Source organism: Pseudarthrobacter defluvii, assembly GCF_030816725.1.
Classification (GTDB): domain Bacteria; phylum Actinomycetota; class Actinomycetes; order Actinomycetales; family Micrococcaceae; genus Arthrobacter; species Arthrobacter defluvii_A.
This window is the reverse complement of the sequence record NZ_JAUSYG010000001.1, coordinates 2,741,254-2,798,194: the sequence shown is the minus strand read 5'-3', so window position 1 is coordinate 2,798,194 and position 56,941 is coordinate 2,741,254. Positions and strand designations below refer to the sequence as shown.

At 67.0% G+C, this 56,941-nt stretch carries 55 protein-coding genes (2 of these 55 running past the window's edge); 41 read left to right on the top strand and 14 right to left on the bottom strand.

Annotation, left to right across the window (positions count from 1 at the left end; translation table 11 throughout):
- Together QF031_RS13160 and QF031_RS13155 are read left to right on the top strand one after the other, a co-directional pair.
- Positions 1 to 873, top strand: the 3' portion of a protein-coding gene (locus QF031_RS13160) for a phosphatidate cytidylyltransferase (protein WP_307428777.1). 42 nt of this gene lie to the left of the window's left edge; the window shows 873 of its 915 coding nt (coding positions 43-915); its start codon lies off the left edge, out of view; the stop codon is at positions 871 to 873.
- A 126-nt stretch (positions 874 to 999) separates the two neighbouring features.
- Positions 1,000 to 1,584, top strand: a complete 585-nt coding sequence (locus QF031_RS13155) for a DivIVA domain-containing protein (protein WP_307428774.1) — start codon at positions 1,000 to 1,002, stop codon at positions 1,582 to 1,584.
- A 21-nt stretch (positions 1,585 to 1,605) separates the two neighbouring features.
- On the opposite strand, the gene QF031_RS13150 is transcribed toward QF031_RS13155, so the two are convergent.
- The 5 genes from QF031_RS13150 to QF031_RS13130 are packed head-to-tail and all read right to left on the bottom strand — an operon-like array spanning position 1,606 to position 6,100.
- Positions 1,606 to 2,295 carry a hypothetical protein gene (locus QF031_RS13150; RefSeq protein WP_307428772.1) on the bottom strand — a complete coding sequence of 230 codons (690 nt, stop codon included), beginning with the start codon at positions 2,293 to 2,295 and terminating at the stop codon, positions 1,606 to 1,608.
- A 19-nt stretch (positions 2,296 to 2,314) separates the two neighbouring features.
- Positions 2,315 to 3,781 carry a sodium/solute symporter gene (locus tag QF031_RS13145; RefSeq protein WP_307428769.1) on the bottom strand — a complete coding sequence of 489 codons (1,467 nt, stop codon included), beginning with the start codon at positions 3,779 to 3,781 and terminating at the stop codon, positions 2,315 to 2,317.
- 7 nt (positions 3,782 to 3,788) lie between these two features.
- Positions 3,789 to 4,172 (bottom strand): hypothetical protein, encoded by a 384-nt coding sequence (locus QF031_RS13140; protein ID WP_307428766.1) that lies wholly within the window; start codon positions 4,170 to 4,172, stop codon positions 3,789 to 3,791.
- Entirely contained in the window at positions 4,169 to 4,885 is a 717-nt protein-coding gene (locus QF031_RS13135; protein ID WP_307428762.1) for a LytR/AlgR family response regulator transcription factor, read from the bottom strand. Before QF031_RS13135 ends, QF031_RS13140 begins: the two co-directional genes overlap by 4 nt.
- 33 nt (positions 4,886 to 4,918) lie before the next feature.
- A complete protein-coding gene (locus QF031_RS13130; RefSeq protein ID WP_307428759.1) occupies positions 4,919 to 6,100 on the bottom strand; it encodes a sensor histidine kinase in 1,182 nt (393 codons plus the stop codon).
- A gap of 185 nt (positions 6,101 to 6,285) precedes the next feature.
- On the opposite strand from QF031_RS13130, the gene QF031_RS13125 reads away from it, so the two are divergent.
- Both QF031_RS13125 and QF031_RS13120 read left to right on the top strand, forming a co-directional pair.
- Positions 6,286 to 6,666 (top strand): DUF485 domain-containing protein, encoded by a 381-nt coding sequence (locus QF031_RS13125; RefSeq protein WP_307428755.1) that lies wholly within the window; start codon positions 6,286 to 6,288, stop codon positions 6,664 to 6,666.
- Positions 6,663 to 8,279, top strand: a complete 1,617-nt coding sequence (locus QF031_RS13120) for a solute symporter family protein (RefSeq protein WP_307428750.1) — start codon at positions 6,663 to 6,665, stop codon at positions 8,277 to 8,279. Before QF031_RS13125 ends, QF031_RS13120 begins: the two co-directional genes overlap by 4 nt.
- Positions 8,280 to 8,372: 93 nt before the next feature.
- On the opposite strand, the gene QF031_RS13115 is transcribed toward QF031_RS13120, so the two are convergent.
- Positions 8,373 to 8,969, bottom strand: a complete 597-nt coding sequence (locus QF031_RS13115) for a hypothetical protein (protein WP_307428747.1) — start codon at positions 8,967 to 8,969, stop codon at positions 8,373 to 8,375.
- Positions 8,970 to 9,110: 141 nt separating this feature from the next.
- On the bottom strand, positions 9,111 to 9,584 hold the full coding sequence (locus QF031_RS13110; RefSeq protein ID WP_307428744.1) for an Lrp/AsnC family transcriptional regulator: 474 nt from the start codon (positions 9,582 to 9,584) through the stop codon (positions 9,111 to 9,113).
- A gap of 194 nt (positions 9,585 to 9,778) precedes the next feature.
- Between QF031_RS13110 and pdhA the strand changes: the two genes are divergently transcribed.
- Genes pdhA through QF031_RS13095 form a run of 3 tightly spaced genes read left to right on the top strand, consistent with a single transcriptional unit; the run spans position 9,779 to position 13,358 of the window.
- A complete protein-coding gene (gene pdhA, locus QF031_RS13105; protein WP_307428740.1) occupies positions 9,779 to 10,948 on the top strand; it encodes a pyruvate dehydrogenase (acetyl-transferring) E1 component subunit alpha in 1,170 nt (389 codons plus the stop codon).
- Positions 10,948 to 11,958, top strand: coding sequence for an alpha-ketoacid dehydrogenase subunit beta (locus QF031_RS13100; RefSeq protein ID WP_307428737.1), 1,011 nt, complete (start codon positions 10,948 to 10,950; stop codon positions 11,956 to 11,958). The genes pdhA and QF031_RS13100 overlap by 1 nt, the downstream gene beginning before the upstream one ends.
- Positions 11,955 to 13,358, top strand: coding sequence for a dihydrolipoamide acetyltransferase family protein (locus QF031_RS13095; protein ID WP_307428734.1), 1,404 nt, complete (start codon positions 11,955 to 11,957; stop codon positions 13,356 to 13,358). The genes QF031_RS13100 and QF031_RS13095 overlap by 4 nt, the downstream gene beginning before the upstream one ends.
- 105 nt (positions 13,359 to 13,463) lie before the next feature.
- Here the strand turns inward: QF031_RS13095 and QF031_RS13090 are convergent, their stop codons facing one another.
- Positions 13,464 to 14,147: an SACE_7040 family transcriptional regulator gene (locus QF031_RS13090; RefSeq protein WP_370874510.1), complete on the bottom strand. Its 684-nt coding sequence runs from the start codon at positions 14,145 to 14,147 to the stop codon at positions 13,464 to 13,466.
- Between the two features lie 146 nt (positions 14,148 to 14,293).
- Between QF031_RS13090 and QF031_RS13085 the strand changes: the two genes are divergently transcribed.
- From QF031_RS13085 to QF031_RS13055, 7 genes are read left to right on the top strand one after another with little or no spacing between them, the layout of a single operon-like run.
- Entirely contained in the window at positions 14,294 to 15,901 is a 1,608-nt protein-coding gene (locus QF031_RS13085; RefSeq protein WP_307428731.1) for a carboxyl transferase domain-containing protein, read from the top strand.
- A 7-nt stretch (positions 15,902 to 15,908) separates the two neighbouring features.
- Positions 15,909 to 18,140, top strand: coding sequence for an acetyl/propionyl/methylcrotonyl-CoA carboxylase subunit alpha (locus QF031_RS13080; RefSeq protein WP_307428728.1), 2,232 nt, complete (start codon positions 15,909 to 15,911; stop codon positions 18,138 to 18,140).
- Between the two features lie 2 nt (positions 18,141 to 18,142).
- Complete coding sequence (locus tag QF031_RS13075; protein ID WP_307428724.1) at positions 18,143 to 19,306, top strand: acyl-CoA dehydrogenase family protein; 1,164 nt, start codon at positions 18,143 to 18,145, stop codon at positions 19,304 to 19,306.
- A 46-nt stretch (positions 19,307 to 19,352) separates the two neighbouring features.
- The gene (locus tag QF031_RS13070; protein WP_307433345.1) at positions 19,353 to 20,117 is read left to right on the top strand and encodes a CoA transferase subunit A; all 765 of its coding nucleotides are present in this window, start codon (positions 19,353 to 19,355) and stop codon (positions 20,115 to 20,117) included.
- Positions 20,114 to 20,896, top strand: a complete 783-nt coding sequence (locus QF031_RS13065; protein ID WP_370874509.1) for a CoA transferase subunit B — start codon at positions 20,114 to 20,116, stop codon at positions 20,894 to 20,896. Before QF031_RS13070 ends, QF031_RS13065 begins: the two co-directional genes overlap by 4 nt.
- On the top strand, positions 20,893 to 21,480 hold the full coding sequence (locus tag QF031_RS13060; RefSeq protein ID WP_307428715.1) for a MaoC family dehydratase: 588 nt from the start codon (positions 20,893 to 20,895) through the stop codon (positions 21,478 to 21,480). The genes QF031_RS13065 and QF031_RS13060 overlap by 4 nt, the downstream gene beginning before the upstream one ends.
- A complete protein-coding gene (locus QF031_RS13055) occupies positions 21,477 to 22,316 on the top strand; it encodes an HpcH/HpaI aldolase/citrate lyase family protein (protein ID WP_307428712.1) in 840 nt (279 codons plus the stop codon). Before QF031_RS13060 ends, QF031_RS13055 begins: the two co-directional genes overlap by 4 nt.
- Here QF031_RS13055 and QF031_RS13050 read toward each other — a convergent pair whose 3' ends face one another.
- Positions 22,317 to 23,786, bottom strand: a complete 1,470-nt coding sequence (locus QF031_RS13050; RefSeq protein WP_307433342.1) for a lipase maturation factor family protein — start codon at positions 23,784 to 23,786, stop codon at positions 22,317 to 22,319.
- Between the two features lie 101 nt (positions 23,787 to 23,887).
- Here QF031_RS13050 and dxr point away from each other — a divergent pair, with 101 nt between their 5' ends.
- From dxr to QF031_RS12995, 11 genes are all read left to right on the top strand, one after another.
- Entirely contained in the window at positions 23,888 to 25,072 is a 1,185-nt protein-coding gene (dxr, locus tag QF031_RS13045; RefSeq protein ID WP_307428710.1) for a 1-deoxy-D-xylulose-5-phosphate reductoisomerase, read from the top strand.
- A 17-nt stretch (positions 25,073 to 25,089) separates the two neighbouring features.
- Positions 25,090 to 26,421, top strand: a complete 1,332-nt coding sequence (locus QF031_RS13040; protein WP_307428708.1) for a M50 family metallopeptidase — start codon at positions 25,090 to 25,092, stop codon at positions 26,419 to 26,421.
- A gap of 88 nt (positions 26,422 to 26,509) precedes the next feature.
- A complete protein-coding gene (locus QF031_RS13035) occupies positions 26,510 to 27,325 on the top strand; it encodes a MarR family transcriptional regulator (protein WP_307428705.1) in 816 nt (271 codons plus the stop codon).
- Positions 27,322 to 27,873, top strand: a complete 552-nt coding sequence (locus QF031_RS13030; protein WP_307428702.1) for a hypothetical protein — start codon at positions 27,322 to 27,324, stop codon at positions 27,871 to 27,873. The genes QF031_RS13035 and QF031_RS13030 overlap by 4 nt, the downstream gene beginning before the upstream one ends.
- Positions 27,874 to 27,968: 95 nt before the next feature.
- On the top strand, positions 27,969 to 28,262 hold the full coding sequence (locus tag QF031_RS13025; protein ID WP_307428699.1) for a YciI family protein: 294 nt from the start codon (positions 27,969 to 27,971) through the stop codon (positions 28,260 to 28,262).
- Positions 28,263 to 28,296: 34 nt separating this feature from the next.
- Positions 28,297 to 29,463, top strand: coding sequence for a flavodoxin-dependent (E)-4-hydroxy-3-methylbut-2-enyl-diphosphate synthase (ispG, locus tag QF031_RS13020; RefSeq protein WP_142134593.1), 1,167 nt, complete (start codon positions 28,297 to 28,299; stop codon positions 29,461 to 29,463).
- Positions 29,426 to 30,316, top strand: coding sequence for a GNAT family N-acetyltransferase (locus QF031_RS13015; RefSeq protein WP_307433339.1), 891 nt, complete (start codon positions 29,426 to 29,428; stop codon positions 30,314 to 30,316). Before ispG ends, QF031_RS13015 begins: the two co-directional genes overlap by 38 nt.
- A 40-nt stretch (positions 30,317 to 30,356) precedes the next feature.
- On the top strand, positions 30,357 to 31,118 hold the full coding sequence (locus QF031_RS13010; RefSeq protein WP_307428695.1) for a hypothetical protein: 762 nt from the start codon (positions 30,357 to 30,359) through the stop codon (positions 31,116 to 31,118).
- Positions 31,119 to 31,499: 381 nt separating this feature from the next.
- On the top strand, positions 31,500 to 33,311 hold the full coding sequence (locus QF031_RS13005) for a proline--tRNA ligase (protein ID WP_307428693.1): 1,812 nt from the start codon (positions 31,500 to 31,502) through the stop codon (positions 33,309 to 33,311).
- Positions 33,308 to 34,102, top strand: a complete 795-nt coding sequence (locus QF031_RS13000; protein ID WP_307428691.1) for a sulfite exporter TauE/SafE family protein — start codon at positions 33,308 to 33,310, stop codon at positions 34,100 to 34,102. The genes QF031_RS13005 and QF031_RS13000 overlap by 4 nt, the downstream gene beginning before the upstream one ends.
- 55 nt (positions 34,103 to 34,157) lie before the next feature.
- Positions 34,158 to 35,549, top strand: a complete 1,392-nt coding sequence (locus QF031_RS12995) for a pyridoxal phosphate-dependent decarboxylase family protein (protein ID WP_307428688.1) — start codon at positions 34,158 to 34,160, stop codon at positions 35,547 to 35,549.
- 43 nt (positions 35,550 to 35,592) lie between these two features.
- Here QF031_RS12995 and QF031_RS12990 read toward each other — a convergent pair whose 3' ends face one another.
- The 3 genes from QF031_RS12990 to QF031_RS12980 form a co-directional block, all read right to left on the bottom strand.
- Positions 35,593 to 36,642, bottom strand: a complete 1,050-nt coding sequence (locus QF031_RS12990) for an aminoglycoside phosphotransferase family protein (protein ID WP_307428685.1) — start codon at positions 36,640 to 36,642, stop codon at positions 35,593 to 35,595.
- Positions 36,632 to 37,399 carry a VIT1/CCC1 transporter family protein gene (locus tag QF031_RS12985; protein ID WP_307428682.1) on the bottom strand — a complete coding sequence of 256 codons (768 nt, stop codon included), beginning with the start codon at positions 37,397 to 37,399 and terminating at the stop codon, positions 36,632 to 36,634. Before QF031_RS12985 ends, QF031_RS12990 begins: the two co-directional genes overlap by 11 nt.
- A 100-nt stretch (positions 37,400 to 37,499) precedes the next feature.
- On the bottom strand, positions 37,500 to 38,627 hold the full coding sequence (locus QF031_RS12980; protein ID WP_307428678.1) for a DUF4439 domain-containing protein: 1,128 nt from the start codon (positions 38,625 to 38,627) through the stop codon (positions 37,500 to 37,502).
- Positions 38,628 to 38,732: 105 nt separating this feature from the next.
- On the opposite strand from QF031_RS12980, the gene rimP reads away from it, so the two are divergent.
- From rimP to rbfA, 5 genes are all read left to right on the top strand, one after another.
- Positions 38,733 to 39,344, top strand: coding sequence for a ribosome maturation factor RimP (gene rimP, locus QF031_RS12975; protein WP_307428674.1), 612 nt, complete (start codon positions 38,733 to 38,735; stop codon positions 39,342 to 39,344).
- Positions 39,344 to 40,324 (top strand): transcription termination factor NusA, encoded by a 981-nt coding sequence (gene nusA, locus QF031_RS12970; RefSeq protein WP_307428671.1) that lies wholly within the window; start codon positions 39,344 to 39,346, stop codon positions 40,322 to 40,324. The genes rimP and nusA overlap by 1 nt, the downstream gene beginning before the upstream one ends.
- Positions 40,325 to 40,436: 112 nt before the next feature.
- On the top strand, positions 40,437 to 40,847 hold the full coding sequence (locus QF031_RS12965) for a YlxR family protein (protein WP_307433336.1): 411 nt from the start codon (positions 40,437 to 40,439) through the stop codon (positions 40,845 to 40,847).
- 152 nt (positions 40,848 to 40,999) lie between these two features.
- On the top strand, positions 41,000 to 43,927 hold the full coding sequence (gene infB, locus QF031_RS12960; protein WP_307428667.1) for a translation initiation factor IF-2: 2,928 nt from the start codon (positions 41,000 to 41,002) through the stop codon (positions 43,925 to 43,927).
- A 287-nt stretch (positions 43,928 to 44,214) separates the two neighbouring features.
- Positions 44,215 to 44,724 (top strand): 30S ribosome-binding factor RbfA, encoded by a 510-nt coding sequence (rbfA, locus tag QF031_RS12955; protein WP_307428664.1) that lies wholly within the window; start codon positions 44,215 to 44,217, stop codon positions 44,722 to 44,724.
- An 87-nt stretch (positions 44,725 to 44,811) separates the two neighbouring features.
- On the opposite strand, the gene QF031_RS12950 is transcribed toward rbfA, so the two are convergent.
- Entirely contained in the window at positions 44,812 to 45,939 is a 1,128-nt protein-coding gene (locus QF031_RS12950) for a ScyD/ScyE family protein (RefSeq protein ID WP_307428661.1), read from the bottom strand.
- Between the two features lie 175 nt (positions 45,940 to 46,114).
- Here QF031_RS12950 and QF031_RS12945 point away from each other — a divergent pair, with 175 nt between their 5' ends.
- On the top strand, positions 46,115 to 46,648 hold the full coding sequence (locus QF031_RS12945; RefSeq protein WP_307428654.1) for a nucleoside deaminase: 534 nt from the start codon (positions 46,115 to 46,117) through the stop codon (positions 46,646 to 46,648).
- Between the two features lie 2 nt (positions 46,649 to 46,650).
- Positions 46,651 to 47,088 (top strand): thioredoxin, encoded by a 438-nt coding sequence (gene trxA / locus QF031_RS12940; protein WP_307428651.1) that lies wholly within the window; start codon positions 46,651 to 46,653, stop codon positions 47,086 to 47,088.
- A 15-nt stretch (positions 47,089 to 47,103) separates the two neighbouring features.
- On the opposite strand, the gene QF031_RS12935 is transcribed toward trxA, so the two are convergent.
- Complete coding sequence (locus tag QF031_RS12935) at positions 47,104 to 48,261, bottom strand: pyridoxal phosphate-dependent aminotransferase (protein ID WP_307428648.1); 1,158 nt, start codon at positions 48,259 to 48,261, stop codon at positions 47,104 to 47,106.
- A 129-nt stretch (positions 48,262 to 48,390) separates the two neighbouring features.
- Here QF031_RS12935 and truB point away from each other — a divergent pair, with 129 nt between their 5' ends.
- The 9 genes from truB to QF031_RS12890 all read left to right on the top strand — a co-directional run.
- Positions 48,391 to 49,326 carry a tRNA pseudouridine(55) synthase TruB gene (gene truB, locus QF031_RS12930; RefSeq protein WP_307428646.1) on the top strand — a complete coding sequence of 312 codons (936 nt, stop codon included), beginning with the start codon at positions 48,391 to 48,393 and terminating at the stop codon, positions 49,324 to 49,326.
- Positions 49,327 to 49,328: 2 nt separating this feature from the next.
- Positions 49,329 to 49,682: a hypothetical protein gene (locus QF031_RS12925; protein ID WP_307428644.1), complete on the top strand. Its 354-nt coding sequence runs from the start codon at positions 49,329 to 49,331 to the stop codon at positions 49,680 to 49,682.
- 19 nt (positions 49,683 to 49,701) lie between these two features.
- The gene (locus tag QF031_RS12920) at positions 49,702 to 50,169 is read left to right on the top strand and encodes a hypothetical protein (RefSeq protein WP_307428641.1); all 468 of its coding nucleotides are present in this window, start codon (positions 49,702 to 49,704) and stop codon (positions 50,167 to 50,169) included.
- Between the two features lie 100 nt (positions 50,170 to 50,269).
- Entirely contained in the window at positions 50,270 to 51,253 is a 984-nt protein-coding gene (locus QF031_RS12915) for a bifunctional riboflavin kinase/FAD synthetase (protein WP_307428638.1), read from the top strand.
- A gap of 44 nt (positions 51,254 to 51,297) precedes the next feature.
- Positions 51,298 to 52,152: a tryptophan 2,3-dioxygenase gene (kynA, locus tag QF031_RS12910; protein ID WP_307428636.1), complete on the top strand. Its 855-nt coding sequence runs from the start codon at positions 51,298 to 51,300 to the stop codon at positions 52,150 to 52,152.
- Positions 52,149 to 53,408 (top strand): kynureninase, encoded by a 1,260-nt coding sequence (locus QF031_RS12905; protein ID WP_307428634.1) that lies wholly within the window; start codon positions 52,149 to 52,151, stop codon positions 53,406 to 53,408. Before kynA ends, QF031_RS12905 begins: the two co-directional genes overlap by 4 nt.
- A 201-nt stretch (positions 53,409 to 53,609) precedes the next feature.
- On the top strand, positions 53,610 to 53,879 hold the full coding sequence (rpsO, locus tag QF031_RS12900; RefSeq protein WP_214941143.1) for a 30S ribosomal protein S15: 270 nt from the start codon (positions 53,610 to 53,612) through the stop codon (positions 53,877 to 53,879).
- 246 nt (positions 53,880 to 54,125) lie between these two features.
- Positions 54,126 to 56,396: a polyribonucleotide nucleotidyltransferase gene (locus QF031_RS12895; RefSeq protein ID WP_307428630.1), complete on the top strand. Its 2,271-nt coding sequence runs from the start codon at positions 54,126 to 54,128 to the stop codon at positions 56,394 to 56,396.
- A 112-nt stretch (positions 56,397 to 56,508) separates the two neighbouring features.
- Positions 56,509 to 56,941, top strand: partial view of a M16 family metallopeptidase gene (locus tag QF031_RS12890; RefSeq protein WP_307428627.1) — the 5' end (the start) only. Its footprint extends 911 nt past the window's final position; only the first 433 of its 1,344 coding nucleotides appear in the window; it begins with the start codon at positions 56,509 to 56,511; the stop codon falls past the right edge of the window.

The window sequence follows — 56,941 nt, the reverse complement described above, 5'->3', positions numbered from 1 at the left end:
CGGGGGAAGCAGCCCAGGAGCAACCCGACGCCAAAGGCGGGGCGCAACCTGCCTGCCGCCGTCGTGGTGGGCCTGGCCATGCTCATCGCCGTCCTGGGCGGGCTGTTGTTCCTCCCGCTGGCCTTCGTAGCCATCGTCACGGCCTTCGCGGTCTTTGGCGTCTGGGAAATCTACCGGGCGCTGGAGGCCAACGGCACCAGGATGCCAATCGTGCCGGTCATGACAGGTACCCTGGCCCTGCCGTTCGCGGCGTACTTTGGCGGCATCGAGACCCAGTTGTTCGCCCTCCTGCTCAGCGCCGTGGCGGTCCTGCTCTGGCGGTCCATCGAAAGTGCCGCAGGCTCGGCCAACAGCATCTTCGCGGGCGTCTTTACCCTGGGCTGGGTGCCGTTCTTCATCAGTTTCGCTGCCCTTCCCCTCCATGCCGCCGGCACAACGCCGCTGGGCCTGTGGCCGGACGGGCTGGCGCCCATCGGAGCGTGGGAGATCGCCGTCATGCTGCTGCTGGTGGTCTCCAACGACACCTTCGGCTACCTGGTGGGCGCATCCATCGGAAAACACCCCATGGCGCCGAAGATCAGCCCAAAGAAATCATGGGAGGGCTTCGCGGGATCGGTAGCCGGAGCCATGCTGATCGGCATCCTCGCCGCCCTCTACGTGCTGGACAAGCCATGGTGGGTAGGAGCGGTGCTGGCCGTGGGAACGGTGGCTGCGTCCACCGCCGGCGACCTCGCCGAATCCATGGTCAAGCGTGAACTGGGCGTCAAGGACATGAGCAGCATCCTGCCCGGGCACGGAGGCGTAATGGACCGGCTGGACTCCATCGTGTTCGCCGCGCCCGTGGCGTTCATCCTGTACGGACTCGTAGCCTGAACGTAGGCCCCTCCAGCCCGGCGCGGCCGGGCATCTGAAACAAGCAGGCGCCGGGCGGCCGCACCAGGCCCGGCACCTTAAACTGGTGCGGAAGCACAACGGCTGAAGAGCATTGAAGGAATCGAAGTGGCATTGGACATTCATCGGCAGATCCCTGCGTCCTTTGAGCGCGTGCAGCGCAGTGAGTACGGCTACAACGCCAGGCAGGTGGACCAGTTCCTGCAGCGGGCGCGGGTTTCCCTGGAAACGCCCGAAACTGCCGCCGACCCCGTCAACAGCTCCGACGTAAGGGCTGTGTCCTTCGATCCCGTCAAGGGCGGCTACTCTGCTGCCGTTGTGGATGCCGCACTGGACCGGCTCGAGGATGCCTTCGCGCGCCGGGAGCGGGACGAGCTGATCGCGGCGCGCGGCGAGGAAGCCTGGCTGCGCGAAATCGGAAACCTGTCCGGCATCCTCCGGGGCCGGCTGCACCGGCCGGACGGGGACCGCTTCCGCCGGCCCAGCAAAAAGAATGCACGCAGCTACGACACGCACGACGTCGACCGGCTGTGCCACGAACTCGTCGCCTACCTTGAGCAGGACAAGCCCCTGAGTGTTGACAGTGTGCGGCGCGCAGTCTTCCGTCCTGCCGTGGGCCAGGAGGGTTACGAGGAGTCGCAGGTGGACGCCTTCCTGGACCGCGTCGTCGAACTGATGGCCGCCATCGACTGACGGGGCCACTGCTGCGGGGGCTCAGTCCCCGGACGGCGGGGTGGGGGACAGCGGCGTAAAGCGGCGCCACACCTCGCGGTAGCGTCGGCCCCCGCGCAGGACGGACACAGCGAGGAACCCGGTTCCGCACACGGCGCCCGTCACTGTGGCCCCTGCCGTGCCGGCTCCTGCCAGGGTCACCAGCAGGCCTGCCAGGATGGCTATCAAGGCGGCGTTCGCCATGGTTATGAAGATCATGCTGCTGCCGGCCACTTGGCTGAAGCTGCCACGATTGGCGAAGAAATAGTAGGTCTGCCGGGAACCTGCTTCGTCGTCATGATGGGCCGCCATCAGGTACGGTGCCACGCCCGGGTCAAGGTCCACGTAGGCGGCCCGCAGCCTGTTCATGGCGGTGACGTACATGAGGTCCTCGTAGGCCACGTTCATTACGCGGAGCTGGGTCAGGAGCCCAATCGCCGCGTCGATGAACAGGACAATCACGGCCAGCAGGACGAAGGCATCGGAAAACCCCGTGGCCTGGCCCACCAGTGCCACGCTGACCAGGCTTGCCGACGTGAAGGTGAGGAACATGCTGATCCGGGTCAAGACCTCGCCCTGGGCAGTACTGCGTGATGCCAGCAGGCCCCAGTGCTCCGTGGCGAGCAGCTGCGCCCGCACGGATGCCGGGACCGCACCTTGCTGGTGGAACGTACCGCCGTCCTCGATGGACATGGCGCTATTGTCCTCCCGATCACCGTTCGGTTGCCAGCGGCCGTTCCGGGGTGTGCAGGCGGGTCATGATCCGCGGCATGGTGCGCGGGATCCGGTGGGAAGTGGCCCGGGACACGATGACCATCACGGCGAACGCGGCAGGCACGCTCCAGGCCGCCGGCTGCGCGAGCCAGGGCGGCGTCAGGCCCGAACCCGATACTGCGCCCGCAATCATCGCCCCACCGCACAGCACCCCGCCGGTCACCATGCCGGCGATGGCCCCGGCGTCCGTCAGCCCGCGCCACCAGATGCCCAGCAGCAGGACGGGGCAGACTGTGGAGGCGGTGAAGGCGAACACCAGTCCCACGCTGCCGGCCAGTGCCAGGGAACCGGTCATGAAGGCAAAGCCAAGGGGGACGACGGCGGACACGACGGCCGCGAGCCGGAACCCCCGGACGCTGCCGCCCAGGACGTCCTGGCTGATGACACCCGCCAGGGACACCACCAGGCCCGAGGTGGTGGACAGGAACGCGGCGAATGCCCCGGCCACCACCAGGGCGGAGAGCAGGTCACCCGCCATCCCGCCGACCAGTTCGCCCGGCAGCCGCAGGACCATGGCGTCCGGCTGCCCCGACCGGGCAAGGTCGGGCGCGAACATGCGTGCCACCAGGCCGTAGGCGGTGGGGAAGAGGTAAAACACGGAGAGCAGGCCCAGGACGATCAGTGTGGTGCGCCGCGCCGAGTGCCCGTCCGGGTTGGTGTAGAAACGCACCAGCACGTGCGGCAGCCCCAGGGTGCCGAACAACAGCGCCACCAGCAGGGAGACATTCTGGTACGGTCCCGCCGGCGGCGCGCCCGTGGGATTGACGGCCGGCGGGGACTGCGGCTCGGCCCCATGGCCTGCCAGCATGAAGATGATGAACAGGATGGGGACGGCCAGGGCCGTCAGCTTGAGCCAGTACTGGAACGCCTGGACGAAGGTGATGGACCGCATCCCGCCGGCCACCACCGTCAGGCACACCACCACCACGACCGCCACGGAGCCCACCCACGGCGGCAGGCCCGTGGCAATCCGGATGGTCAGCGCGGCGCCATGGAGTTGCGGCACGATGTACAGCCAGCCCACCATCACCACCACCAGACTGGTGACCCGCCGGACCGTCCGGGAAGCGAGCCGGGACTCGGTGAAGTCCGGAATGGTGTAGGCCCCGGACCGGCGCAGCGGGGCGGCGACGAAGAGCAACAGCATCAGGTAGCCGGCGGTGTAGCCGACCGGAAACCAGAGCGCGTCGGTCCCGGACAGCAGGATGAGTCCGGCCACGCCCAGGAAGCTGGCGGCGGACAGGTATTCACCCCCGATCGCCGATGCGTTCCACCAGGGCCGCACGGTCCGCGAGGCAACGTAGAAGTCACCGGTGGTGCGCGAGATCCGCAGCCCGTAGAACCCGATGATGGCGGTGGCGAGGGACACCACCGTGACGGCGGTGATGGCAACGCCCGCATTCACCCGTGCATCACTGTTCCCCCGCCAGGTCCCGGTACCGTGCCTCATTGCGCGCCGCCGTCCTGACGTAAAGCCACGCGCTTAGCCCGATCACAGGGTAGATGCCGGCGCCCAGCAGCAGCCAGCCAAAGGGAATGCCGGCGATCCGCGCGTCTGCGAGGCCGGGCACCGCCACCAGGATCAACGGGAACGCGGCAAGGATCAGCAGGAAACCGCCCGCCACCACCAGGGCCAGGCGCAGCTGCGACCGGATGAGCGAGCGGACGAACACCTGTCCCACGTCTGAATCCTGCGCCGCTTCGCGCGACTCCAGCGGGCGCTGCCCGTTGCGGGCAGGAGTGCGGGCAGGAGTGCGGACGGACGCATGCGGGGCCGTCACCCGGACCCGCGTCATGCGTGCGGCCTGATCCTCGTGGCCTCAAGCTTCTCCCGCACGATCGGCAGGTGCCGCCGGCTGATGGGAAGACCGGCGCCCGCCACCGTGACGCGCGGCCCGTCGGCCGCCAGCTTCATCGAGGACACATGCTTCAGGGCCACCAGGTAGGAGCGGTGGGTGCGGATGAACCCCGCATCAGCCCACTGCTGCTCCAGGTCGGCCAGCGGCACCCGGATGAGGTAGCTCGCATCGGCGGTATGCAGCCGTGCGTAGTCGCCCTGGGCCTGGACGTACGTGACGTCGTCGCGGCGGATCATCCTGGTGGTCCCGCCCTGGTCAACGGTAATCATCTCAGGTGCCGCGCCGCCGTCGCGCAGTTCACTGATCCGCGCAACGGATCGGGCCAGGCGCTCCGTACGGACCGGCTTGAGCAGGTAATCCACGGCGGCGAGTTCGAACGCCGCCAGGGCGTGGTCCTCGTCCGCCGTGACAAAAACGACGGCCGGCGGGTTGCTGCTCCGGGCGATGGCGGCTGCAATATCCAGGCCGGACACGGCAGGCATGTGGATGTCCAGGAAGACCGCGCCGATGCTGCCGGCAGCCAATGCCGTGAGTGCTTCGGCGCCGGAGGTGGCCCGCAGCACCTTTCCGATGCGTTCGTCCCTGCCCAGCAGGAAGGCCAGCTCCTCAACGGCGGGCAGCTCATCATCAACGACGAGGACGTTAATCATCCTCCTAGGGTACTTCCAGCGGCAGGACGCACCTCACGCATCGTGCCCGGGCTGGGACTTGGGCACCCGCATGGTGATCAGCGTTCCCTCGCCCGGCGCCGTTTCCACCACCAGCCCGTGGTCGTTGCCGTACACCTGGCGCAGGCGGGCGTCCACGTTCCGCAGGCCCACATGGTCTCCATCGGTGTGGCCCGCAAGGACGGACCGGAGCTGCTCCGGATCCATCCCCACCCCGTCGTCCTCAATGGTGACCTCAGCGAAGGCACCCGCGTCCTCAGCGGTGATGCTGATATGCCCCGGCCCGGCCTTTGCCTCAAGCCCGTGCCGGACCGCATTTTCCACCAACGGCTGGAGGCTGAGGAAGGGGATGACGGTGCTGAGGACTTCGGGGGCAATGCGCAGGCTGACCTGGACCCTGTCGCCGAACCGGGCGCGCTCCAGGAGCAGGTAGCGGTCGATGCAGCGCAGCTCTTCTGCGAGCGTGGTGAAGTCGCCGTGCCGCCGGAAGGAGTAGCGGGTGAAGTCGGCAAACTCCACCACCAGCTCCCTGGCCCGCTCCGGGTCCGTGTTGATGAAGGACGCGATGGCGTTGAGGGAGTTGTAGATGAAGTGCGGGCTGATCTGGGCTCGCAGCGCCCGCACTTCCGCTTCCATCAGCAGCGTCCGGGAGGCGTCCAGTTCTGCAAGTTCCACCTGGACGGCCACCCAGTCCGCCACTTCGCCCGTTGCCCGGACCAGGCCCGCCCCTGCCGAAGGAGCGAAGGCGGCCACGGCACCCACCACGCGTGTGCCCGCCCGCACCGGCGCGATGACACCGGCAAGGCGGCCGCCCGTCCCTTCTTCTCCGGGGGAGAGCACGGCGGTCCGGCCCGAGGCCAGGACGTCGGCGGCGAGTTCCATCAAACCCGGCCTGACGTCCTCGGCGCCGCCGTCCCAGGCCAGCACGCCTGAAGTGTCCGTGATGGCCAAAGCGTCGCAGGCGAGCAGGCCGCGCAGCTGGCGGCTGGCCTTGGCGGCACCGGCGGGGTTCAGGCCGCGCCGCAGGTGCTGCCCGGCCTGGGAGGCGGCGTGGAGCGTGTGGTACGTGGCGCGCTCGGCATCAGTGCCCAGATCACGGAAGGAGCGGAGCACCTTCAGGCCCACGCCGACGACGACGGCAATGGCCATGGCGATTACCGCCACGGCCGCGGCGGTAAGGAGGGGGGAGTCCGGCATGGTGCCCAGCGTAGCTGCGGGTGCCGTTTGCCGCAGCATCGCAACCGTTGAGCGACGACGGGCGGGAATGTGCTGGAACACGGCCGCTTCCGGGCGGCAGAGTGATTGCTGTCACATCTGCGGTGCCCCTGTGTGGATCAGGGCCTGCCGCCCGGTGTGTTCCGGCAACTCAATGAGGAGGAACGATGGGTAACGATGCCCATACTCCGGACGCAGCGGCGTCCGTGGACTTCGAACAAGTCCAGTCGACCGGGCCGTTCCTGGAACTGCGCAAGCGTCACCGCAGCTTTGTCTTCCCCATGGCAGTGGCCTTCCTGCTGTGGTACTTCGCCTATGTCCTGCTTGCCGACTACGCGGTGGGCTTCATGTCCACCAAGGTCTGGGGCAACATCAACATCGGCCTGATCCTTGGCCTGCTCCAGTTCGTCTCCACCTTCGCCATCACCGGCTGGTACGTGCACTACTCCAACAAGCGGCTGGACCCCATCGCCTCGGAGATCAGGCACGAGATCGAGGGGCACGAATTCGATAAGAACGGAAACCGAGTGGGCGGAGCCAACAAATGATCGCAATTCCCGCAACGGTGGACGTCGCCGCCCTCAAGGACACCACCCTGCTGAACATGGGCATCTTCGGCCTGTTCGTCGCCGTGACCATGGTGATCGTGTTCCGGGCCAGCCGCAACAACAAGACTGCCGCCGACTACTACGCCGCCGGACGCTCGTTCACCGGCTCCCAGAACGGCACCGCCATCGCCGGCGATTACCTGTCGGCGGCATCCTTCCTGGGCATTACCGGTGCCATCGCCATCAACGGCTATGACGGGTTCATGTACTCCATCGGCTTCCTGGTGGCCTGGCTGGTGGCGCTGCTGCTGGTGGCTGAACTGCTGCGCAACACCGGCAAGTTCACCATGGCGGACGTGCTGTCCTTCCGACTGAAGCAGCGGCCGGTCCGGATCGCCGCCGCCATCTCTACCCTTGCCGTCTGCTTCTTTTACCTGCTGGCCCAGATGGCCGGCGCGGGCAGCCTGATTTCCCTTCTGCTGGGCATCAGCGACTGGGGCGGGCAAGCGCTGGTGATTGTCGTCGTCGGCGCCCTCATGATCATGTACGTCCTGATCGGCGGCATGAAGGGCACCACCTGGGTCCAGATCATCAAAGCCATGCTGCTGATCGCCGGTGCCGCCGTCATGACCCTGTGGGTCCTTGCGATCTACGGCTTCAACCTCTCCGCCCTGCTGGGCGGCGCCGTGGAGACCGCCAACAACCCCGCGGTCCTCAACCCGGGCCTGCAGTACGGCAAGACCGACACCTCCAAGCTGGACTTCATGTCCCTGGGCCTGGCCCTGGTGCTCGGCACGGCAGCGCTCCCGCACGTCCTGATGCGCTTCTACACCGTGCCCACGGCCAAGGAAGCCCGCAAGTCCGTGGTGTGGTCCATCTGGCTGATCGGCCTGTTCTACCTGTTCACCCTGGTGCTGGGCTACGGCGCAGCTGCCCTGGTGGGAGCGGACACCATCAAGTCCGCCCCGGGCGGCGTCAACGCCGCCGCCCCGCTGCTGGCCTTCTACCTGGGCGGGCCACTGCTGCTCGGTTTCATCTCCGCGGTGGCGTTCGCCACCATCCTGGCGGTGGTGGCTGGCCTGACCATTACGGCCGCAGCGTCCTTTGCCCATGACATCTACGCCAACGTCATTGCCAAGGGCAAGGCCGACGCCGCCACGGAAGTCCGGGTGGCACGGCGCACCGTGGTGGTGATCGGCATCCTCGCCATCCTGGGTGGCATCTTCGCCAACGGCCAGAACGTCGCCTTCCTGGTGGCGCTCGCCTTCGCCGTCGCAGCCTCGGCCAACCTGCCCACCATCATCTACTCGCTGTTCTGGCGGAAGTTCACCACCCAGGGCGCCGTGTGGAGCATGTACGGCGGCCTGGCCTCGGCGATCCTGCTCATCGTCTTCTCCCCGGTGGTATCGGGACTGAAGACCTCCATGATCCCCGGGGCAAACTTCGCCCTCTTCCCGCTCAGCAACCCGGGCATCGTGTCCATCCCGCTGGCCTTCTTCCTGGGCTGGCTTGGCACCACCCTGGACAAGAGGCAGGAGGATGTGGCCAAGCAGGCGGAGATGGAAGTCCGCTCGCTCACGGGCATCGGAGCCGAAAAGGCCGTGGACCACTAGGACCGACGCCGGCCTGTTCCTCAAAATGGAAGGAGCCCCCGTCCCGCGAGCTGTTCAAGCTGCGGGACGGGGGCTCTTTTCGTGGCCAGAGAGTCAGGCCGCGGGGCGCAGCCTGATGGTGGTCATGCGAAGCTGGTTAGTTCCCTCGAACCGGTAGGCGAGGTCAACCTTCTTGCCGGTGCAGCTGATCTGGCCCACCACCTCGGCCGACTTCACGCCGTTATCGGTGGCCACCTTGAGGTCGTTGTAGGCGGGCCGGCAGGAGCTGTCCATCTCCAGGCTCTGCACGCCGGAGATGAACGCCTCCTTGGAAAGCTGCTCCTGTAGGGCAGGGTCAAGGTATTCGTCGTACGCGCCGGAGGGGTCACCCGCGATCACCTTCCTGGTGAAATCGTCCGCCAAGCCCCTGGCCTGGTTGGTGGCGCTGCCAACGATGTTCACCAGGATGACGACGCCGATTACCACCAGCAGCAGCACCCCGCCGATGCTGCCAAGGATGATCCACAGCTTCCGCCGGCTCCGCTGCCGGGGTGGTTCGCCGGGCAGGCCGAACGGTGCCGGCTGCGCCGGCATCGGCGGAAGCTGCTGTGGCGCGTAGGCCGCCCGGCCCTGCTGGTACGGATCCTGCTGGTACGGGCCCCGGGGACTGCCCGGGTCCTGGGGGCTGCTCAGATCCTCGGAACTGCTCAAGGGGGAGCCTTTCATCGAACGGGCGCGCCGGCGCCGCGGGCGGGACGGGCCTTTCGACGGCCCGCGCATGACTAAAACCAGCCTATAGCCCTGCCCGCCGCCGTCGTGCTTTCCGCAGCGCCCCGGGACCGGCCACTGCCGCTAGGCGCCCTCGGAGCCCCGCTCCAGCAAGGGCTGCACGCGGAAGGGAATCAGTTCGCCCATTGCCAGGGCGGTGTCCGCCCGCTCCACGCCGTCGCAGGCCAGGATCTTTCCGTTGATGCGGAACAGGTCCTCGGCGTCCCGGGCCACCACGCGCAGCAACAGGTCTGCCGAGCCCGTCAGCCCGTACCCCTCCAGGACTTCGGGGACGGCCGCGATCTCCTCCGCCAGGCGGCCCAGCTTCTGCTGCTGGACGTGCACGGAGATGAAGGCCATGAGCGGGTATCCCAGCGCTGCCGTGTTGATGCGCCGTTCAAAGGACAGGAAAGCGTGCTTCTTTTCCAGCTGGGCCATCCGGGCCTGGACGGTGTTGCGGGACAGCCCCAGCTTCTGGGCGAGCGCCACAACGGTCCGGCGCGGATCCTCGGCCAATGCCGACAACAGGCGGGTGTCAGTGCCATCCAAAGCTCGCATAATGCGCAACGCTAGCACGGTGGGCCGGTGCCGAACGGGGCATATTGCTCAGAAAATACCCAAGTGGTTGTACCCCCTAGGTGTTGTGAGTAGGGTCACAGTATCTGGGGCAATGACGCCCGGAAGGCCGGTGGCGGCGAGGGGCCAAAAGCCCGGGAAGCTACGGTCACCAACGTACGAAGGTTGCGGCAATCGTGTCTACAGACGAAACGGGCCATGGCGGCGCACAAACCCCCGGAAGCGCAGGAAATCCTGGCGGACCGGGGCAGGAATTTCTCCAACTGATCACCCCGGCAGGCGAGCGCATCAGCCACCCGGAATTCGACTTCTGGGTCAGGGACATTACCGACGAGCAGTTATGCTCCCTGTTCGAGGACATGACCGTTATCCGCCGCATCGATGTGGAGGCCACCGCGCTGCAGCGGCAGGGTGAGCTGGCACTCTGGCCCCCGCTCCTGGGCCAGGAGGCGGCCCAGGTCGGGTCCGGAAGGTCACTGCGGGCAGACGACTTCGTGTTCTCCAGCTACCGCGAGAACGGCGTGGCTTACTGCCGTGGCGTGGACCTGACCGACCTCCTGAGGGTATGGCGCGGAAACGCCTCCGGCGGCTGGGACCCGTACAGCATCAACATGGCAACGCCGCAGATCATCATCGGCGCCCAGACCCTGCACGCCACTGGCTACGCCATGGGGATCCAGAATGACGGTGCCGACGCGGTGGCAGTCACCTACTTTGGCGACGGGGCCACCAGCGAGGGCGACGTCAACGAGGCCATGGTGTTCGCCGCCAGCTTCCAGGCCCCGGTGGTTTTTTTCTGCACCAACAACCACTGGGCCATCTCCGAGCCCGTACGGCTCCAATCCCACATCCAGCTCGCGGACCGGGCCACCGGATTCGGGATCCCCAGCCTCCGGGTGGACGGCAACGACGTCCTGGCAGTCATGGCTGCCACGCGGCTGGCGCTGGACCGGGCACGGCGCGGGGGCGGGCCCACGTTCATCGAGGCTGTCACCTACCGCATGGGGCCGCACACCACCGCCGATGACCCGACCCGCTACCGGGACGCCAATGAGCTGGAGGACTGGGCTGCCAAGGACCCCATCTCCCGGTTGGCCGGCCTCCTGGACCGGAAAGGCCTCCTCACCCCGGAGCTGCAGCAGCAGGTCAAGGACAAGGCCGACTCCGTTGCCTCGGAGATGCGCCGCGGCTGCACCACCATGCCGGAGCCCCAGCCCTTGGACGTCTTCAAGCACGTGTACAGCACACCCAACTCGTGGCTGGAACGCCAGCAGGACCATTACGCCCGGTATTTGGCGTCCTTCGGCGATCCCGCAGGAGCCGTCTCAGAGGAAGGTGCACGCTGATGACCCAGTTGACCTTTGCCCGTGCCATCAACGCCGGGCTGCGGAAGTCGCTTGAAAACGACTCAAAGGTGGTCCTCCTCGGTGAGGACATCGGCACCCTGGGCGGGGTGTTCCGCGTAACGGACGGTCTGCAGAAAGACTTCGGGACGCACCGGGTGGTGGACACCCCGCTGGCGGAATCGGCCATTGTGGGCACCGCGGTGGGGCTGGCCTACCGCGGGTACCGGCCCGTGGTGGAGATCCAGTTCGATGGATTCATCTACCCCGCGTTCGACCAGATCGTCAGCCAGGTGGCCAAGCTCCACTACCGCACCCGGGGCGCCGTCAAGATGCCCATCACCATCAGGGTCCCCTTCGGCGGCGGCATCGGATCACCGGAGCACCATTCCGAATCCCCGGAAGCCTACTTCACCCACACCTCCGGGCTGCGGGTAGTGACGGTAGCCAACCCCCAGGACGCCTACACGGTCATCCAGCAGGCCATCGCCTGCGACGATCCGGTCCTGTACTTCGAGCCCAAGCGCCGCTACCACGACAAAGGCGAGGTGGATGAGTCCGTGGACCCTGCCTCCGCCCTGCCGATGGACAAGGCGCGGGTACTGACCGACGGCAGTGACGTCACCCTGGTGGCCTACGGGCCCCTGGTCAAGACTGCTGTGGACGCCGCTTCCGCCGCGGCGGACGAGGGCATCTCCATCGAAGTCATCGACCTGCGCTCGCTGGCGCCTGTGGACTATGACGCGGTGGTGGCCTCCGTGCGGAAGACCGGACGCCTGGTGGTCACACACGAGGCCGGACAATCGGGCGGGCTCGGGGCGGAAGTGGCAGCCAGCATCACGGAGCGGTGCTTCTACCACCTTGAAGCAGCCCCGGTCCGGGTCACCGGGTTCGACATTCCCTACCCGTACTCCAAGCTGGAAATGCACCACCTGCCGGGCCTGGACCGCATCCTGGACGGCGTGGACCGTGCCCTGGGCCGCCCTAACTCCCTGAGCGGGCTGGAAGGATGAGCGCCACCATGATCAAGGAATTCAGGCTCCCGGACCTGGGCGAGGGACTCACCGAGTCCGAAATCCTCAGCTGGAAGGTGGACGTTGGCGACACCGTCAGCCTGAACCAGGTCATCGCCGAGGTGGAAACAGCCAAAGCCGTGGTGGAGCTGCCCTCGCCCTTCGCCGGCGTCATCAAGGAACTTCACGAGCAGCCCGGTTCCGTGGTGGAGGTCGGCAAGCCAATTGTCTCCTTCGAAGTAGCGGACGACGCCGGCGGCTCACCTTCCGTGCCGTCCGGCGCCCCGCCTGCCGACGCGGCTTCCAACTCCGGCGACACGCCGAAAAGGGAACCGAACCTGGTGGGGTACGGCGCCGTCGTCGAAAGTTCCGGACGGCCCACGCGCCGGGCGCGGAACTTCGGCCCGGTGGCAGGGCTTGTGGAAACACAACCGGTTGACTTCCCCACGCCGGTTGAACCTGCCCCAACCGCGGCCGTCGTATCCGCCCAGGCCGAGACCAAGCCTGCCGAACGCCCCCGGTCCACCCCTCCTGTCCGGAAGCTGGCCAGGGATCTGGGAGTGGACCTCTTGCAGGTCCCCGGCACGGGTCCAGGCGGGCTGATCACCCGGGAAGATGTCCAGCACTATGCCGGGCAGGCGGAACAGCCGGCCGCGATCACGGCAGGGCGGGCGCCTGCCGGTGGGACCGGTGCGGGGGAGAGGGAGACCAGGACTCCCATCAAGGGCGTGCGGAAACACACCGCGGCGGCCATGGTGCAGAGCGCCTTCACCGCGCCCCATGCCACTGAATTCCTCACCGTGGATGTCACGCCCAGCCTTGAGCTGCTGGCCAAGCTCAAGGACAGCAGGGCGTTCGCCGGCATCAAGCTCACGCCCCTGACGCTCGCGGCCAAGGCTGTCCTCATTGCCTTGCGGCGCACCCCGGCACTGAATTCGCGCTGGGATGAAGAGGCCCAGGAGATCGTCACCTTCCATTACGTGAACCTGGGCATCGCCGCCGCCACGCCCAGGGGGCTCACCGTTCCCAACATCAAGGATGCCGATGCGCTGCCTCTCCCGCAGCTCGCCCAGGCACTGGCGGAACTCGCCGAAACCGCGCGGGCGGGCAAGACCACGCCCGCCGATCTTTCCGGCGGCACCATCTCCATCACCAATATCGGTGTCTTCGGCATCGACGCCGGCACTCCCATCCTCAATCCGGGCGAGGCGGCGATCCTTGGCCTGGGCGCGGTCCGCACCATGCCGTGGGAATACCGGGGGGAGGTGGCGCTGCGCCAGGTGCTCACGCTGAGCCTGTCCTTCGACCACCGGCTGGTGGACGGCGAACAGGGTTCACGCTTCCTGGCCGACGTCGGGGCAATCCTGGCCGAGCCGGGCATGGTGCTCACCATGGTGTAGCGGGTCCCTACCTGCACATCACCGGCCCCAACCCGCATCAGCGGTGCTGCCAGGGGCCGGTTGTGCGGGCCGGGGCCCTTCGTGTGGTGCCCGGTGCCGGGCGGGTCAGGCCGAGGGGACGGTCAGGGCGGCGAGCGCCATCCGCTCCAGCAGGGGACGGGCGACGCCGGCCGCCATCCGCCTGCCGTGGCTGCGGACCGAGTGCGGCGTGGAATTGATCAGGCCAAAGGTGGCGTGGGCGCGCATCCTGAGCTCAGCGGCGTCGGTGCCGCGGTGGACCTTGGCCAGGACGTCCACCCACACCTCCACGTAGCTGCGCTGCAGGGTGCGCACCGCGGACTGGTCCTGCTCCGACAGGTTGCTGAGGTCCCGGTCCTGCACCCGGATCACATCCGGCTTGCCGAGCGCGAAATCCACCTGGAACTCCACCAGTTCCCGCAGTGCAGCCAGGGGGTCTGCCGCGCGCTCCACAACCTGGCGCCCGCCGTCGAGCAGCTCCTCGCTCACGGTGACCAGCAAGTCGGCCAGCACTGCCTGCTTGCCCGGAAAGTGGCGGTAGACCGCAGGCCCGCTCACGCCCGCCGCCGCGCCAAGGTCCTCCAGCGAGACCCGGTTGAAGCCGTTGGCCGCGAACAGCGAGGCGGCGGCAGAAAGCAACGCCTGCCGCCGGTTCTCCTTGGCCTTGCCGCGCTGGGTTGTAGGCGTCTGGGTTGTAGGGGACTGGGTTGTGGGCGTTTGCGTTGTGGGGACCTGCACGGCAGGGACCGGCCGGACTGGATTGCTGGACACTTTTCCTCCTGGAGCCGACGCAGATTCTAGCAAGGCAGCATGTGTGTTGGACATCACAGTTAATCGAGACTAACCTGAATTTCAGTTATTAGTCACTAACCGAGTTGGCGCGGAGCCGGCCCGGCATACACAAGGACGGATCGTCGATGGAGACCCTGGCCACCCGGCTCGACCCAGCAAGCGGGTCCTTCCGCGCCAACCGGGAGGCGCAGCTGGCGCTGGCAGAGGACCTGCGGAAGCGGCTGGCGGACGCCGCGCTGGGCGGGCCCCAGAAGTCGCGGGACCGGCATGTGGCCCGGGGCAAGTTGTTGCCGCGGGACCGGATCGACCAGCTCCTGGACGATGGCAGCCCGTTCCTGGAGATCGCGCCCCTTGCCGCCAACGGCATGTACAACGACGATGCCCCCGGCGCCGGGGTCATCGCGGGGATAGGCCTGGTGCACGGCCGGCAGGTCCTGGTGATCTCCAACGACGCCACCGTTAAGGGCGGCACCTACTACCCAATGACCGTCAAGAAGCACCTCCGCGCCCAGGAGATCGCCCTGGAGAACCGGCTGCCCTGCATCTACCTGGTGGATTCGGGCGGGGCTTTCCTGCCCAAGCAGGATGAAGTGTTCCCGGACAGGGACCACTTCGGCCGGATCTTCTACAACCAGGCATGCCTCTCCGCCGCCAAGATTCCGCAGCTCGCCGCCGTCATGGGGTCCTGCACCGCGGGCGGTGCCTACGTCCCCGCCATGAGTGACGAAACCGTCATCGTCCGGAACCAGGGCACCATCTTCCTGGGCGGACCGCCGCTGGTGAAGGCAGCCATCGGGGAGATTGTGACCGCTGAGGAACTGGGCGGCGGTGAGATCCACTCCCGGGTCTCCGGGGTGACGGACCACCTGGCCGAAAACGACGAACACGCCCTGCAGATCATCAGGGACATCGTGGCCACCCTGCCGCCTCCCGCCGCTCCAGCCTGGCAGGTGGAACCCGCCGCCGAACCCGCCGTGGACCCGGACGGGCTTTACGGCGCCGTGCCCACTGACGTCAACGCACCCTACGACGTCCGCGAGGTCATCGCCCGGCTGGTGGACGGCAGCAGGTTCCACGAGTTCAAGAAGGACTACGGCACCACCCTGGTCACGGGATTCGCCCGGATCGAAGGACACCCGGTGGGCATCGTGGCCAACAACGGCGTGTTGTTCAGCGAGTCCTCGCTCAAGGGAGCCCATTTCATCGAGTTGTGCGATCAGCGCGGCATCCCGCTGCTGTTCCTGCAGAACATCTCCGGCTTCATGGTGGGCAGGGACGCCGAACAGGGCGGCATCGCCAAGAACGGCGCCAAGATGGTCACCGCCGTTGCCACCGCCCGCGTCCCGAAACTGACGGTGGTGATCGGTGGCTCCTTTGGCGCGGGGAACTATTCCATGTGCGGCCGAGCCTACTCGCCGAGGTTCCTGTGGATGTGGCCCGCGGCCCGGATCTCGGTGATGGGCGGCAACCAGGCTGCCAGCGTCCTGGCCACCGTGAAGCGGGACCAGTACGAAGCGGCAGGCGAGGAATGGCCGGCCGACGACGAAGAAGCCTTCAAAGCCCCCATCCGCCAGCAGTACGAGGACCAGGGGAGCCCGTACTACTCCACCGCCCGCCTCTGGGACGACGCCGTGATCGACCCCGCCGACACCCGCACCGTCCTGGGCCTCGCGCTCGACGTCGTCTCCCGCACCCCCTTGCCGGAGACCTCCTTCGGCCTCTTCCGGATGTGAGCCAGCAATGACCATGCAGACCAGCACCGCCACAGGCACAAGCACCACAGAGACCGCCCACCGGCCTCCGTTCAGCACCGTCCTGGTGGCGAACCGGGGCGAAATCGCCTGCCGCGTCATCCGAACGCTGCGCCACCTGGGAATCCGGTCCGTGGCCGTCTACAGCGATGCCGACGCCGGCGCCCGCCACGTGCGCGAAGCCGACACCGCCGTCCGCATCGGCCCGGCCGCCGCGGCCGAGAGCTACCTGAACACCGAAGCGATCGTCGAAGCCTGCCGGCAGTCCGGCGCCGAGGCCGTCCATCCGGGCTACGGCTTCCTCAGCGAGAACGCGGACTTCGCCCGGGCGCTGGACAAAGCGGGCATCACCTTCATCGGTCCCGGCGTCGAAGCACTGAACGTCATGGGCGACAAAATCCGCGCCAAAAACCACGTGGCGGGCTACGGCGTTCCTGTGGTCCCCGGCATTGCCAAGCCCGGCATGACGGACAGCGACCTGGTAGAGGCCGCTGCCGCCGTCGGCTATCCGCTCCTGATCAAGCCCTCCGCAGGTGGCGGCGGCAAAGGCATGCACGTGGTGGAGGAACCGGCGGACCTGCCCGCAGCCCTGGCCACTGCACGGCGCGTGGCCAGCGCAGCGTTCGGTGATGACACTCTGTTCCTGGAACGCCTGGTAACCACGCCGCGGCACATCGAGGTGCAGGTGCTGGCGGACAACCACGGCAACGTCATCCACCTGGGCGAACGCGAATGCTCGCTGCAGCGGCGGCACCAGAAAGTCATCGAGGAAGCCCCGTCGCCCCTGCTGGAGGGCCTGCCCAATGGTGCGGAGGTGCGGGCGCGCATCGGCGAGGCCGCGTGCAATGCAGCCCGCAGCGTGAACTACACCGGGGCGGGAACGGTGGAATTCCTGGTGTCGGACGATGCGCCGGACGAGTTCTACTTCATGGAAATGAACACCCGGCTGCAGGTGGAGCACCCGGTCACGGAAATGGTCACCGGCATCGACCTGGTGGAATGGCAGGTGCGGATCGCCGCCGGTGCCGAACTGACGCTCCGGCAGGCCGACGTCGAACTGTCCGGCCACGCGGTGGAGGCACGGGTCTACGCCGAGGTGCCGGAAAAGAACTTCCTCCCCTCCACCGGGACGGTGCTCCAGCTGGACGAACTGCCGAGTGGTGCGCACGGCCCTGTCCGGGTGGACTCCTCCCTGGTCGAAGGCCTGGAGCTCTCCGCGAACTACGACCCCATGATCTCCAAGGTGATTGCCTGGGGCGAGGACCGGGCATCCGCCCTGGAAGCCCTGGACGCTGCATTGTCCGGCTACACGGCCCTGGGCATCGAGACCAACGTCGAGTACCTGCGGCTGCTGCTCAATGATCCGGACGTCCAGGCTGGGCACCTGGACACCGGGCTGATCGAAGGAAAGCTTCCCGGGCTGGACTTCCGGCATGTTCAGGATCCAGAACTCGTGGCCGCCGCGCTGTACGCTCTCTCCCTGGAAGCGCAAAACGACCCCGCCCCCGAGGCCGGGCCCTGGCGGGGCAGGAACGGCTGGCGCCTCGGCGCCCCGGCACCGCGCCGCGTCAGCCTGGGAACGCCCGACGGCGGCGTAGCAACAGTGCTGGTCAGCGGCAGTCCCAACGGGGGAGAGGGTGTGGTGGTCGCCGTGAACGGCGGACCGCAACGAAGGGCGGCGCTGACGTGGTCCAGCCGGCAGGGCATCGAGCTGGATCTCGACGGCCAGCGCTGCAGCTATCGGATGGCGCCGGTCTATGCAGGGCCGGTGGCTCCAACATGGGCCAACCCCCTGCCGGGCGGACCCACCCAGCTCTTCCTCGGCAATGCCGGCTGGTCCTGCCGGCTTGACGTCCTGACCCGGGAGGCGCGGCTGGAGCGGGTGCTCGCAGCCGTCCAGCGCCAGAAAGGCGCCGCCGATCCCGAGGTGCGCTCGCCGATGCCCGGAACAGTGGTGGCAGTCCCGGTCAGCGACGGGGACGAGGTCCAGGCCGGGGAGGTCCTGGTGTCCGTGGAGGCCATGAAGATGGAACACCATCTGGTGGCCCCGCTGGCAGGGACGGTCCACCTGGCGGCCCGCACGGGCGACCTGGTGAAGGCCGACCAGGTGCTGGCCACTGTCCACCCGCATCCCACCGGTGCGGAACCCGCTTCCACGGACACCGACACAGACGCAGACGCAGACACAGACGCAGACACACAGCAAGGCGAAGGAGCCTGACCATGACCGGTTTTGAACTGACCGAGGAATACCAGGACCTCAGCGACACCGTGCGCGACTTCGCGGACAACGTGGTGGCCCCGGTCTCTGCCAAGCACGACGAGGAGCATAGCTTCCCCTATGAAGTGGTGAAGCAGATGGCGGAGATGGGCCTGTTCGGGCTGCCGTTCCCTGAGGAGTACGGCGGCATGGGCGGGGACTACTTCGCCCTGGCGCTCGCGCTGGAGCAACTGGGCCGCGTGGACCAGTCCGTCGCCATCACGCTCGAAGCCGGCGTGTCCCTGGGGGCCATGCCCGTCTACCGCTTCGGCACGGACGCGCAGAAGCAGGAATGGCTGCCCATGCTGGCCTCCGGCCAGGCGCTCGCCGGGTTCGGGCTCACCGAACCCGAGGCAGGCTCAGACGCCGGCGGCACCAAGACCCATGCCAGGCGCGAGGAAGGCCACTGGGTGATCAACGGCAACAAGGAGTTCATCACCAACTCCGGAACCGACATCACCCGGCTGGTAACCGTCACGGCCGTTACCGGGCAGAAGGAACGCGGAGACGGCACCATCCAAAAAGAGATTTCCACCATCCTGGTGCCCACCGATACGCCCGGCTTCAAGGCGGAAAAGCCCTACAACAAGGTGGGCTGGAACGCCTCCGACACCCACCCGCTCACCCTGAAGGACGTCAGGGTGCCGGAGGAAAACCTGCTGGGAACTGAAGGGCGTGGCTACGCGAACTTCCTGTCCATCCTGGACGAAGGCCGGATCGCCATCGCGGCATTGGCCACCGGCGCCGCGCAGGGCTGCGTTGACCTGTCGGTCAAGTACGCCCGCGAGCGCCGGGCGTTCGGCCAGGAAATCGGCAAGTACCAGGCCGTCGCCTTCAAGATCGCCCGCATGGAGGCACGGGCCCACACCGCCCGGCTGGCGTACTACGACGCTGCTGCCCGGATGCTGGCCGGCAAACCGTTCAAGACGCAGGCGGCCATCGCTAAGATGGTCGCAGGCGAGGCGGCCATGGACAACGCGCGGGATGCCACCCAGGTATTCGGCGGCTATGGCTTCATCAACGAGTTCACCGTGGCACGCCACTACCGCGACTCCAAGATCCTTGAAGTGGGGGAGGGCACCACGGAGGTCCAGCTGATGCTGATCGCCCGCGAACTGGGACTGTAGCCCTGCGCTTGCCGCAGGGACCGTAGCCGGCCTGAAAGGATCAATGATGATTGACAAGGTTGTTGCCAGCGCTGACGAAGCCGTGGCGGACATTCCCGACGGCGCTTCCCTGGCGGTAGGCGGCTTCGGCCTCTGCGGGATCCCGGTGGCCCTGATCGATGCCCTGCACCGGGCCGGCACGACCGACCTGGAAACCGTCAGCAACAACTGCGGCGTTGACGATTGGGGGCTCGGCATCCTGCTCCGGGACGGGCGCATCCGCCGCACCATCAGCTCCTATGTGGGCGAGAACAAGGAGTTCGCGCGCCAATTCCTTGCCGGTGAACTCGAGGTGGTACTCACCCCGCAGGGCACATTGGCCGAGAAGCTGCGGGCAGGCGGGGCCGGAATCCCGGCGTTCTACACCAAGGCGGGGGTTGGCACCCAGGTGTCCGACGGCGGCCTGCCGCAGAAGTACGACGCCAACGGCGGCATCGCGGTGGCCTCCGCCCCCAAGGAAGTTCGCCCCTTCGACGGTGTGGATTACGTCCTGGAAGAGTCCCTCACCCCGGACTTCGGGCTGGTGCATGCCTGGAAGGGTGACCGGCACGGCAACCTTGTCTTCCATGCCACAGCCATGAACTTCAACCCGCTGTGTGCCATGGCAGGAAAGATCACCATCGCCGAGGTGGAGGAACTGGTGGAGCCCGGCGAACTGGACCCCGAACACATCCACACTCCCGGCATCTTCGTCCAAAGGGTGGTCCTGGCCCAGGACGGCGAGAAGCGGATCGAAAAGCGGACGGTGGCACTCAAGCAGGCAGGAGCATGACCATGGATCCCAACAGCCCCGAGGCTCCGCGCCCGGAAGCCGTACGTCCCGAGTACCGCCGGGCAGGAGCGCAGCACCATGCCGGTCCCGGCGACTCCACATCGGCGGCGGAAACCAAAGGCTGGAACCGCAATGAACTTGCCGAGCGGGTGGCCAGGGAACTGCGCAACGGCCAGTACGTGAACCTGGGGATCGGCATGCCCACCCTGATCCCCAACTACATCCCGGAAGGGGTGGAAGTGGTGCTGCACTCCGAAAACGGAATCCTCGGCGTCGGGCCATACCCCGCCGAAGACGCCCTCGATCCGGACCTGATCAACGCAGGCAAGGAAACTGTGACCGTCAATAGGGGAGCGGCGTTCTTCGACTCGGCGACGTCCTTTGGCATGATCCGCGGCGGCCACGTGGATCTGGCCGTGCTCGGCGCCATGGAGGTGGCCGTCAACGGCGATCTGGCCAACTGGATGATCCCGGGAAAGATGGTCAAGGGCATGGGAGGGGCAATGGACCTTGTCTTCGGGGCCAAACGGGTGATCGTGATGATGGAGCACGTAGACCGCAACGGCAATCCCAAGATCGTCCAGCAATGCACGCTTCCACTGACCGGCAAGGGCTGCGTGGACCGGATCATCACCGACCTCGCCGTGATCGACGTCGTCAAGGAGGGCGGCACGTCACGGCTGGTCCTGCGCGAACTGGCCCCCAACGTCTCGGTCCAGGACGTGGTGGCAGCCACCGGCGCCGACCTCTTCGAGGAAGACCGGGAACTCACCGTATGACGGACAGCAACCATGCCGGCAGCAAGGACACAGACAGCAACCCTGCAGCCGGCGGCGGCAGGCGGATCATCGAACAGCGCGGGCTGTACTTCGACGAACTGGAGGAAGGGGTGGTCTACGCCCACCGGCCGGGACGCACCGTGACCGAAGCCGATAACGTGCTGTTCACCACGCTCACCATGAACACCCAGGCCCTGCACCTGGACGCGGCCTGGAGCGCCGGGCAGCCTTTCGGCCAGCGGCTGATGAATTCAATGTTCACCCTGGCCACCATGGTGGGCCAGTCCGTTACCCAACTGACCCAGGGGACCATCATCGCCCAGCTGGGCCTGACGGACGTGTCCTTCCCGCACCCGCTCTACCACGGGGACACGCTGTACACGGAGACAGTCATCACGGGCAAGCGGCTTTCGGCCTCGCGCCCGGGCCAGGGGATCGTCACCATGGAACACACCGGCCGCAACCAGGACGGCACCGTGGTGGCACGGGCCGCACGCAGCTGTTTGATGTGGACGCGGGACGCCCATCACGAGGCGCGGAACGGAACAACGCAGGACCCGGGACAGGAGACAATGCCGGTATGACTTTTGTGATGGGCCCAGCGCTCCTTTTCTGCCCCGCCGACCGTCCTGAGCGCTACCAGAAGGCTGCCGCCCGGGCGGACGCCGTCATCCTGGACCTTGAAGACGCGGTGGCGCCGGCGGACAAACAGCGGGCCCGCGGGGCGATCCTGGCCCAGCTGGGAACCACCGGGGTGGAGCCGGAGCTTGAACCCAGCTGCACCATCGTCAGGGTCAACCCCGTGGGTACCGGGGACTTCGAGAAGGACCTGCACTCCCTGGCCCACACGCCTTACCGGACGGTGATGCTCGCCAAGGCTGAATCCGCTGAACAGCTCAAGGCGCTCGAGGGCTACCAGGTGATCGCACTGTGCGAAACGGCGCTTGGCGTCCTCAACGCCCCGGCCATCGCCGCCGCCCCCAACGTGGTGGGCCTCATGTGGGGAGCCGAGGACCTGCTGGCCTCCCTGGGGGGCACTTCCAGCCGGAAGGACGACGGCGGCTACCGGGCTGTGGCGCTGCACGCCCGCTCGTCAGTGCTGGTGGCGGCCAGGGCGCATGGCAAGGAAGCAGTGGACGCCGTCTACACGAACATCCCAGATCTCGACGGGCTGGCGGCAGAGGCAGCCGATGCGGTGGCGTCGGGCTTCAGTTCCAAGGCGTGCATCCACCCCAGCCAGGCCGCGGTTGTCCGCAAGGCCTACGCACCGTCGGAGGACGAAGTTGCAGCGGCCCAGGCCCTGCTGGATGCTGCTGAGTCGGCTGGCTCCGGAGTGTTCCGGTACCAGGCGAAAATGATCGACGGCCCCATCCTGAAGCACGCCCAGGAGATCATCCGCCGCTCAGCCGCGCACGCATAATTACCGCTGCCGGTCCTGCGGCCGCCGCAGGGACGTGGGCGGGATGGGCTCGTACAGGAAGGTCCGCACCCAGCGGTTCCCTGTCTCCCGGAACTCCTTCCGGCTGGCGAAACGGTAATGGAAGCTGCGCACGCGCACCCAATGGGGTGGGTCGCCGTCGAACGGGTCGCGCCGGAGCAGCCGCAGCATCTGCCGGTCCGCCGCCAGCAGCTTGGCCAGGAAGGCGTAAAACCATTCCTCGTGCACGCTCCGCAGCGGCAGGAACCACATCAGCCAGTCAAGCCGCAGGTGGTACGGGGCCCATTGCCGGGGGATCCTGCGGACGTCGCCGGGCTTGCCCTTGAACCCGTACTCACGCCAGTCCGAGCTGCCGCCAGGGGCTTCGTCCAGGGTGCCTTCCACCACGATCTCGATGCGCTGCTTCGTCACCGTGCCGAATGCGCCGTAGGCGTTGACCAGCTGCCACCGGTTGAAGCTGGCGTTCATCAGCTGGCGGCGGGAGAAGAGGTTCTGCAGCGGCCGGTAGCTCAGGACCAGCAGCAGGAGGGACGCCGCCAGGGTGATGGCCAGCCACCACGGCGGGGTCTCCTGCCGGGCTCCCGTGGCGGCATTCCAGTCCGCGGGAATGGCCGGGATGACGGCGTGCGCCACCGGATCGCTGACCGCCGCGAAGGCCAGCACGATCGCCATCCAGTTCAGCCAGGCGAAGTTCCCGCTGGCAACCAGCCACAGCTGGGTGACCACAACTACTCCCGCCGCGACGCCGGCCACGGGCTGCGGCGCGAACAGCAGGAACGGCACCACCAGCTGGGCGATGTGGTTGCCCACCACCTCAATGCGGTGCAGCGGCTTTGGCAGGAGGTGCGCCTGCCGGCTGAGCGGCCCGGGCATCGGCTGGGTTTCGTGGTGGTAGTACAGCGCCGTCAGGTCCCGCCACTCCCTGCCGCCGCGGATCTTGATCATTCCCGCACCGAACTCCAGCCGGAACACCAGCCACACGATCAGGATCAGGATGGTCCGGGGCGGCTCCGTCTGGTTCGATCCGAGGAAGGCCACGGTGAAGCCCGCCTCCAGGAGCAGCATTTCCCAGCCGAACCCGTAAAACGTCTGGCCGACGTTCACGATCGACATGTACAGCAGCCACAGGACCAGGAAAGCAATCAGGGGGACCCAGGGCGGGCCGAGCTGGGGGATCCCTGCCACGAGCAGCGCCGACACCACCAGCCCGGCGGCGCAGACACCGCGCAGCAGCCCGTCAGAGTACCGCCAGCGGAAGAGCGTGGGCCGGCGTAACCGCGTGAAGGCGGCGAGGAACTCCGGCACCGGAAGCAGGCCGCGCTCACCGAGCAGGGCGGGAAACTGGTTCAGCGTGGACAGGAACGCAACGAAGTACAGCGCCGCCACGCCCCGTTGCAGCACCTGCCGGGCGAATTCGTACTCCGGCGCATCAAACCATGAGAGCCAGTCCACGCAAACCACGTTACGCCCGGCCTTGCCCGGGTCAAGGCGCAGCAGGCCAGCGGCACTGGCCGGGGCGCGGCGGCGCCCGAAGGGTGCGGGATACTTAACCAATGCAGCCACGCAGAATCGTCCTCCTCGGATCCACCGGTTCCATCGGCACCCAGGCGATTGACGTCGTCGACGGCGCCCCGCACCTTTTCGAGGTGGTGGCACTGAGCGCCGGGGGCGGCAACCTGGAACTCCTGGCCCGGCAGGCAGTCCACACCGGTGCCGCAGCCGTGGGAATTGCCGGGGGAGACCCGGCCCGGCTGGAAACGCTGATCCGCGACGCCGCGGCGGCGGCCGGCCGCACGGGATACCGGCCGGAGATCGTGGCCGGCCCGGAGGCCTCCGCGCGGATCGCTGCCGTGGAGGCGGACGTGGTACTCAACGGAATCACGGGTTCCATCGGCCTGGCACCCACGCTGGCGGCCCTCAAGTCCGGCGCCACCCTGGCCCTCGCCAACAAAGAGTCGCTGATCGTGGGCGGCAGCCTGGTCAAAGCCGCGGCCAGGGAAGGCCAGATTGTTCCGGTGGACTCCGAACACTCCGCCATTGCCCAGTGCCTTCGCTCCGGCACCGCCGCTGAAGTGGACAAGCTCATCCTGACCGCTTCCGGCGGCCCCTTCCGCGGCAGGAGCCGGGAGGAACTCCACGGCGTCACGCCGCAGGAGGCCCTGGCCCACCCCACCTGGGACATGGGCGTCATGGTCACCACCAACTCGGCCACGCTGGTGAACAAGGGCCTGGAAGTCATCGAGGCGCACCTGCTGTTCGATATCCCGCTCGACCGGATCGACGTCGTGGTCCATCCCCAGTCCGTAGTGCACTCCATGGTGCAGTTCGTTGACGGCTCCACCATCGCCCAGGCCTCCCCGCCGGACATGCGGCTGCCCATCGCCCTGGGACTCGGCTGGCCGGCCCGCGTGCCCAACGCCGCCCGCCCGTGCGACTGGACGCAGGCGGCCACGTGGACCTTTGAACCGCTGGACACGGAAGCCTTCCCCGCCGTGGGCCTTGCCAAGGACGCCGCCAAGCAGGGCAGTACGTTCCCTGCAGTGTTCAACGCGGCCAACGAGGAGGCAGTGACGGCGTTCCATGCCGGCAGGATCCGCTTCACCGACATCGTGGATACGATCGATACCGTGCTCAGCGAACATTCAGGTTCTTCCGGGCTGACGGTGGAATCAGTGCTGGATGCTGAAAGCTGGGCACGCGCACGCGCCCACGAACGTTTAGCAGTCAGCAGTCTCTAGGAAGCAGCAGCACCTCCATGACCCCTGTCCTACTTTTCATCCTCGGCGTCGTCTTCGTGGCCGTGGGCATCGCTGTGTCCATTGCGCTCCATGAAGTGGGGCACCTGGTCCCCGCCAAGCTCTTCAAGGTCCGCGTTACCAAGTACATGATCGGTTTCGGGCCTACGCTGTGGTCACGCCGGAAAGGCGAAACCGAATACGGCGTAAAGGCTGTGCCATTGGGCGGCTACGTTTCCATGATCGGCATGTACCCGCCCAACAAGGAGGACGGCACGGTGCGGCCCTCCAGCACCGGCATGTTCCAGACGCTTGCCACTGAAGCCCGCTCCATGGCCCACGAAGAAGTGGGGCCCGGTGACGGGAACAGGGTGTTCTACCGGCTGCCGGTCTGGAAAAAGATCGTCGTCATGCTGGGGGGCCCCGCCATGAACATGATCCTTGGGCTGCTGTTCACCGCCGTGCTGCTCATGGGCTTTGGGGTTGCCACCGCCACCACCACCATTTCGGACGTCTCCAAGTGCCAGGTGGCAGCCGGACAAACCGTCGACCCCGATTCCGCTGACTGCCAACTGACGCCCGCCGCGGCCGCCGGACTGAAGCCGAACGACACCGTCACGTCCTTCGACGGCAAAGCCGTCACCAGCTGGGACCAGCTGACGGAGTGGATCCGCGCTTCCGCAGGCAAGGAAGTGGCCATTACGGTGCAGCGGGACGGCAGTCCAGTACCCACCACGGTGACACCGGTGCTTTCCGCCCGTCCGGTGATGGGAAACGACGGCCGCCAGGCCACCGACGCCGCCGGCAACCTCCAGTACCAGGACGTGGGATTCCTTGGCATCGGTGCGCAAACCGCGCTGGTGCCCCAGCCGGCGTCGTCCGTCCTGCCCATGGCGGGGGAGAACATCCGGCAGGTGGCCGGCGTCGTCTTCAACCTGCCTGCCCGCGTGGTGGGCGTGGCCAAGGCCGCCTTCAGCGAAGAGCCGCGCGACCCGAACGGCCCCATCAGTGTGGTGGGCGTGGGCAGGGTGGCGGGCGAAGTCGCCGCCATGGAGGCTGTGCCGCTGCAGGCCCGGGTGGCAACCCTCGTTGGCCTGCTGGCCGGGTTGAACTTTGCCCTGGCGGTGTTCAACCTTATCCCGCTCCTGCCGCTCGACGGCGGGCACGTTGCGGGGGCGCTCTATGAGGGCGTGCGGCGCAAGGTGGCAAAGCTGCGCGGACGGCCGGACCCGGGGGCCTTCGACATCGCCAAACTGCTTCCCGTCACCTACGTTGTGGCTGCGCTGCTGATGGGTATGAGTGCGCTGTTGATCTACGCGGACATCGTCAAGCCGGTCAATCTCTTTGGGTAAGCCTCGGTTCCCGATCCAAGATGGGTTGATCCGGAAACATCAGCCAAATTTGATTGATCTGCTGGCATCAACCACCTATGGTTGAGAAATGTTCGTTATGACCATCGACCAGCGGGGAAGCACCGGCAGCCAAGACCTCGTCCCGGACCTTCTGGTCCGGATTGCGCGGCTCGAACTTCCCGGAGCGGAACAGCCGGTCTTCGAACGTTCCGTAGGTGATGAAGTCCAGGGAGTAGTGCACGGCCCTTCCAGCGTGGTGGAGATAGCCCTGCAGGCACTTCGGAGCGGGCGCTGGTACGTGGGAATCGGCGTCGGATCCGTCTCTCTTGCTCCAGGCGCCAGTCCCCGGGAAGGGACCGGGACTGCGTTCGTCGCCGCCCGCAAGGCAGTTGAGCTGGCCAAAGCTGCAGGCGCGCAGGTGCCGTTGTCAGTGGTGCCCGGCATCATGGGAAAGACCGGTGGAGGTGTCACCGCCGGGGAGGGGAGCCAGGCGTGTGCACATGCGGAGGCGGTGCTCCGGCTGCTGGGCCGGCTTGTCCAGGACCGGACGGAGGCCCAGTGGCGGGTCGTGGATGCCCTGCGCCGCCACGGACCCTGCGGCCAAGGGCCGGGCCGGCACGGAAGCCAGAAACAGGTGGCGCATGAACTCGGCATCTCGGAACAATCCGTGAGCCGGACCGTACTTCGGTCCGGCTGGCAGGAAGAATGGGCGGCCAGGCCAGCTGCCGCGATGCTTCTTGCATGGGCAGACTCGCAGATTGGTGGTTTCGTGCAGGATGACGGGGTGCCCAAAGGTGCTGATGCGTCCAGGGATGACCGGGCGCCCCGGGAGCCCCAGGCATTGGCGGAGCCGGCCCGGCGCGCCGACGACCCTACTGAAAACCGGAACGAAGGAGACAGGTGACTGCACTGTGGGTGGCAGTGGCCCTGATGGTGGCCGGGTTTGCCGGCTGGCCGGTCACCGCGCTGGTGTTCAAGCTGGCAAGGACCATCGATGACAGGGCGGATGCTGCGAAGGCGGCCGAGGCAATCCGCAAGGCGGAGCAGGACCCCTCGGCTGACGTCACCGTGGATGATGCCGTTGAGTCCGCCCCTGGCGCCGGCCTCGAAGCCGCCGGCAGCGCAGCCGCCGGCCAAACGGTGGACGGTGAGCTGACCGCACCGCCGGGCGCGCCGGCGTCACGCGCTACTGCCGGACCGGCGCTGCCCACCCAGCGCATCCTGCGCGGTGGTGCCATCATTGGCGTGCTTGAGCGGCTGGGGGTCTGCCTTGCCATCCTTGCCGGCCAGCCCGTGGCCATCGCCTACATCGTTGCCATCAAGGGCCTTGGGAGGTTCGCCGAGTTGAAGGAAACCCCGGTGGCCGCCGAGCGCTTCATCATCGGCACGCTCACCTCCATGCTCTGGGCAGCCGGAACCGCTGCCGCAGTCAAAGTCCTCTTCCTGCACTGAGGTCATTCCTGCACGGGTGTCTCTGCATTTGGCCGCAAGGCTTTGCCCGGCGGAGGCGTGCGCTGCCAAACCGGCCATGGCGATAGGGTAGCGGTATGACAGTTTTTGCCGTTGAGTACGTTTACGCCGCCAACTCCACCGAAACCCGCAACGAGGTCCGGCCCGCGCACCGCGAATGGCTTGCGGGCCTGGCGGAGGACAGCGTCCTCCTGGCCAGCGGCCCCTACGGCGACGGTGCAGGTGCCTTGCTGATTTTCAAGGCAACGGATGAAGCCGCCCTCAACTCGATCCTCAAGCAGGACCCGTTCGCCGGCGCCGGAGTCATTGCCGGAACCCGCATCACCGAATGGTCTCCAATCATCGGCATGCTCGCCGGGATCTCCGCGTAGCCGCCTTTTTACCCTTTCAACCCAAGGAGTCCACGTGACCTCGGTCAGCCTGGGAATGCCGTCAGCACCACCGCCCGTCCTTGCCCCCCGCCGCAAGACACGCCAAATCAAAGTCGGCTCGGTAGGCGTTGGGTCTGACTACCCCATCAGCGTGCAGTCCATGACCACCACACCCACCACGGACATCAACGCCACCCTGCAACAAATAGCCGAACTCACGGCATCCGGCTGCGACATTGTCCGCGTCGCCTGCCCGTCCGCGGACGACGCCGAAGCGCTGCCCATCATCGCCCGGAAGTCCCAGATCCCGGTCATCGCGGACATCCACTTCCAGCCCAAATACGTCTTTGCGGCCATTGAAGCCGGTTGTGCCGCCGTGCGTGTGAACCCCGGAAACATCCGCAAGTTCGACGACCAGGTCAAGGAAATTGCCGCCGCCGCAAAGGACCACGGCACCTCCATCCGTATCGGCGTCAACGCAGGCTCCCTGGAGCCGGGGATCCTGAAGAAGTACGGCAAGGCCACCCCGGAAGCGCTGGTCGAATCAGCGGTCTGGGAGGCTTCGCTGTTCGAAGAGCACGGCTTCCACGACTTCAAGATCTCCGTGAAGCACAACGACCCCGTGGTCATGGTGGCCGCCTACGAAATGCTCGCCGAAAAGGGCGACTGGCCCCTGCACCTGGGCGTCACCGAAGCCGGACCCGCCTTCCAGGGGACCATCAAGTCCGCCACGGCGTTCGGCGCGCTCCTGTCGCGGGGGATCGGTGACACCATCCGCGTGTCCCTCTCCGCGCCGCCGGTGGAGGAGATCAAGGTGGGCAACCAGATCCTCCAGTCGCTCAACCTGCGGCCCCGCAAGCTGGAAATCGTGTCGTGCCCTTCCTGCGGCCGCGCTCAGGTGGACGTGTACACTCTGGCAGAACAGGTCACTGCCGGGCTGGAGGGAATGGAGATTCCGCTGCGCGTGGCAGTCATGGGCTGCGTTGTGAACGGCCCCGGCGAGGCACGAGAGGCTGACCTTGGTGTTGCTTCCGGCAACGGCAAGGGCCAGATTTTCGTTAAGGGCGAGGTCATCAAGACTGTTCCCGAGAGCGCAATTGTTGAGACACTGATCGAAGAGGCTATGCGGATCGCGGAAGAGATGGGGGAGGCCGATGGCGAAGATGCTGTCAAGGGTAGCCCCGTGGTTAGCGTCTCGTAGGGACGCGCCAGATCCGGCGGGGATTTCCGTCCGTACCCTCGACGCCCAGGACACCCCCGCGCTCACATTGCTGGCCCAGCAGGACCCGGTGGCCAATGTGTTCATCCTGGCGCACCTGCGCGCCACGGGCACTGCGGCGCCCACCAGCGGCGGGGCCGGAGTCATCGGCGTATTCGACGACGGCATTCTGACAGGCGCGTGCTGGGCCGGGGCCAACCTGGTTCCGGTCCAGCTCGACCGCGCCCTCGTCCCACTGGTGGCGGAGGCCGCCAACAGTTCCGGGCGCAGGTATGCGTCCGCTTTCGGACCGGCGGACGCCGTGCTGGCACTCAACGCCGAACTCACCGAGCTCGGGCACCATGCCCACGAGGTCCGCGCCGACCAGCCGCTCATGATCATCGAAGGACCGCCCCTGGTACAGCCCCACCCTGGCCTGGTGTACGGGGACCTCGCCGACTTCGACCGAATCCTTCCCGCATGCGCAGCCATGTTCGAGGAAGAAGTGGGCTATTCCCCCTACCTGGGCGGCAGGGAGTTCTACAGCCGGCGGGTGGAGGGCCTCATCCGGCAGGGACACTCCCTGGTCCACCTCAACGAAGACCGCGAGGTGGTGTTCAAAGCCGAACTCGGCGCAGTAACCGACGATGTCACCCAGGTCCAGGGCGTCTGGATGAACCCGGCCTTCCGCGGCCGGGGGCTAAGCGCCGCCTACATGGCGGCTGTGGTGGAAAAAGCCCAGCAGATTGCCCCGATGACCAGCCTGTACGTCAACGGCTTCAACACCAGGGCCAGGTCCACCTACGAACGCGTGGGCTTCCGCCAGGTGGGGACGTTCGCTACAGTCCTTTTCTAACCGGCAATTGCCGGGTTAGAAACTAAATATTGGGGGAAAATTGAAGACGTCCGCACTGGGTACTTTCGGGGCCTGCGCCCTTCTTGCCGTCACGGCTTCTGCCTGCGGCGGAGCGCCCGCGCCACAGGCAGCGGTGTCCACACCTGCTGCGCCTGCTGCCACCGCAAGCCCGGCAAATACGCCCAGCCCATCAGCCACCCCCACGCCCACCGCCAAGGCCTACACCAGTGACGGACTCGCTGCCATCGTGGCCCAGGTCCGGGACGCCGCCGATCGGAGGCTGTCTGTCCTGCCGGGCGGGGACATCAAGACGACACTGGAACAAACCAAGGCGATGATCGCGTCGATCGACGTCAAGCCGGCAGAGTGCAAGGAACTCGCTGCCGCCAGCACGGTGCCCTCTGTCGACGGAGCAACCATGGCCATGGGGATGAGCACGGACGCCGGCACCGGGGCCGTCACAGCCCTGTCGGTAGTCGCCGGCCTGGATCAAGGCTTCCTTGCGAAGGTCAAGGACCAGCCGGCCCAGCTGCAGAAGTGCTCCTCCATGACCATGACTGCCTCCGGCATGGAGGTGGCCGTCACCGTAACGCTGGTGGAAGGAGCCGGCAGCCTGCCCGGCACCGTTGCGTACCGCACTGACAGCGCTTTGCCCGATGGCCAGAAGCAGTCAACGGTCACTGCCCAGGCGGTCAAGCAGGGCGTGGTGCTCACTGCGGTTGCGTCCGGCGGAGAGAGTGAGGCCGACGCCGTCCGGCGGGCAGGTGCGCTCCTGGACTCCGCTGCCGCCCAGGTGAAGTGACGCCTGGTGAAGTAACGCCGGACGACACATCAGGCAAACGGATTCCCAAAAAGTAAAAACACTTGTCAAACGTGCGCACGATCACATAAGTTCGTTCTAGCTGCGCTGGAAGTGGGGTGGGCGGTCTCACCAGTCCTCACCAGTACTTAGGCGATAACGGCGTTGAGCCACGCCCGGATGCGATGACCAGCCTCACTGGGGGGCCAGGGGCTTTGTATTCCCGGGCGTGGCTCTACTGTGTTCGGCCTTTGCGAGGTTCTGCTGCAGTCGCGCTGCCTTCAGTAGCCCGTAATTGCGGCAGGTTCCGTGCCGGTAGATTAGTATCCAGACGAATTGTCCGGCCCTGCTGACCCAGCACTTCCCCAGAAACGGATACCACCCGTGGTCCTACGACTGTCCCAGCTTTTCCTGCGCACACTGCGCGAAGACCCCGTCGATGCCGAGGTCGCCAGCCACAAGCTCCTGGTCCGTGCCGGTTACATCCGCCGCGCCGCACCGGGCATCTACACTTGGCTGCCGCTGGGGCTGAGCGTCCTGCGGAAAGTCGAGGAGATCATCCGCGAGGAAATGGCTGCCATCGGCGCCCAGGAGGTCCACTTCCCGGCCCTGCTGCCCCGTGAACCGTACGAAGCTACCAACCGCTGGACCGAATACGGCGAAGGCCTGTTCCGCCTCCAGGACCGCAAGGGCGCCGACTACCTGCTGGCCCCCACGCATGAGGAGATGTTCACGCTCCTGGTCAAGGACCTGTACTCGTCCTACAAGGACCTGCCGCTGAGCCTGTACCAGATCCAGAACAAGTACCGCGACGAAGCCCGCCCCCGGGCAGGGCTCCTCCGCGGCCGTGAGTTCATCATGAAGGATTCCTACTCCTTTGATGTTGACGACGCCGGCCTGGACGCCAGCTACGCGGCCCACCGCTCCGCATACCTGAAGATCTTCGAACGCCTGGGCCTCGAGGTGGTGCCCGTGGCAGCCACCGCCGGCGCCATGGGCGGGTCCAGGAGCGAGGAATTCCTGTTCCCAACCGAGATCGGCGAGGACACCTTTGTCCGCTCCGCTGGTGGATATGCAGCCAACGTCGAGGCCGTTACCACGGTGGTGCCGGCCGAGATCGGCTTCAGCAGTGCCCCGGCGGCGGAGGTCCTGGATACCCCGGACACCCCCACCATCGAGACCCTGGTTGCCGCTTCCAACCAGATTGCCCCGCGGGCAGAGGGCGACGGCGGCGCCTGGACCGCGGCGGACACGCTCAAGAACGTGGTCCTCGCCGTCACGCTGCCCACCGGTGAGCGGCAGCTGGTGGTCATCGGTGTCCCCGGCGACCGCGCCGTGGACCTGAAGCGGGTGGAGGCAAACATCGGCGCCTTCCTGCCCATCGCGGGCGAGATTGGGCTCGAGCAGGCCAACGAGGAAGACCTCAAGAAACAGCCGCTGATCGTCAAGGGATACCTGGGCCCAGGCCTGTCCCTGGACGCAGCCCTGCTGGGTGCCGAAAGCGCCACCAAACTGTTGTACCTGGTGGACCCGCGGGTGGTCAGCGGAACCGCATGGATCACCGGTGCCAACGAGGCCGGCAAGCACGTCTTCGGCCTGGTGGCCGGCCGCGACTTCGGCTGGGACGGCGTCATCGAGTGCACCGAAGTCCGTGCCGGCGATCCCGCCCCTGACGGATCCGGGCCGCTGGAGACCGCCCGCGGCATCGAGATGGGCCACATCTTCCAGCTCGGCCGCAAGTACGCCGAAGCCCTGGACCTCAAGGTGCTGGACCAAAACGGCAAGCAGGTGGTGGTCACCATGGGCTCCTACGGCGTCGGAGTCACCCGCGCCGTGGCGGCCCTGGCAGAGGCCAACCACGACGACCGCGGCCTTGTCTGGCCCCGCACCGTGGCCCCTGCCGATGTCCATGTCGTTGCCGTGGGCCGCGGGGACGAGATCTTCCAGACGGCGGAAAAGCTGTCTGCAGGACTCGAAGAGGCCGGCCTGTCCGTCATTTACGATGACCGGCCCAAGGTCTCACCCGGCGTGAAGTTCGGTGACGCGGAGCTGGTGGGCGTCCCCACCATCCTCGCGGTGGGCCGTGGCCTGGTGGACGGCGTGGTGGAGATCAAGGACCGCCGCAGCGGCAATGCCGAGAACGTGGCTGTCGACAAGGCCGTCGACTACGTGGTCAACGCCGTCCGCAACCGGTGATCTCCGGCTTCGAGTCGATCCAGCTCACCACCATCATCCTGATCGTGGTGGCTGGATTCGCAGCCGGCTGGGTTGATGCGGTGGTTGGTGGAGGAGGACTTATCCAGCTTCCTGCCTTGCTCCTGGTTCCGGGCATCGCGCCCGTCCAGGCGCTTGCCACCAACAAGATGGGCTCCATCTTCGGGACCGCCACCAGTGCCGCCACCTATTACCGGCGGGTAGGGCCGGACCTGCGGACGGCGGTGCCCATGGCGGTGATAGCGTTGGCAGGCAGCTTCGGCGGCGCAAGCCTGGCCGCCACCCTGCCGGCCGGTGTGTTCAAGCCCATCATCGTGGTGGCGCTGGTCGCCGTCGCGCTTTTCACGGCCCTGAAGCCCAGCATCGGTGAGCTGACCGCGCTGCGGCACGAAGGCCATAAGCATTATGTGGTGGCCTGCCTCATCGGTGCGGTGATCGGCTTCTATGACGGGCTGATTGGCCCGGGGACCGGCTCCTTCCTGGTCATCGCCCTGGTGTCCGCCATGGGCTACGCATTCCTTGAAGCCAGCGCCAAAGCCAAGATCGTCAACATGGCCACCAACGCCGGCGCCTTGCTGTTCTTCCTGCCGCACGGGTCCATCCTGTGGGGTATCGGCCTGCTGCTCGGGGGAGCGAACATGGCCGGCGGCTACCTGGGAGCCCGCACCGCGGTGAAGCAGGGCAGCAAGTTCGTGCGGGTGGTCTTCCTCGTGGTGGTGGCAGCCCTGATCATCAAGCTCGGCTACGACGTATGGCAGGAAAACTTCGCCTGATAGGTCCCGGAAACCGGGCCTCGTGACGGGGACCGTCCCGGCGTAGCATGCACGTATGGCACACGGCGATGACGAGTATGCCGCGGCCCTCGCGGCCGCAGCAGGGCATTCACAGGCCTGGCTGGAAAGCCTCCGGAACCGCCCTGTAGGACCCCGCCTGCATGCCTCCGATCTTGCTGGCGTGTTTGGCGGGCCGCTGCCCGTAGCAGGCATGCCCGCTGCTGAGGTGATCGATTTCCTGGCCACGCAGGCCGAGCCCGGGCTCATGGCCATGCCCTCGGGCCGGTTCTTCGGCTGGGTTATCGGCGGCACCCTGCCCGCTGCCCTGGCCTCGGACTGGCTGGTCAGCGCCTGGGACCAGAACGCCTGCCTCCGCTACGCCACGCCGGCCACCGCTGCCATTGAGGAGGCGGCCGGACACTGGCTCCTGGAGCTGCTGGGCCTGCCGTCCACGGCCGACGTCGGATTCGTCACCGGCGCCACCATGGCAAATTTCACCGGAATGGCTGCTGCCCGCTGGCGGCTGCTCGCCGACGCAGGCTGGGACCTGGACAGCGACGGGCTCTCCGGCGCACCCCGGATCCGATGCTTCGTGGGACGGGAACGGCACGACACCGTGGATCTTGGCCTGCGCTACCTGGGCCTCGGAAAGCCGACGCAGGTGGACGCGGACGGCCAGGGACGGCTGGTCCCCGCCGCCCTGGACGCCGCGCTTGCTGCCGGCAGCGGGCCCGCCCTGGTGTGCCTCCAGGCGGGCAACCTGCACTCCGGCGCCTTCGACCCCTTTGCCGAAGCCATCGCCGTCGCACGCAAGCACGGCGCGTGGGTGCACATCGACGGTGCCTTCGGGCTGTGGGCTGCCGCTGTGCCGGAACTGCGGCACCTCACCCGGGGCTATGAAGAGGCCGACTCCTGGAGCACGGATGCCCACAAGACGCTGAACGTTCCCTACGACTGCGGCATCGCCGTCGTCCGCGACCCCTCCGCGCTGCGGGCTGCGATGGGCCTGCATGCGAGCTACCTGGTGCACGACGCGGAAGGCCCGGGCGATCCCTTCGAGAAGGTCCCTGAACTTTCCCGGAGGGCCCGTGGCGTGCCCGTATGGGCCGCGCTAAAAAGCCTGGGCCGGGAAGGCGTCGCAGCCCAGGTAGGGGGACTGGCGGGAGCTGCCGCCGCCATCGCAGAGGGAATGGCGGCCCTGGACGGCGTGGAGGTACTCAACGATGTTGCCTACACCCAGGTGTGCCTGGCGTTCGGCGACGACGACACCACCCGTGCAGTCACCGCCCGCATCATCGAGGACGGGAAAGTATGGATGTCCGGTTCGCGGTGGCGGGACCGGGACATCCTTCGGGTTTCGGTGAGCAATTGGCATACGGCGGGGGAGGACGTGGCTACCGCAGTCGACGCCGTCCGGTCAGCCCTTGCCTCTGTCCGGACGTCCTGACAGTTCCAGCGCCTCTTTTCGCCTGCGGCGTGTCCCGCCTTCGCTATGCGCCCATTCCTGGCTCGGGCAACGCATGGGGATGGGGAAGGCCGTCCAGCGCCTTGCCGGCGAGGGTACTGGCAACCCAGAGGGACCGGGCCAGATCTCCACGGTGTCCCTCCCGGGCGTACCAGAGCGCGTTCTCCACCTCCCTGGCGATGCCCCACTGCCGGGCTACGTCAGGCTCCAGTCCCGCGGCGGAGCTGAACTCGTGGCAGCGCCTGAGGAGCGCCGCACCCGACTGGGCCGCCGGCAGGTCCGCAAGGCGGTTCCAGAGCAGCGGGGCCACGGCGAACTCTGGCTCGCCAATCATCGGCTGCGGGTCGATGGCTGCATAAGCTGCATCCGCCGGTGCTTTCTCCGGCCCCACTCCCGGACGCGCCAGGACGTTCAGGAAATGCAGGTCCGTGTGGACCAACAGGTCGTGGGCGGACCGGCGGCCCACCGCGCCGCGCGTCTGGCACACTTCAAGTGCGGCTTCCAGGAGCCAGCGTGGGAAGGGACGGCCAAGCTGGTCCCAGTCCGCGGGCAGCTCGTCGCTCCACTGTTCGGCGCGGGCCGCAATGTGGTCGAACTCCCGCCATTCGGGGCGGTGGTCCGGGGCCAGACCCAGCCGGCGCACCAGCCCGCCCCACACCTCGGCTGCATCATCAAGCGGCACCCCTGCCAGGGCGCTGCCGGCATCCAGGCGTTCCAGGAGCATCGCGCACGATTCCGCTTCCGAGGCCAGCAGTGCAACGGCGCCGTGACCGTCCCAGAGCGCCAGCGCATGCCGCTCCACCTTGGCTTCCTCGTGGGGAAATGCGATTTTTAGTGCTGCGGGAGAGCCGTCTTCCCGCCGCACGGGCACCACGAGGCCGCCGTGCCCGCTCCACGGCAGGCTGCCGGGGGCAAGGTCGACTTCCAGTTGCCACTGCTCCAGGCGGTCCAGCAGCAGGTGTGGAAGGCGCCCCAGCCAGGCCCTGCCCCCGCTGCTGTGTGCGTAACGCCGGAAGAGGTCCGGTGGGATGGGTGGTACCGGCGCGGAGCCACGCACCACGGGGTCAGACAACACCCGATGCCCCCAGCAGGTTGCCGATCAGGAACGTTGCCGCGAGCGCCAACGCGCCGCCCACCACAACACGGACAGCCGCCCGCGTTTTTGAGCCGCCGCCGATCCACGCCCCCAGGGCACCGGTCAAGGCCAAGGCCACCAGGACTGAAACAAACGTCAGCGGGACGCGGACATCAGGCGGGGGAAGCAGGATGGCCAGCATTGGCAGGATGGCGCCAATGGTGAAGGCAATGGCGGAGGCGAACGCCGCGTGCCAGGGGCTGACGATGTCCGCCTCATCAATGTTGAGCTCCGCGGACAGGTGTGCTGCCAGGACATCGTGGGCGGTAAGTTCCTTGGCAACCTTGGCCGCTGTTTCCGGGCTGAGGCCCTTCGCCTGGTAGATGGCCGCCAGCTCAGCCAGTTCCGCTTCAGGTTCCTCCGCCAGTTCGCGGCGCTCCTTTTCGATCAAGGCACGCTGGCTGTCGCTTTGGCTGCTCACGGAAACATACTCGCCCAGCGCCATCGACACCGCGCCGCCCACCACCCCGGCCACGCCGGCCGTGAGGATGGGGCCTGACTCAGCCGTAGCCCCTGCCACGCCGACCACAATCGCCGCGACTGAGACGATGCCGTCGTTGGCGCCCAGGACACCTGCGCGCAGCCAGTTCAGCCGGTGCGCGGTGTCGTCGCCGTGCGGTTCCGTCTCAAGGTGGCTGTTCAGCTCCGGGCCGGCGGCACCGGCTCCTGGGGGATCGGCTGGTTCATCCGCATTCATGCCTTCAGCAAACCACCCCTGCCTGCCCGGTGCCACCCTCTGCGCGGTGTTCTTTGCGGCCGGACACCAGCGATCTCAGGCCGTTGACGGGAGGAAGGGATTAGGCTCCGGGAGCCGACGGCGTTCCGGCAGTAGTTGCCGGAAGTCCGCTGCCGGCGGGAAGGGCGGGCAGTTGGCCGACGTCCAGGGTGAGGCCCGGAACAGGTCCGGGGTCCGCACCCCAGTGAAGTGCCCGTCCTGCGGCAGCCTGAAGCGCTGACAGCGCCCACTTCCGGTCCTGGCCCTGGGATACCGCAACGAGGTCGCCGTAGGAGGCCAGGGTGGCCACCTCGAGCCTGCCCAAACCCGCCGCCGGGGCGGCGAGGAAGCCGGGATCGAGGACATACCCGGGCTGTTGCGGCACCGCCCCGCCGCAGGCGAGCCGGAGGCGTTCCCCGCCGTAGGCGGCCAGCTCTTTGTGCGCGGCCAGGAATTCCGACGCCGGGCCGGCCTCGGTGGGACGGAGGCGGGGGAGGGCCGCCTGGTAGCCGTATGCGGCCTGCTGCTCCGCGGCAACGGCAGCGGCAAGCACCTGGCGTGTACCGGGGAGGGCGCCTGGGCCGGAGCCCCGCTGGGCGGCGGAGGCTGACGGTGACGGGCACGGAGACGCTGTTGTCGAACCTGCCACTTCTTCCTCCGCTCCCGCCGCTCCCTGTGGGACGGGTACCCCGGTGGCGGCGGCAAGGCGGCCGGCCGCGAGGAGCTGCGCGGTGCCGGTGCCCGCGAGAAGGCGCGCCATGCCGCCGTCGGCCGTTTGCGCGTCCTTGATGCGGGCTGTCCCGCTGTCGGCCAGTGCCTGGACGAGCCCCGCGGCGCTCAGGGGAGCCGCGGTGGGAGACGGTGCGGGGGATGCCGGCGACAGGGCCGGCGCCGGCTCAGGCGTGGCGGACATCAGCGAAGGGGACATCAACGCCCTGGCCTGGATGGTCAGCAAGGTCACAACCGGGGCCAGGGCGGTGGAATCCGCTGCACCGGTGGAAGCCAGATCCATCCCGGAAGCACGCAGGTCCATGGCCGTACTGAGCGCCGCCGCCCTGGCCCGTTCCGTGAACGAAGGCTCGGCGGGAGCGGGCCTTTCCGCGGGAATCAAGGCAAAACCAAGGCTCAGGACCACCAGCGCAGCAAGGGCAAAGACGGCAAACCGGAATGGGCGCAGGCGCGGTTGGGCATCCTTGAGGGGGTGGTTCACAACAGACCATGGTGTCACGCTGAGGGGCACCCGGGTGCACCACTGGGCCGGTAAAATAGCTACGCTAGTAAACACCACAACATCTATAGGGAGGCGGCCGGCATCGTGAGCAACGCAGAAGCTACGGCTTCACCAGACCACACCGGCTCGGGAAGCGGAACCGCACCGGTCCACAACCCTGAAGCTGCCCGGCTCCGGGCCCTCCTGGAACCCGCAGTCCAGGCCAACCGCCTGTACCTTGAGGACGTGGCCATCATCCCCGGCTCCCACCGGGTGGTCCACGTCGTGGTGGACCTGCCGCAGGAGGAGACGGGCGGCGTCAGCCTGGACGTGATCGCGGACATTTCCAGGGTGCTCTCGGATGTGCTGGACAACGACCCCAATGACGACGGCCGTCCCTACGACCTCGAAGTGTCCTCGCCCGGCGTCGGCCGTCCCCTGACTGAGCCCCGCCACTGGCGCCGCGCCCGGGGCCGGATGGTCAAGGTCAACGTCATCCAGGGCGAAAACATGACCGGCCGCGTCCACTCCGTGGATGACGGGGGAGTGACTCTCGTTCCGGAAATCGCAGTCAAGAAGGGCATGAAGCCCCGGCAGGGCGAACCCGTAAAGCTTCCTTTCGACAGGATCCGCAACGGAAAAGTCGAGATCGAATTCAGCCACCTCCAGGAGGACGGTCTGGAACCTGAACACAATGGACCTTCTGAGGAGGCCTGATGGATATTGACATGAGCGCACTGAGGCTTTTGGAGCGTGAGCGTGAAATCCCGCTGGACCTCCTGATCCCCACCATCGAGCAGGCGCTCCTGGTGGCGTACCACAAGTCGCCCGGCGCCTTCGAAAAAGCGCGCGCCGAACTGGACCGCAAGAGCGGCCATGTGACCATCTGGGCTGTGGAGATCGACGACGACGGTGCTCCCATCGGCGAGTTCGAACACACTCCCGAGGGGTTCGGCCGCATCGCCGCCAGCACTGCACGGCAGATCATCCTGCAGCGGCTCCGCGATGTGGAGGACGACAACGTCCTGGGTGAGTTCAAGGGCCGCGAGGGCGAGCTGGTGTCCGGCACCATCCAGCAGGGCAACAACCCGCACATGATCCAGGTCAACCTCGGCTCCATCGAGGCACTGCTGCCGCCGCCGGAGCAGGTTCCCGGCGAGAAGTACATCCACGGCAACCGCCTGCGCGCCCTGGTCATCGATGTGCACCGGGGCACCAAGGGTCCCTCCGTGACGCTGTCCCGGTCCCACCCGGGCCTGGTCCGGAAGCTTTTCGAACTGGAAGTCCCCGAGATCGCCGACCACTCCGTGGAGATTGTTGCGCTGGCCCGCGAGGCCGGCCACCGCACCAAGATCGCCGTCAAGGCGAACACCCCAGGGATCAACGCGAAGGGTGCCTGCATCGGTGAAATGGGTTCGCGCGTACGCGCGGTCATGACCGAGCTGAACGACGAAAAGATCGACATCGTCGACTTCAGCGAGAACCCGGCCACCTTCATCGCCAGCGCATTGTCGCCGTCACGCGTGAATTCGGTCACCATCACTGACGAAGCCACCCGTTCGGCAAGGGTGGTGGTCCCCGACTACCAGCTATCCCTGGCCATCGGCAAGGAAGGCCAGAACGCCCGCCTCGCGGCAAAGCTGACCGGATGGCGCATCGATATCGTCTCCGATGCCGCGGTGGCCCGCGACAAGTAAGTCCGGCGGTGGCTGGCGCGCTGCGCCGGCCACCCGGTTTCGGGCAGAACGGCCCGGAGGGGCTAGAATAGATAAGACCGCGCCTAACAGCCGGTAGCCGTGTGCCTTGGGCGTGCTCGTTTCCGTACCTGCGGAGGCGGTAAAACCTGCGGCCAGCAGAAGGAACGTCAGGACGATAACCGTGGCAGAAGTGCTTTCCACCGGGAATCAGCCCGAACGTACCTGCATCGGATGCCGGAAGAAGGGCCCGCGGTCGCAGTTGCTCCGGCTCGTCGCCGAAGGCAGCGGGTCAACCGCTGTCCTGGTGGATGAACGACGCCGGATGGCTGGCCGGGGTGCATGGCTGCACCCCAGCACATCGTGCCTGGCTCTGGCGATCAAGCGGCGAGCATTCGGGCGTGCCCTTCCGGGCGCAACCGAAACAGCAGCCGTCGAACACTGGATCACGCCAGGAACGAACGTTGACGCCGCCACGGTGGCTGCAACACCAACCGTCCAACCTGAAAGCGGGTCAGAAATCTGATGGAAACCCGATGAGTTCCCAGCGATGAGTGCGTAACGATGACAACTTTGTTGCGCTCTGCAATGGGCCCCTTCGCATCAACAGCGGCTGGGGTCCGCAGTAAGAAGTAGACGGTTCGTGCCTGGCTCGGTGCGGACCGAGACAGGAGAAATGTGGCCAAGGTCCGCGTACATGAGCTCGCGAAAGAGCTCGGTATAACTTCCAAAGATGCAGTGACAAAACTGCAGGAACTGGGCGAATTCGTTCGCTCTGCCTCTTCAACCATTGAGGCCCCCGTTGTGCGTAAACTGCGCAACGCATTCCCCGACGCCGCGGCAAAGTCGGCGGCTCCAGCCGCAGCACCCGCCGCCGCGCCCAAGGCATCCGCTCCGGCAGCAGGAACACGCCCTTCAGCACCGGCTCCCGGCCCCGCCGCGCCCAAAGCCCCGGCCCCCCAGGCCCAGGCACCGGCTCCGGCCGCTCCCGCTGCTCCTGCACAGGCAGCAGCTCCGGCAGCCCCCACCACTCCTGCCGCCCCTGCGGCGCCGTCGTCCGGGACCCCGGCTTCGGGGACCCCGTCCTCGGGTGCTCCGTCCACCGGCGCCAAGCCCGGTGCACGCCCGGCGCCCAAGGCTGACACCCCGGCTCCCTCCGCCCGTCAGGGTGGATCCGGCCCCCGTCCAGGCGGCCCCCGCCCGGGCAACAACCCCTTCGCCACCTCCCAGGGCATGCCCCGCGGCCGCGGCGGAGATGGTGAGCGCGCGCCCCGTCCGGGCAACAACCCCTTTGCTACCTCGCAGGGCATGCCACGTCCGGGCGGAAGCCGCACCGACGGCGACCGTCCCGGTGGGCCGCGCCCCGCAGCTGGCGCAGGCGGACCCCGTCCCGGTGGGCCTCGTCCCGCAGCCGGTGCAGGTGGACCCCGTCCCGCGGCTGGTGCAGGCGGACCCCGTCCGGGTGCACCCCGCCCCGGAGGTCCCCGTCCTACTCCCGGCATGATGCCCAACCGCACTGAGCGTCCCGCACCCGCAGGTGCAGGCCGTCCCGGCGGCGGCGGCCGCGGTCCCGGACGTCCCGGCGGCGCACCCGGAACCGGCGGTCCCGGTGCCGGCGGCGGAGCTCCCGCCGGTGGTGGTTTCGGCAAGGGCGGCCGCGGCCGCGGCGGCACCCAGGGTGCCTTCGGCAAGGGCGGCGCAGGCCGTGGCAAGCAGCGCAAGTCCAAGCGCGCCAAGCGCCAGGAACTTGAGCAGATGAGTGCCCCGTCGCTGGGTGGCGTGAGCGTACCCCGCGGCGATGGCAACACCGTCATCCGGCTTCGCCGTGGCTCGTCCATCACGGACTTCGCCGACAAGATCGAGGCAAACCCCGCCGCACTGGTGACCGTGCTGTTCCACCTTGGTGAAATGGCCACGGCAACGCAGTCGCTGGACGAGGAGACCTTTGCCCTGCTGGGCGAGGAGCTGGGTTACAAGCTCCAGGTAGTGTCGCCGGAAGACGAGGAGCGCGAGCTGCTCTCCGGGTTCGACATTGACTTCGATGCCGAGCTGGAAGCCGAAGGCGACGAGCAACTCGAGGCACGTCCTCCGGTTGTCACCGTCATGGGCCACGTCGACCACGGTAAGACCCGCCTGCTCGATGCCATCCGCAAGTCCGACGTCATGGCCGGCGAGCACGGCGGCATCACGCAGCACATCGGTGCCTACCAGGTCACGCACAACCACGAAGGCACGGATCGCAAGATCACCTTCATCGATACCCCGGGCCACGAGGCGTTCACCGCCATGCGTGCCCGTGGTGCGAAGGTTACCGACATCGCCATCCTGGTGGTCGCAGCGGACGACGGCGTGATGCCGCAGACCGTTGAAGCCCTCAACCACGCCCAGGCGGCCAACGTGCCGATCGTCGTGGCAGTGAACAAGATCGACAAGGAAGGCGCCAACCCGGAAAAGGTCCGCGGCCAGCTGACCGAGTACGGTCTGGTTCCCGAGGAATACGGTGGCGACACCATGTTCGTGGAGGTCTCTGCCCGCCAGAACCTCAACATCGACGAGCTGCTCGAGGCAGTCCTGCTCACCGCGGACGCCGCCCTGGACATGCGCGCCAACCCGAACAAGGACGCCCGCGGTATTGCGATCGAAGCGAACCTGGACAAGGGCCGCGGTGCCGTTGCCACCGTCCTGGTGCAGTCCGGTACCCTCCAGGTCGGCGACACCATCGTGGCAGGCACGGCCCACGGCCGCGTCCGTGCGATGTTCGACGACGACGGCAGCGCCCTGACCGAGGCAGGCCCGTCCCGCCCCGTCCAGGTGCTGGGTCTGTCCAACGTGCCGCGCGCCGGTGACACCTTCTTCGTGACCGCTGACGAGCGCACCGCCCGCCAGATCGCCGAGAAGCGTGAAGCCGCCGACCGCAACGCCGCCCTGGCCAAGCGCCGCAAGCGCATCAGCCTGGAGGACTTCGACCAGGCCGTCGCCGAAGGCAAGATCGACACCCTCAACCTCATCCTCAAGGGTGACGTGTCCGGTGCCGTGGAAGCCCTCGAAGATGCGCTGCTCAAGATCGACGTCGGCGAAGGCGTGCAGCTGCGCGTCATCCACCGCGGTGTGGGTGCCATCACCCAGAACGACGTCAACCTGGCAACGGTCGACTCCGCCGTCATCATCGGCTTCAACGTCAAGCCCGCCGAGCGGGTTGCCGAACTGGCAGACCGCGAAGGCGTGGACATGCGCTTCTACTCCGTCATCTACGCAGCAATCGATGACATCGAAGCAGCGCTCAAGGGCATGCTCAAGCCGGAATACGAAGAAGTCCAGCTCGGCACCGCCGAGGTCCGCGAAGTCTTCCGCTCCTCCAAGTTCGGAAACATCGCAGGCTCGATCGTCCGCTCCGGTATCATCCGGCGTAACGCCAAGGCCCGCATTAGCCGCGACGGCAAGATCATCGGTGACAACCTCACCGTTGAGACGCTCAAGCGCTTCAAGGACGACGCCACCGAGGTCCGCACGGACTTCGAATGTGGTATCGGTCTTGGCTCGTACAACGACATCACCGAAGGTGACATCATCGAGACCTTCGAGATGCGCGAGAAGCCGCGCGTCTAGGCTGGTCCGCCTTCGGGCAGTCAGCAGTGCCAGGTGCGGGGCCGTTGGATTTTTCCGGCGGCCCCGCCCCTTCGCTGGGCGGCTTGGGATCTTCGATCCCGCGCCGCCCAGCTCCGGCAGGCCCGATGCCACTCCCAGGCCGCCGGAAAAATCCAACGTAGGTCCGTCGTCCACTCGCCTCAGCGCGTGGCAACCGCCTTAAGTGCGTGGCAGATAACTGAAACGTGCGCCGGCAGCCTTCGCCGCCGTCGTACGTCCCTAATTTTTTCTTCTTATAGGAGTTGTTCATGGCTGATCCGGCACGTGCTGCCAAGTTGGCGCAGCGGATTAAGGTTGTTGTTGCTGAGGCCTTGGGCCGGAGGATCAAGGATCCGCGGGTGGAGGGCGTTACTGTTACTGACGCCCGGGTGACCAATGACCTGCAGCATGCCACCGTTTACTACACCGTCCTCGGGGACCAGGCTGTCCAGGCCGATGCTGCCAAGGGGCTTGAGAAGGCCAAGGGTGTGCTTCGGCAGGAGGTGGGCCGGAACATCACCGTCCGCCTGACGCCCACCCTTGAATTTGTCGCCGACCAGATCCCGGTCAACGCCTCCAACCTGGAGGAACTGCTGCGGGAGGCCCGCAAGCGGGACGCCGAGGTTGCCGCCCTTGCAGCCAACGCCCGGCACGCAGGGGACGCCGACCCGTACAAGACCGATGCTTCCGGCGAGGTGGACATCGACGAAGACGACTTCGACGAAGTAGACACCGACCTCAGCGACGATGAAGACCTCGACGAGGACGGCAACAAGTAGGACGCACAGCAGGGCCCGGGATGTTATCCCGGGCCCTGATGCTTTTAACTCTTCCTGCTGCTTTAGCCTGGGGCCACTGACCCTCGGCTACCGGAGATCCGCCTTGATGACCTTGCCGGCGGGCGGCTGTGCCGGGTCGCCCAGGGCGTCAATCGTGGCGTAGAGGGTGTTCCCCTTGATGTCGACGTCGGCCGGCATGTTGACCGCCAGGAAACGGGAGCGGTCAGCGTCACAGGTGAACTTCAGGATCTCGCCACCGAACAGCGAAGCGACATACACATCACCGTTGTCCGCCACGGCCAGGCCCGTGGGGCTGAGGAGGTCCTCTGCCCACACATCGGTGTCGCCGTTCCACGGGTTGATCTTGAAAATCGCGCCGCGGGCACCCAGCTCAGGTCCTTCGGGGCCGCCGGGCAGGGACGTCACGTACAGCATGCCGTCAGGTCTGATTCCGACATCCGTGGGTACCGGTTCGAAGGCATATTCATGCCCTACTACACAGGCCGGCACCTCCGCCGTGTTTCCCTGCATATCCGTGGGGATCCGCAGCCCCGCCGGGATCACTGCGGGCCGTGGGGGCAGGACGGCTACGGTATCGATGTCGCCGTTCTTCAGGTTGACCTTGAGGACGGCGTTCATGCCGGCGTCGGCAACATAGGCAGTGTTGTCCCGGACAGCCAGGGCGTACGGGTGGGAGTCCACAATGCCCGTGTAGGTGGCCGGCGGGAAGCTCGGCCAGTTGGCGAGGCACTGGGCGCTGACGTCGTCGCCGAAGCCGTAGTGCTGGTCGCCGTCCGGGTTGTGGCGCCGCTCGTAGTCGGCAAAGTTCGCGATGGTGTCCACGTCGCCTTTGGAATCAACCGACTTCAGGTACCCGTGCAGTCCAGCAGGGTCCCCTTGGCCGGCGCCTACGCTTTCAAGGAAGTAGGTTGTGCTGCCGCGGGTATCGGAGCCGGCTATTTCCCAGCCCATGGGTGTGCCGGTGTCCACGTCCTCGGTGGATCTGTCACGGTTTATCCGGGTGAGCTTCCCGGCGAAGTCCTGGGACACCAGGACGGCCTTGCCGCTTCCTGCGGCGACGTGCAGCGGCGAGACCAGGCCGCCTGCAAGCTCCTCGTAATCCGGCGCTTTATTGGAAGCGGCGGCTGGGCCTGCGGACGCTATGGCAGCGGCCGAGGCGGTGATACAGGCTAAGAGTGCGAGTCTTCTCTTCATGGGGTGCTCCGGGGTGCGGGGCCCTTGCGGGCTGGATATGAAAGCCTCGGGTGAGGCGGAATGTATCCCCCGGGCGCAAGCGTAGGCCCCTACCGGCGGGTAGTGGTTGGCGGCTTCCCCCCTTCTTGGCCCCCTTTCCATCCCCCATCCGCGTAACCGTGGCTAGGATCGTGCTATGAGCGCCGCAGACCACGGAAACATCCCCCTTGAACACCTCGAACGGGAGGTGGGACAGGACCACCATCCCGAACGGGACCGTTACCTGGAACAGGCCGTGGACCTGGCCACGCGAAACGTCGGCGAGGGCGGCGGTCCCTTCGGAGCGGTGGTGGTGACCCCCGACGGGCGCGTCCACTCCGGCGTCAACAGGGTGACCCGGGACAACGACCCCACCGCCCACGCCGAGGTGGTGGCCATCCGGGCAGCCGCCGCGGCCACAGCGAACTTTGATCTGACCGGATCGGTCCTCTACGCCAGCTGCGAGCCCTGCCCCATGTGCCTGGCTTCGGCCCTGTGGGCCAGAATCGGTCGCGTCTATTTCGCTGCGGACCGCCATGGGGCCGCGGCGGCCGGCTTCGACGACGCCCTCTTCTACGACTATTTCAGCGGCGCCGCACCGGAACTGATGCCGGTCACCCGGGGTGACATCCCGACGTCGGATGTCCCCTTCCAGGCGTGGCGGGCCTTTGACAGCAGGAAGGAATACTGACGATGGAACCCACGCTGCTTAGCTGCCCCTCCTGCGGGAAGACCAACCGCGTGCCCGCGCAGGCGTCAGGGCACCCCCGCTGCGGCAACTGCAAGGCGGACCTGCCGTGGATCGTGGCCGCGGGTGACAGCGACTTCGCCGCGGTGGCGGAGCAATCCCCGGTGCCGGTGCTGGTCGATTTCTGGGCTGCCTGGTGCGGGCCCTGCCGCATGGTCAGCCCCGTGCTGGACAAGCTGGCGCGGGAACGCCCCGGCAAAATCAAGCTGGTGAAGGTGGATGTGGACAAGGCGCCAGGCCTGTCCCGGCGGTTCGACGTGCAGGCCATCCCCACGCTGATGGTGATGGTTGACGGGAAGGTCGCCGCCCGCCAGGCTGGAGCCGCCCCCGCGCAGGTCCTCCGGTCGTGGCTGGACCAGGCACTCGGGGGCGCCCGCAGCTGACGGCGCCCACCTGACCTACAGCCGGGTGGCCGGCAGCCGGGAGAGTCCCTCCAGCAGATCCTCCTTGCGGCCGCACAGCGCGATCCGGACCCAGCCCTCGCCGATGGAGCCGAAGGCAGTCCCCGGAGCCAGCGCCACGCCGGAGTCGGCAAGGAAGCGCCGGACCCATGCCCGTACGTCGCCGCCGGTTACGTGGGACATATCGGTCCACAGGTAGAAGGCACCCTGCGCCGGGAGGTAGCGGATCCCCTTCGCAGCCAGGACCGCCGAGGCCGCGTCCCGGTTCTCCCGGTAGTGCCGGTGTGCGTGCCGGACGTAGTCCTGGGGGCCGGTGAGCGCAGCGAGCGCAGCGTACTGCGGGGCGGACGCCACACAGGAGACGATCGACTCCATGACGTTGTCCATCTTCTGTTCAAGCCCCGGCGGGCAGATCAGCGCACCGATCCGGAGCCCAGTCAGCCCGTAGGTCTTGGAGAGTGTCAGCGAAGTGAACACGCGCGCATCAACCTCGGTGCCGCCGTCGAACCTTGCCGGGCTGACATGCGGCACGTCATAGGTGAACGCCTCGTAGCACTCGTCGGAGATAACCCAGAGGTCGTGCCGGCGGGCCAGCTCCACCAGCTCGCGCACCAGGTCCCGGTTGAGCACGGCACCCAGCGGGTTGGAGGGCGAGTTGAGCACCAGCACCCGGGTGCGGCTGGTGATCAGGGCCTCCACGTCCGCAACCCGGGGTTGGAAGCCGTGCTCCGGATGCAGCGGGTAGCCCACGGGGAGTGCATTGAGCAGCCGACTGGTCATGGCAAAGGTGGGGTAACCCGGATTGGGAATCAGGATTTCGTCGCCGGGGGAGAGCAGCAGGCTCATGGCGAAGTGCAGGCCCTGCTGCGCACCGGACACCACGTACACGCGGTCAGCGCCGACGTCCACGCCCTGCTCTTCCCGGAACCTGGCGGCGAACGCCTCGCGAAGGGCGGGAATCCCGGCGTTGGGCGTGTAGTTCGTCTCATCCCGGTCCAGGCAGGCGATGCCCGCGTCCAGGACATGACGGGGGAGCGGGAAGCCCGGCTCGCCGATACTCAGCACCACGGCGCCCGGCGTGCGCCAGGCTGCCTCGGTAATTTCCCGGATCTGGTTCACGGGCACGTCGCGGACATGGGCGGCAAGCTGGGGCATGCCAGCCATCCTAGCCGCCGTTGACCTTCCCTCCGCTTACGCCCGGTGAGGGGCCTGGCCAGCGTTCCTGCCGCCGTCGCTGGCCGCACCTGGACAGCGGCCCCAACCTGCGCCGATATACTGGGAGGCGTGCTTTCTGGACTGGTGATAGTGGACAAGCCGCAGGGATGGACCAGCCATGATGTGGTTGGCCGGATGCGGCGCCTCGCAGGGACCCGGAAAGTGGGGCACGCGGGAACACTCGATCCCATGGCCACTGGCGTGCTGGTGCTCGGCATTAACAAGGCCACCCGGCTGCTGACCTACATCGTGGGCACCTCCAAGACCTATACCGCCACCATCCGGCTGGGCCAGTCCACGGTGACCGATGATGCGGAAGGCGAGGTCACGGCCACCACCAGCGCCGCCGGCATCACCGACCAGGAGATTTACGACGGCGTCGCGGCGCTGACGGGCCAAATTCAGCAGGTGCCCAGCAGCGTCAGCGCGATCAAGGTGAACGGTGAACGCGCCTATGCCCGCGTGCGATCCGGCGAGGACGTCAAGCTCGCCGCACGCCCCGTTACCATCCACCGGTTCGATGTCCACGCGATCCGCAGGGACGCAGCGGAAGGCGCCGTGGACCTGGATGTCACCGTGGAATGCTCCTCCGGCACGTACATCCGCGCCCTGGCCCGGGACCTCGGCAACGCCCTGGGCGTGGGCGGGCACCTCACGTCGCTCCGGCGCACCCAGGTGGGCCCGTACTCCCTGGAGCAGGCGCGCACGCTGGAACAGCTCGCCGACGAGCTCGACATCCTGGACATGTCCCTGGCTGCCCGGGCCCTGATGCCCAACCGGGAGCTGACCGTCGAGGAAACTGCCGAAATCTCCTTCGGGCGGCGGATCGCCGCCGGTACGGCCCCCGGAACGCCCGGCGCCGCCACCGCCGAGCACCCAGCCGCGGGCTTCGCCCCCGACGGGAGCCTGGTGGCCCTGCTCGCGGACTCGGGCAGCTACGCCAAGCCCGTCCTCGTCTTCGCCCCGGGCAACGGGGCAGCGGCCACCACCCCTGCAGAGGCATAGGCGTGGACGCTTATTTCTGGATCATCCTCGTCGCCGGACTGGTGTCCACCGTGGTGTGCCTGGGCGCTGCCATCCTGAAGAAGGCCCCCAACGACATCACCATCCTTTCCGTGGTGGCCGTGGAAGTGGCGCTGCTGGTCTACCTGGTGGGGTCGATCGTCCGGGTCATTGCCGGGGAACCAATCGCCGGGGAGGCCTGGGAGTTCTGGGGGTACATGGGCACCGCCATGCTCCTGCCCCCCGCTGCCATCTACTGGTCCATCCTCGAGCGGACGCGGTGGAGCAACTTTGTCCTGGCCGCAGTGGGCGTCACCGTACTGGTGATGGCCGCGCGAATGAACCAGATCTGGTACTGAAGTGGAAGAAGCAGCAAGAATGAAAGAGCAGCATGCCCGCGCGGCGGCCGGCGATGCCCCTGTCCGCAATACCCGCAACACCGGACCCGGACGCCTGCTGATCGCGGTGTACGGGGTGTTCGCCATCTCGGCCACAGCCCGCGCCGGATACCAGATCCTCACCAAGTTCTCCGAGGCCCCGCTGGCCTACCTGCTCTCCGCCTTCGCCGCCTTGGTCTACATCCTGGCCACGGTGTCGCTGGCCAAGGCCGGAACAACCTGGTTCAAGGTCTCCGTTGCCGCTGTGCTGGTTGAGTTGGCCGGCGTCCTGGTAGTTGGGACGCTCAGCATCCTGGACTCCGTGCAGTTCCCGCATGAAACCGTCTGGTCCCAGTTTGGCCGCGGCTACGGCTTCATCCCGCTGCTGCTTCCCATCCTGGGACTGGTGTGGCTGTACCGCCGCCGCCCCTCCCAGGCCGCGGCAGCATCCGCCAAGGCTGCGGAATGATGGCAAAATCCGCGCAGCGGATCCGGGTAACCTTGAAGGGTTCCGCAGCCGGCAGTGCTGGCGGAACGTCGATGCTTGCACGCAGCTTAAGGCGAGGGTGATGGTCTACATCTGGAACGATCCGTCCGATGTCCCGGCGGACTTCGGCCCATCTGTTGTCACCTTCGGCAACTTCGACGGCGTTCACCGCGGCCACCAACAGGTGCTGTCACAGCTGATCCGTTCGGCCCGCCTCTCCCAGGCCAAGGCCGTGGCCATCACCTTCGACCCCCACCCGGCAGTAATCCACCGGCCCGAGGCAGCGCCGGAGCTCATCATGGGGCTCGATGACAAGCTGGAGGCGCTTGGGGAGCTGGGCCTGGACGCCATCCTGGTGGTCAAGTACTCCCTGGACCTTGCCAGCCTCACGGCCGAGGAATTCGTGGAGCAGTACCTGGTGGACTGCCTGCACGCCAGCCACGTCGTCATCGGCCACGACGCCCGCTTCGGCCGCGGCAACTCCGGCGACCTTGAGACCATGAAGGAGCTGGGCGAAAAGTTCGGCTTCGACGTCCAGGTCATCAGCGAGTTCGGGTCCGAGGGCTACCCCCTGCATGACGACGACGGCACGGACCGCCGCTGTTCCTCCACCTGGGTGCGCGAGGCGCTGCAGGAGGGTGACGTCGCCACGGCCGCGTCGGTGCTGGGCCGCCCGCACCGGATGCGCGGCGAAGTGGTCCACGGCGCCGCCAGGGGCAGGGCGCTCGGTTTCCCCACCGCAAACCTATCCTCGAATGCCACAGGGTTGATTCCCGCGGACGGCATTTACGCCGGCTGGCTGGTGGACCAGGCAGGCAAGCGCTGGCCAGCGGCCATTTCGGTGGGTTCCAACCCCACGTTCGACGGCGTCAGCCGCCAGGTGGAGGCGCATGTGATCGACAGGCCGGAGGAAGCCGTGGAGGACTTCGATCTGTACGACCAGACAGTCATCGTGGAATTCGTGCAGCGGCTCCGCGGCATGGTGGCCTACCGTGGCCCTGAGGCCCTGGTGGAACAGATGCGGCTGGATGTGGCCCAGGCCCACCGGATCCTTGCCGGCGACTAAGCGCATCAGCCACCGCCGGGGGTGACAACAACGAAAGGCATTGCGTGTCCGTCGAGAAGAACACCCGCAACCTGGATCAGGGGATTGTCCGCGACTTCAGCTCGCGGATGAGCTACGCCTCCTACCTGCAGCTTCCCACGCTGCTCAGCGCCCAGCAGCCGGTCAGCCAGCCCGAACACCACGACGAGCTGCTGTTCATCATCCAGCACCAGACCACTGAGCTGTGGCTGAAACTGGTCCTGCATGAACTGCGCAGCGCCGCGGACTGGCTGCGTGCGGACGATCTCGGCTCGGCGCTTAAGGGCATTGCCCGGGTCAAGCACATCCAAAAGACCCTCACCGAGCAGTGGTCCGTCCTGGCCACCCTCACACCCACCGAGTACTCGCAGTTCCGCGGCTTCCTGGGCAACTCCTCCGGTTTCCAGTCCGCCCAGTACCGGGCCGTGGAATTCGTCCTGGGCAACAAGAACAGCAAGATGCTGCCCATTTTCGAATCCGATCCGCAGGCCCACGCCATGCTGGCGGAGCTGCTGGCCGCCCCCAGCATCTACGACGAGTTCCTGGCCTACCTGTCCCGGCAAGGGTTTGACGTGCCGCGGTCCGTCCTGGACCGGGACGTGACGCAGGCCTATGAGTTCACCCCGGAACTGGTCCCGCTCTTCAAGCACATCTACGAAAACGCCGCGGACAACTGGGCCGCGTATGAGGCGTGCGAGGAACTGGTGGACCTGGAGGACAACTTCCAGCTCTGGCGGTTCCGGCACCTGCGCACCGTCCAGCGGACTATCGGCATGAAGACCGGCACCGGAGGATCCAGCGGGGTGACTTTCCTGCAGAAGGCCTTGGAGCTGACGTTTTTCCCGGAACTGTTCGCTGTCAGGACGGAGATTGGACAATGAGCATTCACAAGGAAAACAGCACCGATGTGGTTGCCGGGGAGCTCCGCAGGCGGGCCGAAGAGCTCGACCGCCAGGACGCGCTGGCCCGTTACCGGGAGCAGTTCATCGGCACTGACGCGCCCCTGTCCTACCTTGACGGAAACTCCTTGGGCCGGCCCCTGAAGCGGACCGCCGACGACGTTGCCGCGTTCATCCGCGACGAGTGGGGAGGGCGGCTCATCCGCGGCTGGGACGAACGATGGCTGGCCATGCCCCAGGCCATCGGCGACCAACTGGGACGCGCGGTCCTGGGCGCCGCTCCGGGGCAGACCATCATCGCCGATTCCACCACCGTGGTCCTCTACAAACTGATCCGGGCCGCCCTTGCCGCCGTGCAGGACCCCGACCGCAACGAGCTCGTGCTGGATACCGAGAACTTTCCCACGGACCGCTACCTGGTGGAAGGCATTGCCCTCGAGGAAGGCCTAATCCTGCGCTGGATCGAACCCGATCCCGCTGCCGGGGTGACCCTTGAGCAGGTGCGCCAGGCCACCGGGCCGCGTACCGCCGTCGTCCTCCTCAGCCAGATTGCCTACCGCTCTGGCCACCTCGCCGACCTGCCGGGAATCACCGCGGCCGTGCACGACGCCGGCGCCGTGGTGGTGTGGGACCTGTGCCATTCGGCCGGGTCGGTGGAGATCGACCTGGACGGCGCGGACGTGGACTTCGCTGCCGGCTGCACGTACAAGTACCTCAACGGCGGCCCGGGATCGCCGGCCTTCGCCTACGTCAACGCCCGCCACCTGCCGTCGCTGAACCAGCCGATCTGGGGCTGGATGGGGCGCAAGGACGCCTTTGAGATGGCCGCCGGTTATGAACCGGCCGACGGTATCCGCCGCTTCCTCAGCGGCACTCCCGCCATTTTCGGCATGATCGCCATGCAGGGCACCCTGGACCTCATCGAAGAAGCCGGCATGGCCGCCATCCGGGAGAAGTCCGTGGCCCTGACCGCCTTCGCCGTGGAGGTTTTTGACGCCTGGCTTGCCCCGCTGGGTGCTCAGCTGGCGTCGCCCCGGGAGCCGGGGGAGCGGGGCGGCCACATCACGGTGGACCATCCCAACTTCACCAAGGCCACGGTGGAGGCGCTCTGGGAAGGGGACGTTATTCCGGACTTCCGCTCGCCGCACGGCATCCGGGTGGGGCTGTCGCCCCTGACCACCAGCTTCGCCGAGGTGCTGGAGGGCATGGCCGCCGTCCGGGACAGGCTGCAAGGCTGAGCGCCCGCGGTGATCCTGCCGCGCGTGTTTCGACAAGGTTAGGCCCGGCCCGGTAAACTGGACGATGGATCCGGCTGCAGTCCGTGGCGGCTGGTTCCTGTTGTCAGCGGCCCTCTCCGGTTTTCCGGGTTGGGACGTACGCGGCAGACCCGGCAGTGAGTTTCTGATCCGGGCCCTCACGGCACATCCCAAGGAGTTATTGTGGCACTTGACGCCGCTGTAAAGCAGTCCATCATCAAGGAATATGCAACCGCCGAAGGCGACACCGGTTCACCCGAGGTCCAGGTTGCCGTCCTGACCCAGCGGATCAAGGATCTGACTGAGCACATGAAGGAGCACAAGCACGATTACCACACCCAGCGCGGTCTGCTGGGCATGGTCGGTCGCCGCAAGCGCATGCTTGGCTACCTGAAGAAGACTGACATCAACCGCTACCGCGCGCTCATCGAGCGCCTCGGCCTGCGCCGCTAGTCGGACTTTGGAGCGGCCCGGTTCCATCCGGGACCGGGCTGCGCCATTCACAACCTAAAAACTAAACAGGAGGATCAACCGCATCACGCATTCGCGGTCCTCGGTAGTGATCCCCGGGAACGGCTTCGTCGACAGAAGCCCGGCCCGTGGGTCTCGACTGACGACCGGGTGCAGGGCCAGTAGACAGATGCTGGCCTGGGTTGATGCGGCTGGACTTCCGCAAACCAGAAACGGAGGTGACTCTCTATGGAGGGTCCCGAAATCCAGTTCTCAGAGGCCGTCATTGACAATGGCCGCTTCGGCAAGCGGGTCATCCGCTTCGAAACCGGCCGCCTTGCCAAGCAGGCCGCCGGTGCAGCAATGGTGTACATCGACGATGACACCGCGCTGCTGTCCGCCACCACCGCCGGCAAGCACCCGCGTGAAGGCTTCGACTTCTTCCCCCTGACGGTCGACGTCGAAGAGCGCATGTACGCCGCCGGCCGCATCCCGGGCTCGTTCTTCCGCCGCGAAGGCCGCCCGTCCACCGAAGCCATCCTGGCCTGCCGCCTGATGGACCGCCCGCTGCGCCCCGCCTTCATCAAGGGCCTGCGCAACGAGGTCCAAATCGTGGTCACAGTCCTGGCCATCAACCCCGACGAGCTGTACGACGTGGTGGCCATCAACGCCTCCTCGATGTCCACCCAGCTGTCCGGCCTGCCGTTCTCCGGCCCCATCGGCGGCGTCCGCGTTGCCCTGGTGAACGACGAAAACGGATCCCAGTGGGTTGCGTTCCCCAAGCACTCGCAGCTGGAGAACTCCGTGTTCAACATGGTGGTTGCCGGCAGGTCTGTGTCGGGGGCCGACGGGGACGACGTCGCCATCATGATGGTCGAGGCCGAAGCCACGGACAACTCCTGGAACCTCATCAAGGAACAGGGCGCCACCGCCCCCACCGAAGAGGTCGTGGCCGAGGGCCTGGAGGCTGCCAAGCCCTTCATCAAGGCCCTGTGCGACGCCCAGGCCGATCTCGCCGCCCGCGCTGCCAAGCCCACGGTTGAGTTCCCCGTCTTCCTGGACTACGAGGACGACGCCTACGCCGCCGTCGAATCCGCTGCTGCCGACAAGCTCGCCGCGGTCTTCCAGATCGCCGACAAGCAGGAACGCGACAACGCCTCCGACGCGCTCAAGGACGAGGTCCTCGCCGGCCTCGCGGGCCAGTTCGAAGGCCGCGAGAAGGAACTTTCCGCCGCTTTCCGCTCCGTCACCAAGCACGTTGTGCGCCAGCGCATCCTCAAGGACCAGATCCGCATCGACGGCCGCGGCCTGACGGACATCCGCCAGCTCACTGCCGAGGTCGAGGTTCTTCCCCGCGTCCACGGCTCCGCCATCTTCGAGCGCGGCGAAACCCAGATCATGGGTGTTACCACGCTGAACATGCTCAAGATGGAACAGCAAATCGACTCGCTGTCGCCGGTCACGCGCAAGCGCTACATGCACAACTACAACTTCCCGCCGTACTCCACCGGTGAGACCGGCCGCGTGGGCTCGCCCAAGCGCCGCGAAATCGGCCACGGTGCCCTGGCAGAACGCGCCATCATGCCGGTGCTGCCGTCCCGCGAGGAATTCCCGTACGCCATCCGCCAGGTGTCTGAGGCTCTCAGCTCCAACGGTTCGACGTCGATGGGTTCCGTCTGCGCCTCCACCCTGTCCCTGCTGAACGCCGGTGTGCCCCTGAAGGCCGCCGTCGCCGGCATCGCCATGGGCCTGGTCTCCGACCAGGTGGACGGCCAGACCCGCTACGCGGCCCTAACCGACATCCTCGGCGCCGAAGATGCCTTCGGTGACATGGACTTCAAGGTGGCCGGTACCTCCGAGTTCGTCACGGCCATCCAGCTGGACACCAAGCTCGACGGCATTCCCGCCTCCGTGCTGGCAGCAGCACTGAAGCAGGCCCGCGAAGCACGCCTGCACATCCTCGAGGTCATCAACTCGGCCATCGACACCCCGGACGAGCTCTCCGAGTTCGCACCGCGGGTCATCGCCGTCAAGATCCCCGTGGACAAGATCGGCGAGGTCATTGGCCCCAAGGGCAAGATGATCAACCAGATCCAGGAAGACACCGGCGCCGACATCTCCATCGAGGACGACGGCACCGTCTACATTGGCGCTACCAACGGTCCGTCTGCCGATGCAGCACGCTCCGCCATCAACGCCATCGCCAACCCGCAGGTCCCGGAAATCGGTGAGCGCTACCTGGGTACGGTCGTCAAGACCACCACCTTCGGTGCCTTCGTATCGCTGACCCCGGGCAAGGACGGCCTCCTGCACATCTCCGAACTGCGCAAGATCGCAGGCGGCAAGCGCGTGGACAACGTTGATGACGTCGTCTCCGTCGGCCAGAAGATCCAGGTGGAGATCACCAAGATCGACGACCGCGGAAAGCTTTCGCTTTCCCCCGTGGTTGCTGAGGAAGAAGCTGCGGCCGATTCCGAGCGTGTCCACGCCACGGAGCCTGCTGAAGGCGCTGAGGTCTAACAGTCCGGGCTTCCCGGCATAAGCACGAAGCGGCGGGACCGGTGGATGATCCACCGGTCCCGCCGCTGTTACGATGGCACCCAGATCCGGCTGCCCCTCCTGAAAGGCATCAATGACTGTTGTACCCCTGCCGCTTGAGCAGAACCACGCCGGCGACACCCTGGTCCATGGCTCCGATGGCGGGTCCGAGGTCCGCCGTTCAGTGCTGCCTGGGGGAGTGCGGGTACTGACGGAGGCGATGCCGGGCCAGCGGTCAGCAACCATCGGGTTCTGGGTGGGCGTCGGGTCCCGCGACGAGGCACCCGGCCAGCACGGGTCCACCCACTTCCTTGAGCACCTGCTGTTCAAGGGCACCAAGCGGCGCACCGCCTTGGAGATCGCCTCAGCCTTTGACGAGGTGGGCGGGGAATCCAACGCGGCAACCGCCAAGGAAAGCACCTGCTACTTTGCCCGGGTCCTGGACTCCGACCTGCCCATGGCCATCGACGTGATTGCGGACATGATTACCGGCGCCGTGCTGGACCCTGACGAGATGGAGCAGGAAC

What these genes read in the sequence shown, in the direction of transcription:
- QF031_RS13150 (WP_307428772.1), bottom strand. Translation starts at nt 2,295, where the DNA reads ATGTCCATCGAGGACGGCGGTACGTTCCACCAGCAAGGTGCGGTCCCG.
- QF031_RS13140 (WP_307428766.1), bottom strand. Translation starts at nt 4,172, where the DNA reads ATGACGCGGGTCCGGGTGACGGCCCCGCATGCGTCCGTCCGCACTCCT.
- QF031_RS13135 (WP_307428762.1), bottom strand. Translation starts at nt 4,885, where the DNA reads ATGATTAACGTCCTCGTCGTTGATGATGAGCTGCCCGCCGTTGAGGAG.
- QF031_RS13130 (WP_307428759.1), bottom strand. Translation starts at nt 6,100, where the DNA reads ATGCCGGACTCCCCCCTCCTTACCGCCGCGGCCGTGGCGGTAATCGCC.
- QF031_RS13125 (WP_307428755.1), top strand. Translation starts at nt 6,286, where the DNA reads ATGGGTAACGATGCCCATACTCCGGACGCAGCGGCGTCCGTGGACTTC.
- QF031_RS13120 (WP_307428750.1), top strand. Translation starts at nt 6,663, where the DNA reads ATGATCGCAATTCCCGCAACGGTGGACGTCGCCGCCCTCAAGGACACC.
- QF031_RS13110 (WP_307428744.1), bottom strand. Translation starts at nt 9,584, where the DNA reads ATGCGAGCTTTGGATGGCACTGACACCCGCCTGTTGTCGGCATTGGCC.
- QF031_RS13100 (WP_307428737.1), top strand. Translation starts at nt 10,948, where the DNA reads ATGACCCAGTTGACCTTTGCCCGTGCCATCAACGCCGGGCTGCGGAAG.
- QF031_RS13095 (WP_307428734.1), top strand. Translation starts at nt 11,955, where the DNA reads ATGAGCGCCACCATGATCAAGGAATTCAGGCTCCCGGACCTGGGCGAG.
- QF031_RS13085 (WP_307428731.1), top strand. Translation starts at nt 14,294, where the DNA reads ATGGAGACCCTGGCCACCCGGCTCGACCCAGCAAGCGGGTCCTTCCGC.
- QF031_RS13080 (WP_307428728.1), top strand. Translation starts at nt 15,909, where the DNA reads ATGACCATGCAGACCAGCACCGCCACAGGCACAAGCACCACAGAGACC.
- QF031_RS13075 (WP_307428724.1), top strand. Translation starts at nt 18,143, where the DNA reads ATGACCGGTTTTGAACTGACCGAGGAATACCAGGACCTCAGCGACACC.
- QF031_RS13070 (WP_307433345.1), top strand. Translation starts at nt 19,353, where the DNA reads ATGATTGACAAGGTTGTTGCCAGCGCTGACGAAGCCGTGGCGGACATT.
- QF031_RS13065 (WP_370874509.1), top strand. Translation starts at nt 20,114, where the DNA reads ATGACCATGGATCCCAACAGCCCCGAGGCTCCGCGCCCGGAAGCCGTA.
- QF031_RS13060 (WP_307428715.1), top strand. Translation starts at nt 20,893, where the DNA reads ATGACGGACAGCAACCATGCCGGCAGCAAGGACACAGACAGCAACCCT.
- QF031_RS13055 (WP_307428712.1), top strand. Translation starts at nt 21,477, where the DNA reads ATGACTTTTGTGATGGGCCCAGCGCTCCTTTTCTGCCCCGCCGACCGT.
- dxr (WP_307428710.1), top strand. Translation starts at nt 23,888, where the DNA reads ATGCAGCCACGCAGAATCGTCCTCCTCGGATCCACCGGTTCCATCGGC.
- QF031_RS13040 (WP_307428708.1), top strand. Translation starts at nt 25,090, where the DNA reads ATGACCCCTGTCCTACTTTTCATCCTCGGCGTCGTCTTCGTGGCCGTG.
- QF031_RS13035 (WP_307428705.1), top strand. Translation starts at nt 26,510, where the DNA reads ATGTTCGTTATGACCATCGACCAGCGGGGAAGCACCGGCAGCCAAGAC.
- QF031_RS13025 (WP_307428699.1), top strand. Translation starts at nt 27,969, where the DNA reads ATGACAGTTTTTGCCGTTGAGTACGTTTACGCCGCCAACTCCACCGAA.
- QF031_RS13015 (WP_307433339.1), top strand. Translation starts at nt 29,426, where the DNA reads ATGCTGTCAAGGGTAGCCCCGTGGTTAGCGTCTCGTAGGGACGCGCCA.
- QF031_RS12995 (WP_307428688.1), top strand. Translation starts at nt 34,158, where the DNA reads ATGGCACACGGCGATGACGAGTATGCCGCGGCCCTCGCGGCCGCAGCA.
- QF031_RS12985 (WP_307428682.1), bottom strand. Translation starts at nt 37,399, where the DNA reads ATGAATGCGGATGAACCAGCCGATCCCCCAGGAGCCGGTGCCGCCGGC.
- nusA (WP_307428671.1), top strand. Translation starts at nt 39,344, where the DNA reads ATGGATATTGACATGAGCGCACTGAGGCTTTTGGAGCGTGAGCGTGAA.
- rbfA (WP_307428664.1), top strand. Translation starts at nt 44,215, where the DNA reads ATGGCTGATCCGGCACGTGCTGCCAAGTTGGCGCAGCGGATTAAGGTT.
- QF031_RS12950 (WP_307428661.1), bottom strand. Translation starts at nt 45,939, where the DNA reads ATGAAGAGAAGACTCGCACTCTTAGCCTGTATCACCGCCTCGGCCGCT.
- QF031_RS12945 (WP_307428654.1), top strand. Translation starts at nt 46,115, where the DNA reads ATGAGCGCCGCAGACCACGGAAACATCCCCCTTGAACACCTCGAACGG.
- trxA (WP_307428651.1), top strand. Translation starts at nt 46,651, where the DNA reads ATGGAACCCACGCTGCTTAGCTGCCCCTCCTGCGGGAAGACCAACCGC.
- QF031_RS12935 (WP_307428648.1), bottom strand. Translation starts at nt 48,261, where the DNA reads ATGCCCCAGCTTGCCGCCCATGTCCGCGACGTGCCCGTGAACCAGATC.
- QF031_RS12920 (WP_307428641.1), top strand. Translation starts at nt 49,702, where the DNA reads ATGAAAGAGCAGCATGCCCGCGCGGCGGCCGGCGATGCCCCTGTCCGC.
- QF031_RS12915 (WP_307428638.1), top strand. Translation starts at nt 50,270, where the DNA reads ATGGTCTACATCTGGAACGATCCGTCCGATGTCCCGGCGGACTTCGGC.
- QF031_RS12905 (WP_307428634.1), top strand. Translation starts at nt 52,149, where the DNA reads ATGAGCATTCACAAGGAAAACAGCACCGATGTGGTTGCCGGGGAGCTC.
- QF031_RS12895 (WP_307428630.1), top strand. Translation starts at nt 54,126, where the DNA reads ATGGAGGGTCCCGAAATCCAGTTCTCAGAGGCCGTCATTGACAATGGC.